This window comes from Vibrio sp. Vb1554, assembly GCF_033344235.1.
The window spans coordinates 1-46,813 of record NZ_JAWPOJ010000034.1 but is presented as its reverse complement, the minus strand read 5'-3'; the positions used below and the strand labels follow the sequence as shown (position 1 = coordinate 46,813).

Here is a 46,813-nt window from a genome sequence, read left to right as displayed (position 1 = left end):
AAGAAAACGATGAACATCTCTGAAATTCAAGAGCTACTACCTCATCGCTACCCATTCTTATTGATCGACCGAGTGATAGACTTCCAAGAAGAGAAGTACCTTCACGCGATTAAAAACGTGTCGGTTAACGAACCTCAGTTCACAGGTCACTTTCCTCAACTACCAGTATTCCCAGGTGTTTTGATTTTAGAAGCAATGGCTCAGGCAACAGGCTTACTTGCATTTAAATCATTTGGTGCACCAACAGAAAATGAATTGTACTACTTTGCAAGCGTAGACGGCGCGAAATTCCGTAAACCAGTGGTTCCGGGCGACCAATTGGTTATTGAGGTAGAATTTCTGAAAGAACGTCGCGGCATTGCTGCATTTAGCGGTGTAGCAAAAGTTGACGGTGAAGTGGTATGTTCTGCAGAACTGAAGTGTGCTCGTCGAGAGTTTTAATATGATTCATGAAACCGCTAAAATCCACCCGGCAGCGGTGGTAGAAGAGGGCGCCAAAATTGGTGCTAACGTAACAGTAGGTCCTTTTACGTACATCACCTCTACGGTTGAAATTGGTGAAGGCACAGAAGTGATGTCTCACGTTGTGATCAAAGGTCACACAACTATTGGCAAAGATAACCGTATTTTCCCACATGCTGTCATTGGTGAAGAAAACCAAGACAAAAAATACGGTGGTGAAGACACAACTGTGGTTATCGGTGACCGTAACGTCATTCGTGAAGCGGTCCAAGTTCACCGCGGCACAGTGCAAGACAAAGCAACCACGATCATTGGTGATGACAACTTATTGTGTGTGAATGCACACGTTGCGCATGATGTTGTTATTGGTAACCACACTCATATCGGTAATAACTCGATTCTTGGTGGTCACGTTACTGTTGATGACTATGCCGGTGTGATGGCACTGTCTGCGATTCATCCGTTTTGTACAGTGGGCGCTTACGCATACATTGGCGGCTGTTCAGCTGTGGTGCAAGATGTCCCAGCTTATGTACTCGCGCAAGGTAACCACGCTACTCCATTCGGCTTGAACCTTGTTGGCTTGAAGCGTAATGGCTTTGAGAAACCAGAGATTCGTGCGCTACAAAAAGCGTATAAAGAAATCTACCGTTCAGGTAAGACGCTAGAAGAAGTGAAGCCTATTCTAGCTGAAATGGCTCAAGAGTGGCCAGCAGTGAAGCGTTTCTCAGATATTCTGGAAACGACGGAACGTGGCATTATTCGTTAATTGGCGAATGAACCAATAAATAAAAAGATCGTGACCGAATTTGAGGTTACGATCTTTTTGTGTTTTATGGATAAGGCAAACCGTTATCCATAGCGCACAGGAAAAATAGCGAAGTAGATATGGAAAGACCATTACGTATTGGCATCATTGCCGGAGAATTGTCTGGCGATACGCTAGGTGAAGGCTTTATCAAAGCAGTAAAGCAGCAATATCCAGACGCAGAGTTCGTAGGCATTGGCGGTCCGAAAATGATAGCCCAAGGTTGCGAGTCTCTGTTTGATATGGAAGAGCTTGCGGTGATGGGATTAGTCGAGGTTTTAGGCCGCTTACCGAGACTTCTTAAAGTGAAAGCTGAGCTCGTTCAGTATTTTACTCAGAATCCGCCTGATGTTTTCATAGGGATCGATGCTCCTGACTTCAACTTACGCTTGGAGCTTGACCTCAAGCAAGCGGGCATTAAAACCGTTCATTACGTGAGTCCGTCTGTTTGGGCTTGGCGTCAGAAGCGCATCTTTAAAATAGAAGCGGCAACGAACTTGGTGCTAGCATTTCTTCCGTTTGAGAAAGCGTTCTACGACAAATTTAATGTACCTTGCGAGTTCATTGGTCATACCTTGGCTGATGCCATCCCACTAGAATCAGAACAAGCGCCTGCACGTGAGTTGCTTGGTTTAGAACAAGATAAAAAGTGGCTTGCTGTCCTGCCAGGCAGTCGTGGTAGCGAGTTAAAAATGCTCTCAGAGCCATTTATTGAAACCTGCAAGTTACTCCATAAAAAATTTCCAGAACTGGGGTTTGTTGTCGCGCTTGTTAATCAAAAACGCCGTGAGCAGTTTGAACAAGCCTGGAAAGCGCTCGCGCCAGAGTTGGACTTCAAGTTAGTTGATGACACCGCACGCAACGTCATCACCGCATCCGATGCTGTGATGTTGGCCTCCGGTACCGTAGCGTTGGAGTGTATGCTTCTCAAGCGTCCAATGGTGGTGGGTTATCGTGTGAATGCATTTACTGCTTTCTTAGCTAAACGTCTATTGAAAACGAAGTATGTGTCATTGCCGAATATCTTGGCGGATGATGAGCTCGTCAAAGAATATCTACAAGATGAGTGCACACCGGACAATTTGTTTACTGAGGTTTCTCGCTTATTGGAAAGCGACAATAAACCGATGTTAGATAAATTTACGGAAATGCATCATTGGATTCGTAAAGATGCGGACCAACAAGCCGCAAACGCAGTTCTAAAACTGATTGAGAAATAGAGATTTATCATGGCTGTTAAACCAAAAGCGACCAAAACCAAAGTTGAACTCCCTCCGTTTGAATATCCGCAAGGTTATCAGCTTGTGGCCGGAGTCGACGAGGTCGGACGTGGCCCTTTGGTGGGAGACGTCGTCACCGCTGCGGTTATCCTTGATCCTAACAATCCTATTGAAGGGTTGAACGATTCGAAAAAATTGACCGAAAAGAAACGCATTGCGTTGCTTCCTGAAATCAAAGAAAAAGCATTGGCGTGGGCGGTCGGGCGTTGTTCTCCTGAAGAAATCGATCAACTGAATATTTTGCAGGCGACTATGGTTGCGATGCAGCGTGCAGTGGCGGGGTTACAGGTTCAACCTGATTTGGTGTTGATTGATGGTAACCGTTGTCCGGAGCTGCCAATGGATGCTCAAGCTGTAGTAAAAGGCGATCTACGTGTTGCCGAAATCAGTGCGGCTTCAATTATTGCCAAAGTCGTGCGTGACCAAGAGATGGAAGAGTTGGATAAACTTCATCCACAATTTGGCTTCGCGAAGCACAAAGGTTACCCAACTAAAGCGCACTTTGAAGCGATTGAGCAACACGGAGTGATCAGTGAACACCGCAAGAGTTTCAAGCCAGTAAAAAAAGCGTTAGGCATAGAATAATCAAACGATCTAATTGGTGTTATAAACCCAACCTCTTTAGGTTAGAATCCCCAACAAAATAGAGTTACACGGTACCTGTTAATGTCAGATCCCAAATTCATCCACCTGCGTGTTCATAGTGACTTCTCGATGGTGGATGGCCTCAACAAAGTTCCGCCAATCGTAAAGAAAGTTGCTGAGCTCGGTATGCCCGCAATGGCGTTGACCGACTTTACCAACCTATGTGGTTTGGTGAAGTTTTACGGTACGGCGCATGGCAGTGGTGTTAAACCGATCATCGGTGCTGACTTTAAAATGCAGTCGGACGAGTTTGGTGAAGAGCTGACTCAAGTGACTTTGCTTGCGGCGGATAATGTGGGTTATAAGAACCTGACGTTATTGATATCAAAAGCGTACTTACGTGGACATGTTCAACACCACCCTGTGATTGATAAAGCCTGGTTGGCTGAAATGTCTGAAGGCTTGATTGTATTATCCGGCGGTAAAAGCGGGGAAATTGGTCGCGGCCTTTTGAAAGGCAACCGTCAAATAGTGCAGGGGTGTGTTGATTTTTATAAACAGCATTTTCCAGATCGCTTTTATCTTGAGCTACTTCGTACCGGTCGTCCAGATGAAGAAACTTATCTTCACTTTGCGGTTGAATTGGCAGAGCAGCAAGACTTGCCAGTAGTGGCGACCAATGAAGTTGTATTCCTGAGTCCAGACCTATTTGATGCTCATGAAATACGCGTAGCGATTCACGATGGTTACACATTAGAAGATCCGCGTAGGCCAAAAAACTACAGTCCGCAGCAATATCTTCGTACAGAAGAAGAAATGTGTGAGCTGTTTGCTGATATTCCTGAAGCGTTAGAAAACAGTGTCGAGATAGCGAAGCGTTGTAACGTGACTGTGCGCTTAGGTGAGTACTTCCTACCAGCTTTCCCAACCGAAGGGATGAAAGAGACTGAGTTCCTAGTCATGAAATCCCGAGAGGGGTTGGAAGAGCGTTTAGAGTTCCTATTTCCAGATGAGGAAGAGAGAAAACGTCGCCGCCCTGAATATGATGAACGTCTTCAGATAGAGCTAGATGTTATCAACCAAATGGGATTTCCTGGTTACTTCTTGATCGTAATGGAGTTCATCCAGTGGTCAAAAGATAATGGAATTCCTGTCGGTCCTGGACGTGGTTCCGGTGCTGGTTCTTTGGTGGCTTACGCACTAAAAATCACCGATCTGGATCCACTAGAATATGACTTGCTGTTCGAACGTTTCTTGAACCCAGAACGTGTTTCGATGCCCGATTTCGACGTCGATTTCTGTATGGATAAACGTGACCAGGTTATTGACCACGTTGCGGAAATGTACGGTCGCGACGCGGTATCTCAGATCATCACGTTTGGTACCATGGCGGCAAAAGCGGTAATCCGTGACGTTGGCCGCGTATTGGGCCACCCATTTGGTTTTGTTGATCGTATTTCAAAGCTGATCCCGCCCGATCCAGGCATGACGCTAGATAAAGCGTTTAAAGCTGAACCTGCACTACCTGAATTGTATGAGGCCGATGAGGAAGTTAAAGAACTCATCGACATGTGTCATATTTTGGAAGGCTGTACGCGAAACGCCGGTAAACACGCTGGTGGTGTTGTAATTTCACCTACAACAATTACCGATTTTGCGCCAATTTATGCAGACGCTGAAGGTCACTTCCCGGTTACTCAATTTGATAAAAACGATGTTGAGACCGCTGGCCTAGTTAAGTTTGACTTCTTGGGTTTACGTACCTTAACCATTATTGACTGGGCGTTAGGGCTGATTAACCCACGTCTAGAGCGAGAAGGTAAAGAACCGGTTCAAATTGAATCCATACCGTTAGAAGACCCTGCCTCTTTCCGTTTGTTGCAAAACTCTGAAACGACAGCAGTATTCCAGCTTGAATCTCGAGGCATGAAAGAGCTGATCAAACGACTTCAGCCAGACTGTTTCGAAGACATCATCGCATTGGTAGCACTCTTCCGTCCGGGTCCTTTGCAATCGGGCATGGTAGATAACTTTATCGACCGTAAACATGGTCGAGAAGCGATCTCTTATCCAGATGAAAAGTGGCAACACGAGTCGCTAAAAGAGACGCTTGATCCAACCTACGGCATCATCCTGTATCAAGAGCAGGTAATGCAGATTGCGCAGATCTTAGCAGGTTACACGCTAGGTGGTGCGGACATGCTTCGTCGTGCAATGGGTAAGAAAAAGCCAGAAGAGATGGCAAAACAACGTGCTATCTTTGAAGAAGGTGCGATAAAGAACGGTATCGATGGCGAGTTGGCGATGAAAATCTTCGACTTGGTAGAGAAGTTCGCCGGTTATGGTTTTAACAAATCGCACTCTGCTGCTTATGCATTGGTTTCTTATCAAACTCTTTGGCTGAAAACACATTATCCTGCCGAATTTATGGCTGCGGTAATGACAGCCGATATGGATAACACGGAAAAAGTCGTTGGCTTGGTCGATGAGTGTTTCCGTATGAAGCTCACCGTGCTGCCACCAGACATCAACTCTGGCCTATATCGCTTTAATGTTGATGAAAATGGCGCAATTGTTTACGGTATTGGTGCGATAAAAGGGGTAGGTGAAGGTCCTATCGATGCGATTCTTGAGGCGAGAAATAAAGGTGGTCACTTTAAAGACCTGTTTGATTTCTGTGCTCGAGTTGATCTAAAACGCGTCAATAAACGAGTGATAGAGAAGCTGATTTACGCGGGTGCGTTGGATCGACTAGGCCCACACCGCGCGGCGATGATGGCGTCACTCAATGATGCGGTAAAAGCAGCAAGTCAACATCACCAAGCTGAAGCGTTTGGTCAAACGGATATGTTTGGTGTGCTAACGGATGCGCCTGAAGAAGTAGAGCATAAGTATACGCAGGTTCCGCCTTGGCCAGAAAAAGTGTGGTTAGAGGGCGAGCGTGATACCCTAGGCCTATATTTGACAGGGCACCCAATTAACGCCTACGTAAAGGAACTAAACAAATACACCAGTTGTCGACTAAAAGACGCAACGCCCACTCGCCGCGACCAATCTGTCACGGTAGCCGGCCTGGTTATTGCCGCTCGTGTAATGACGACCAAGCGTGGTACACGAATTGGTATTATGACACTGGATGACCGAAGTGGTCGCATGGAAGTGATGTTGTTCTCAGATGCGCTGGATCGATACGCTGAACTTCTCGAAAAAGACAGAATTTTGGTCGTTTCTGGACAGGTCAGCTTTGATGACTTCAACGGTGGCCTTAAAATGTCGGCGCGTGAAGTTATGGATCTCGGCAGTGCGCGCGAGAAATACGCTCGTGGTTTGTCGGTATCGATAGATGCAAATCAGATCAACGATCAGTTTTTTGAGCAGTTCAGCCGTATTTTAGAACCGCACAAAGCCGGAACCGTACCCGTCAATGTATACTACCAGCGTGCCGACGCCAGAGCGCGGTTAACATTGGGCACCGAGTGGCGAGTTACGCCAAGTGATACATTACTCGACGATTTAAAACAGTTGCTTGGCAAAAGCCAGGTAGAACTCGAATTTAACTAAAAATTCAGCGCAATATGTTAGACGCTGAGTAAACAAGGATTCATAGATGAGCCTAAACTTTCTTGAATTTGAAAAGCCAATTGCAGAACTAGAAGCGAAAATTGAAGCATTACGTGATGTCTCTCGTCACGGTGGTGATTCTGCGATTGACCTGGATAAAGAAATCGAACAGCTTGAGAAGAAAAGCTTAGAGCTGAAGAAAAAAACCTTCAGTGACCTAGGTGCATGGGAAACAGCTCAACTGGCTCGTCACCCACTACGTCCTTACACGCTGGATTACATCCAACACGCTTTTGAGGAGTTTGATGAATTAGCGGGTGACCGCGCGTTTGCAGACGACAAAGCGATTGTGGGTGGCATGGCTCGCCTTGAAGGCCGCCCTGTGATGATCATTGGTCACCAAAAAGGTCGTGAGACCAAAGAAAAGGTGAAACGTAACTTTGGTATGCCGAAACCAGAAGGCTACCGTAAGGCTCTACGCTTGATGGAAATGGCAGAGCGTTTCAACATGCCGATCATCACATTTATTGACACGGCTGGTGCATACCCAGGTGTGGGCGCAGAAGAACGTGGTCAATCTGAAGCTATCGCGAAAAACCTAAAAGTGATGTCTGGTCTTAAAGTACCAGTAATCTGTAACGTTGTCGGTGAAGGCGGTTCTGGTGGTGCACTAGCAATCGGTGTAGGCGACTACGTGAACATGCTTCAGTACTCTACGTACTCAGTAATTTCTCCTGAGGGTTGTGCTTCAATCTTATGGCGTGATTCAGACAAAGCGCCACAAGCGGCAGAGGCAATGGGCCTAACTGCTCCGCGTCTTAAAGAGCTTGAACTGATCGACGAAATCATTGAAGAGCCACTAGGCGGCGCTCATCGCGATCATGTTCAAATGGCAGCGAATATGAAAGCGACACTACTTCGTCAGCTAGAAGATCTAGAACAACTGGATGAAGAGACGCTACGTGAACGTCGTTACCAGCGCCTAATGAGCTACGGTTACTGTTAATTTCGGTGATTGCTGTTAAGCGTTAGCTGATATCTCAATTGATAACAGTTAAAATAGAAAGGGTTGGATGAGAGTCCAGCCCTTTTTTGCATCTATCGGATCGTTTATGGAATCGCTTTACCTGCATTTTGCTCAAGTTCTCGGCCGCTACTATCAATTAGGCACTAAGGTTGTCTTGGCGTTTAGCGGAGGAGTGGATTCACGTCTTTTACTCGAATTACTCAGTCGCTACCAACAAGCGCATTCGATAGAGTGTCACGCTGTGTATGTGCACCATGGTTTAAGCTCGAATGCCGATAATTGGGCCGATAAATGCTTACTTTGGGCACAACAAGTGGGGATATCTTGCTCGATTGAGCGAGTGAGCTTAGACATCAGCAATGGTGAAAGTATTGAACTTCTTGCTCGTGAAGCTCGCTACCAAGCCTTAACTAAGTACATTCAAGAAGGCGATATACTGTTGACTGGTCAACATGCCGACGATCAAATAGAGACTTTTCTCCTTGCTCTTAAGCGCGGTAGCGGGCCAAAAGGGTTATCTTCGATGGCGGAGAGTATGCCGTTTTCTTGCGGATCTCTAGTTCGACCATTGCTTACTATCAAGCGGAAGACCATCGAAGACGCCGCTACTAAATTAGGCTTGGAGTGGGTGGAAGACGAAAGCAATCAAGATACCCGTTATGATCGTAACTTTCTTCGTCATTGTGTTATTCCTGAATTGTCTGGTCGTTGGCCGAGTATCCATCAAGCGGTTCAGCGCAGTGCAAACTTATGTGCTCAACAAGAAGCGCTATTGGATGAACTATTGAGCGCGGTGTTTGAACGCGCTTTACAAACGGATCTAAGTTTGAGTATTGAAGAACTGGCTAAGCACAGTGGATTAGCGCGTGCGCGCTTGATTCGTATGTGGCTGTCTAAGCTTAATACTAGTATGCCGACTCAGGTACAACTCAATCTTATCTGGAATGAAGTGGCATTAGCTCAGCAAGATGCCAACCCCAAACTACAACTTAAACAAGGTGAAGTGCGCCGTTTTCGAAATCGTCTCTATTGGGTAACGGAAACGGCTGATGTCACTAAGTGGCAAAGTACGATTCAAGTTGATGCGACTTTGTCGCTGCCTGAGGGACTCGGGGAGCTGACCTTAACGACGAGTTCTAGTAACGCAACGATTGCGCTACCGAGTCAGCCAGAATTGCTTCGCGTGACCTTCAATCCGGAAGGCTTATCAGCGCATCCAACCACGCGTAATCACAGTCGAAAACTGAAGAAGTTATTCCAAGAATACAATGTGCCAAGCTGGCTGCGTCGTCAAATTCCGATTTTAATGTACCAAGACCGAGTCGTTGCTGTGGCAGATCTGTTCGTTGATCAGGCGTTTAATGGTCAAGATTGTGAACTTATTTGGCGCAGGTAATGAAAATTCATGCCACAATGTCGATTATAAAATATAAAAATCCTTAAATAATAATTGATTAGGTGAAGCAATGAAGAAAACAATCATGGGTGCAATGGTGGCGTTAACCATGTTCAGTGGGCAGGCTCTAGCTGCGGGAGATGCTGCAGCAGGTCAAGCAAAGTCGGGAGTATGCGCGGCGTGTCATGGCGCTGATGGTATTGCTGTCATTCCGGGTTACCCAAATCTGAAAGGGCAAAATGAGCAATATATTATCAGTTCAATTAAAGCTTATAAAAATAAAGAGCGAACAGGTGGGCTTGCTGCTGTGATGCAAGCTCAAGCTTCATTGTTGTCTGATGAAGATATCGCTAACCTAGCGGCTTACTACGCAAGTTTGAAGTAAACGCGAGTCTGAAAAAGCTTGGACGATTGGGCATTGAGCAGTCCTCATTGGGTTTTATCAACTCACGATATTCGCTATGTTAATTTGCTCAGCCTGGATTTTCGCTGGTGGATCAGAGACAAACATTGAATGTTGCGAAACGCTAAACGATAATAAGCGCAATCGATTGAAGCTTAAGGGATGAACATGAAAAAAATTGAAGCGATTATCAAGCCATTTAAACTGGATGATGTTCGAGAAGCGCTAGCTGAAGTTGGCATTACAGGGATGACCGTCTCTGAAGTGAAAGGCTTTGGTCGCCAAAAAGGTCACACCGAGCTTTACCGTGGTGCAGAGTACATGGTGGACTTTCTACCTAAAGTGAAGCTCGAAATCGTTGTAACGGAAGATGTGGCTGATAAATGCGTAGAGACAATCATTGAAACCGCGCAAACTGGTAAGATTGGTGATGGTAAAATATTCGTCACTGATATTGAGCGTGTGGTTCGTATTCGTACTGGTGAAGAAGACGAAGACGCGATCTAAGGTTTCTTGTCACTTGTTTCGTATTTATTATGCTAAAAGGGAGCCAAGTGGCTCCTTTTTTGTTGTTTGCTTATTAGTGAAATCATTTAACCCGAGATTTGTTGTTCTAGATTTCGGGTGCCTACATTCAGGTTTGTCGTATGTTTAAGCGTTTTTTTCTGGCGTTAGCTTTTCTCGTAATGGCGGTATTGGTTGGCTTCCAGGTTATTTTCACCGTACCAGATCAGCCGCAAATTATTACTCAAACAGGTACCGAGCTGACACAAGATATCAGGTGCATCGAATTTAGCGATTCAAAAGCTCTCGATCATGACGGCAAAATCAATGTGCTTGTCTGGAATATCTACAAACAGAACCGGGCTAATTGGCAACGTGCACTCGATGAGTTTTCTGCTGATAAGCAGTTACTGTTATTGCAAGAAGCCAGCATGACACCATCATTTAAACAGTGGTTGGTGGATGGTCGCTGGGTTAGTAATCAAGTGAGTGCTTTTAAGGCGCTGGGTAGCGGTGCCGGTGTAATTAGTATTGCTCAAGGGCAACCAGAAAAAGCCTGCGCTTACACCTCTAAAGAGCCGTGGCTTCGCTTACCTAAGTCTGCATTATATAGCCAGTATCACTTGAGTAATGGCGAGAAACTCGCAGTGGTGAATGTACATGCAATTAACTTCACCGTGGGTACAAAAGAGTATGTATCTCAGTTAACGGCGCTTGAAATGCTTTTAAAGCATCATGTGGGGCCAATTCTATTTGCTGGAGACTTCAATAGCTGGAGTGAATCTCGCGTTAATGCGATGAGGCAGGCCTTAAAGGCTGCGGACTTACAAGAGGTGACGTTCTTGCCGGATCATCGAGTCCAATTTATAACAGGGTTACCACTGGACCATGTGTTTTACCGAGGTCTGACGCTTAAGTACGCAAAAGCGCCGCAGAGCGACGCTTCCGATCATAACCCATTGTTATTGTCATTTACGTTAAATAACTAGCTTAGGTTACCACAATATAAAGTGCCCAAATAACGTAGAAGAATACCCATGGCAGGCTTGCTATCACCAAAGCTTGGCCACGTTCAAACTCCGTCCACGTCAGTACAACGCCGTAGCCGAGCACAATGTACCAAGGCAGAAGCAAAGGTAACGAGCTAGCGAAATGAGACCATTCGTTAGTAAGAGGCAGCTTTAATAGACCATTGAGGCTATTTAAATCGGCAGCGTAAGTCATTACCTGACCATGCTTGAGTAGCAAGCTCGCGTAGCTTGCTACATCGCCCAATACTGCTGGGAATAAGATAGCACACGATGCGGCAAACCATTTCCAGTAACCGTATTGTTGTTTGCTTGCCTTTGTTGCAAGAAAGAACCAAAGCGCGAGCAATAGTAAGGTGGCAAAGCGGTTGAATACATCATTGATGATCGCGCTTGCCATTAGCGTGTTTGGTTCTAATAGCTCAATCTGCTTCGGGTCGATTTGCTGAAATTGCGCAGCAAGTTGGTCACTGAGCCACGTGAAATCGACATTCGAAAAGTAAGCACCCCAGAATAAAAACGGACTAAGCATCAGGAAGATGAACGGTTGCCATCCCCATCCACCGCGTTGATAAAGCGCAAGAAAACAAGATGTTGGAGAACGAAAAATGTCCAACAGCATCACAAGTGGATTGCTTGATGGGTTCATACACTTACCTTCGTTACGTCAACGTACAACTTAAGCTTTTGACCTGGTTGTAAGTATTTTTTCTTGTGTAGCGAGTTCCATTTCACGATGTCGTTCGTTTTTACTTTGAACTTGCTTGCAATGCCGCTAATGGTGTCGCCAGAGCGAACGTTGTAGAAAACGGTACGGATCACAGAACCTTTGTCTGAGTCCTTCCAAATCACTAGCTTTTGACCCACACGCAATGGATCTTTAGGGCCCATACCATTCCATTTAGCTAACGATTTATACGACACTTTATTGTTACGTGCGATTGACCACAAACTTTCTCCAGACTGAACGACATGGGTGAGCTTGAGTTGACCACGAGCACGAGATTGAGTCTTGTTTAATCGGTTTTGTGCCGTTAATGCATATTTTGCATCGTCTTTTGTTGATGTCGGAATCAATAGGTATTGACCAATACGAATGTTGTTATTCGATAGGCCGTTGGCACGTCGAATGACTTTCGTGGTTGTGCCGTATTTATTAGCTAGCACGCTTAAAGAGTCACCAGATTTCACCTTGTAGCGAGCGACCTTCATCCCTTTACCGCGATTTTTCTCCACCTTGGTGAGAAAAGTCTCTTTTTTCTCTACGGGAATCAAAAGTTGGTGCGGCCCCTCAGGCGCTGTCGACCACTGGTTGTATGCTGGGTTGTAACTCTGCAACTCTTTTACGCTAATGCCGGCATAATCTGCGGCAATAGCCAGATCTAACTGCTCTTCTGGATCAACAAGCGTTAGAACAGGCTTGTTTGGAATTGCAGGAATATTAAGTCCGTACTTGTCTTGGTTTGCGATAACGTCAGCCAAGGCCAATAGCTTAGGAACGTAACTGCTGGTCTCTTTTGGTAAGTCTAATGAGAAGAAATCGATAGGTTTACCGAGCTTTTTATTCTTACGAATTGCGCTAGAAACTCGGCCTCCACCGCTGTTATAAGCGGCGATTGCATGTTCCCAGTTACCATCAAAACGCTCGTTTAGTTGTACTAGGTAGTCCAGCGCTGCATCCGTTGCTGCTGCCACATCTCTGCGACCGTCATACCAGTAGTTTTGCTCTAGTCCCATCATTTTTCCGGTGCCTGGGACAAATTGCCACAACCCAGCCGCGCTACCATGTGAGTAGGCAAAGGCATCGAATGAACTTTCCACTACAGGAAGTAATGCAAGCTCCATTGGGAGTCCGCGCTCTTCGATACGTTTTGTGATCATGTATAGAAAAGGAGTCGCACGCTTAGATACCGTGTAAAGGTGATTTGGGTGCTTTAAATACCACGTACGGTAGTAGTCCACTTTCTTGTGGTTTGGGATATCCATGTCCAGCTGCATGGCGATACGTTGCCACACATCTTCTTGTTCTTGGGGGGAGAGAACTTTAGGCGCGTCGTTAGCGGATTTTTTTGCTAGTGACGATTTATTGCCCGGTTGAGCTTTTACTGCATTTTGCTTTGCAGTCTGCTCAGATTTATTGGTTTCTGGTGTAGAAGACGTTGAATCTGACTGAGTCAATTGACAGCCAGATAATAACAACGCCAACGCCCAAGTATACTTCAAACGCATGGATTCAGCCTATTTAGGGCCTGTTTATCTTCACCTGCCTGTCGCGCAACGTAATGTGCGTGGCAGTCGCAAGATAATAGACATCTTTTAAACACTAACTAATTTATAGAGGCAAAGAGCTTCTAATTATGCAATGGGGAGAAATTCAAATAGATTTATATCAACCCCAAACGTAAGAGAAGCGCCAGTGGCGCTTCTCGAAAAATCAGTCCCTGATAATACTGGGGTCTTGCAAACTTACAAGCAGAAAATGGTTAAAATTCGTTCTTCCACTCGCGTAAAGCAGTAAAAACCGAGCATGGATCGCTATTTTTAATGCGACTAGCAACAGATTGAACCACGTCAGGGTTAGAGGTTCGCAAGAACGGATTAATCCACTTTTCTTTGCGTATTGTTGTTGGAAGTGTCGGAATGTTGAGTGCTCGCAGTCGGTTTACATCGTCGCGATATTGGCGAAGTTGCTCATTGTCAGGTTCAACCGCTAGAGCAAACGCCACGTTACTCGCGGTGTATTCATGCGCGCAGAAGACTTGAGTTTCTTCTGGTAGAGACGTTAGTTTGCTCAGTGATTCAAACATTTGCTCAGGCGTACCTTCAAAAATACGACCGCAGCCAGCAGAAAAGAGCACATCACCGCAAAACAGTTTTCCGTCCCCAACGTAACCGATATGGCCCAAAGTATGGCCGGGTAACCCAAGTACTAAGAAAATCTCACCAAACAACTCCAGCTTGTCGCCTTCTTCCATTGGTGTCGTTAGGGTTGGAATTGGCTCTGATTTTGGGCCCACAACGGCGACGTCAGGAAATGCACGCACTAAGTCTGGAACGCCACCAATGTGATCGTTGTGGTGGTGCGTAATTAAAATCGCTTCTAAAGTTAATTCGTTAGCCTGCAGAAATTCTAATACTGGCTTCGCATCGCCCGGATCAACGACTGCGCAGCGCTTATCGCTATTTTGTATCAGCCAGATGTAATTATCATTAAATGCGGGTATGCTTTTGATCTCTAACACGATTCGTTCTCCGTCACCCATTTTAGTCAGGTGGTTAATGAAACCAGCACTCAGCAACAAAACTATACCACACCCGTCGACTTGGTCAGCAATGAACAACGGTCCGTGGGTGCTTGAGTCAATCCAGACCCGACTTGATGAATGGTGTCCGAAACTCTTCGGCTACCATATGCTCAAACTGGGCGGGTTGAGCTGTGAGCTAACCAGCTGTAATTGTAACATTCAACACCAAGTCAACGTAGATATCCAGAACCCGTTGCATAATGTGATTGCAGATGGTTACGAATTACCCTTTTTGGAAAAAAGCTTTGATGTTGTGATACTCGCTCATCAGCTCGACTATGCAAGCGATCCACATCGTTTGTTGCGTGAAGTCGATAGAGTGATGATGGATGATGGCTATGTAATTATTACTGGATTCAACCCATTAAGCTTGACTGGATTAGCGAGTTTACTTCCATGGCGTAAACATAATTTGCCTTGGAGTGGACGAATGTTTACGTCGAACCGCATCAAAGATTGGTTAGGGTTACTTAATTATCAAGTGATTCATTGTGATAGTTATGCGCTGTTTCCGATGAAACGTTACCGTACGATGTGGACATGGTTGGAAAATAGTCTTGGTGATTGGGCATCACCCGCTGGGAGTTTGTATTACATAGTCGCGCGGAAACGGACATACCCTCTCAAGCCTATCAAACCGCATTGGCGCTTGAAGAAAAAGCTCACACCACTTGGGGTGATGAATCGAGAGGGTAACACTATGAGGAAAGAATCTCGCTAAGAGGGTTGGTAACCTGTATCTTCCTCAGTTGGGTTTTCTGCAGCAGTCCGGGCTAGCTCATCACACATTTCGTTCTCACGATGGCCCGCGTGGCCTTTTACCCAATGCCATTCAACTTGATGGCGTGCGGTTTCTTTGTCTAGAGCTTGCCATAAATCGGCATTCTTCACGGGTTTTTTATCCGCTGTTTTCCAACCACGCTTCTTCCAGTTATGGATCCACTGAGTAATACCTTGGCGCACATATTGGCTGTCAGTCGTTAAAGTGACTTTGCAAGGTTGTTTTAACGTCTGCAGCGCGACGACAGCCGCCAACATTTCCATGCGGTTGTTGGTAGTTAACGTATAGCCTTTGGAAAGTGTCTTTTCTACGTCTTTGTAACGCAATACTATGCCGTAACCACCTGGTCCTGGGTTACCTAAACAAGAACCGTCAGTGAAAATCTCAACGTGTTTGGTCATATTTTTTGGTACTATTAGCCGAAACATTTAATAAAGCATAGTCTGACATACATAACCTTATGAATACCAGCAGCAATTCTGAATATAACCGCATTGTCGTTCTCGATACCGAAACCACAGGTATGAACCGCGAGGGTGGTCCTCACTACATGGGACACCGTATTATTGAAATCGGTGCCGTGGAGATCATCAACCGTAAGCTGACTGGTCGTCACTTCCACGTTTATTTAAAACCCGATCGTGAAATCCAACCAGAAGCGGTTGAAGTTCACGGTATTACGGATGAATTCTTGGTTGATAAACCGGAATACGCGAGCGTGCACCAAGAGTTTCTTGAGTTTATTAAAGGCGCAGAACTTGTTGCCCACAACGCGCCCTTCGATACCGGCTTTATGGATTACGAGTTTGGCATGCTCGATCCTAACATCGGCAAAACGGACGACTACTGCAAGGTGACCGACACCCTTGCTATGGCGAAGAAAATCTTCCCTGGTAAGCGAAACAACCTTGATATCTTATGTGAACGTTACGGTATTGATAACTCGCACCGTACTCTCCACGGAGCTTTGCTCGATGCGGAGATTCTAGCCGACGTTTACCTCTTTATGACGGGTGGTCAAACGAGTCTAGAATTTAACGCGAATAAACAAGAGGGTGGAGTAGAAACCATTCGTCGTATTGAAGGAAGAAAAGCGCTAAAGGTTTTGCGCGCAAGTGCCGATGAACTAGAAGCTCACCAAAAAAGATTAGAGTTGGTGAACGACTGTATTTGGCATCAATAGGAGAAGCTATGTTGAGGGCTTTGTTGGTCGCGTTTTTAGCGATATGGAGTAGTCTCTCGAGTGCTGCGAGTGAATCTACAATGTCTTTATTAGACAATCGCTTTCGAGTTGATCCAACCATCGAGCAGATCACGTTTTTGGTTTATCGTGAGCAAAGTTCTCAGCCAGTTGTTTTAGTCCGTCCTGACGGTAAAAAATACTATGCTTGGGGCTCTTACGACAATGTACGTTGGTATCAAGAAGCCTCACTCGATATTATTTCCGTTGATAACCCTATGCCAGGTCCATGGCAGGCTGTGGGGAAAGTTACGCCTAAAAATAACATCCGCTTAATTTCTCACCTAAAGCTCAGTACGGATCTGTTCCCAAACCGATTATATAATGGGGAAGCGCTTAAGTTTACAGCTCGCCTGACCTCCGACGGCAAACCTCTTGTATTGCGCGACTTCCTTGATCGCGTGAATCTGCGCGTGACATTTACCAAGTTTGTCGAAAATGAAGATGAGCTGATCAAAGAAGCTCGTCCAGTGCCGATGGTTGTGGGTGAGTTTTCTGATGACGGCCGCGGCTTGGATGAAAAAGCAGGGGATGGAGTGTGCACGGTTCAGCTCCCAATAGACGTTGAGCCTGGTAAGTACCGCGCTCGCATCACGTCTGGCAATGGCGTATTCTTACGAGCGCAAGAACAAGTCATCTTGGTTTATCCGAACCCAATCTCTCGTACTTTTATTCAGGCTCGTAATCCCGATAAGCCACACCAATTAGTGGTGAGTGGCGAGCAAGGTATGATTGCACCAGGCTCTATTGCAGTCACAGTGAAAAAGGACGCTCCCGATGGTTTCATTAGTTACAGCCAAGGACAGGTCTCTAAAGATGGAATGAGAGTTACGTTGAACCTCAATAACGATGCTGAGCTTGGTAAGTACGCATGGCGCGGCGAGATCTTTGCCACTGATTTTGCAACTCAGCGCTCGTTGGTGTTTCCTATCCCAGAGCAAACCTTCAGTGTTGTTGATGAAGTTGATCTAGAAGCTGCTCGAATTGCAAAAGAAGCTGAATTAGCCGAACAGCGCCGTATTGAAATGGAAAAGCAAATTATCGCTGAGCGAGAGGCTGAGCGTAAGCGCAGCATGATTATTATCGCGGTGGGTAATTTGATAATGCTGCTGATTGTGATCATTGCATGGATAGTCTGGCGCAAAATTAAAGCGAAGCGCGATGCCATGCCAGAGATGCAATTAGAAGTACCAAAGAAATAGTAGTAACACACACATAAAGCGAGAAACGGAGCCAATCGGCTCCGTTTTTTTCAAGTTACCAAATTGGAAGAAGAAAAATGGATAAATTATGAATATTTAAGTTTACTGTACTCAAATATATGTTTGGGATTTTATATAAATAATATATCATTTTTACTTTCTAAATTGGCTGCATTTTTAATGTGACTAACTTTCAAAATAATCAATTAAAGATAAAGAAATAATGAATAAAATTTTAGCTTTTTTTTGTGCAGTGATAATTGTAGGTTGCTCTTCTATTAATAATCCAGGTGCGGGAAGTAATAATTTAAAATCACTTGATACCTTCACTTTTGATCCCTTAAGTAAAATCCAAAAAGTAGAAATACCAACTTATTATGATGGCTTGTTTGATACAGCAAGACCCTATTTAGATGAAAAGTACCCTTACACTTATGTCAGTAAACCTCAAGCATACATAATTGATGATGAGATTATTTCTTTTGCTCCCTGGTTTCCTGTCGAAGGAAGGTTTACGGTTTTTCCAACCGCTCACTATATAGTTATAACTCAAGAAACCGAGAGTGGCTTAGTCTCCGCACGATTTAATCATGAACAAGTAATTAAGCTGTTAAGTGAAGAGTATAAAATTACTGAGCATACAAGTCCGTTTTTTCATTATGTTCTAGAGGTTTCTCCAAGTGAACAAGCCAATTTTGTAGAAGATATCCATAAAAAATTGAGTAGACTTCCTTCAGAATAAGGATTGCTGGTTGAATTTTGATCAATAAAGTCAGGGGTTCTGGCTTTATTGATTGCATGGAGTTCTATTTATATTGATTTGGGCTTTGTAATAGGTAGTACGCCATAATAACAAGAGCCGATCTTGTAGGGTTTCTGGATAAATATTCAGCTGTGCGTGATAAATAAGAATAAGTAAACGCGAGATCTCTGATGAAATACAAAAAGCGTCAGAAGTATAAATACACTCTCCATTCTGAAGAAAAGATTGAGACTCACATTTCAGTGAGTAACGCGTATGACAGCCCTTTTCTTAGTTTGTCCAAACAAGGCGTGTTAACGATTAAAAAGGGCTATGCATGGGATGGAGCGAGTGGGCCAGCGTTAGACACAAAAAACATTATGAAAGCTTCTTTAGTGCATGATGCTCTTTACCAACTCATGAGGGAAGAGGTGTTGCCACAAAGTGCTCGAAAGCATGCGGATACGTTGTTGAGAGAAACATGTTTAGAAAAAGGAATGTCTAGCTTCAGAGCAACTTATATCTATTATGGCGTCAGAGTTGTCGGTGGCTTCTTTTCTAGACCTGATACTTTGTGTGCTTAATGGGAACATCTTTCCAACGTTTAACTGTTTATTTATACAGTTTAGTTATGTAAGCTCCAAGGTGATACAAAGGAGTAGTACATAATGACAATAAGATATGAAGAGCATGTGCCAAGCCCGAAAGAATACTGTGATATGCGTATCAAAGCCGGGCTATCACCCAAATCGTTGAAAGCTGCTGAAATTGGTCTACCCAATTCGTTATATGGCGTATCTGTTCGGGATGAAGGAAAGCTCATTGCAATGGGTCGGGTTGTTGGTGACGGGGCGTGTAACTTCGAAATTGTCGACGTTGCCGTTGACTCTGATTATCAAGGTAACGGTTTAGGTAGAAAAGTCATGGAATACATCGACGGTTATCTTTCTTCTGTTGCACTTGAAGGCTCTTACGTTTCTATGATTGCTGATGAACCGGTCTTTTACGAAAAGCTTGGTTATAGGCTGGTGGCTCCTAAAAGCCAAGGGATGACAAAAAAGTTTAAGCCAAAGGCATAACACGTATTCAGCTGTGAAGATAAGCACTAGAAAACAGGAGTTTAATTTCCTGTTTTCTATATTAAATTTCTATTTAAGCCACTTCTGGAATTGGTTTGGGTGGCTGCTCTAAATCAGGCTCTTTTTGAACAGTAGGAATTTGTCCCTCACCCACAGCACTGATGTAACAGCCACTAAGTTTAATGGCAAGGTACATATCAGCTCGCAGTAAGATGCCTCCTTCACTGGTGCTGATACCAGTAAGCTCACACCATTGACGAAGACGTCGTTTCCTTCCTGCGAGGATTAAGCGTACGCCTCTCTTTTTCAAAGTATTGTGAATATCTGCCAGTGTTGCCATCACACTGAGATCCAAGTGAGTAAAGCTCGACACGGCGTCGATGACAACGCAACTTGCGTCTTTGTGATGCTCTGCCTGCTCTAACACTCTACGTTTAAAGTAAGGAGCATTGAAGTAAGTTAGCGGTGAGTTAAAGCGGTAAATCACCATTCCAGGAATAGGCGAAGCTTTTCCTGAGTCGTCGATGGTCCGAATGGTGCCTTTTTCATCCAAGCCAAGTAGCTGATCACTCGGCCGCATGACAATCCGTAAAAATTGAAACAGCCCTAGCAATACCGCCAAAGTGATCCCCGGTATTACACCCACGATCAACACAGAAATAAAAGTAATGATGGCCAGATAAAATGCATCTTTGTCACGAGATTTTAATTTCCAAATTGCTTTAAGATCGAGCAGCGATAGGGACGCAATGATCAATACAACACCAAGTGAAGCGATAGGGATGAACTGTAAAGGCTCATAAATAAATACCGCAATAATGGCAATGGTGATTGCAGCGACAATCGAAACTAATTGAGATTTACCACCATTTGCATCATTAACGGCTGTGCGTGAGTCAGCGCCGCTTATCGCGAAACCTTGTGAAAACGCTGAGGCAATGTTGGCAAAACCCAACGCCTGAAACTCTTTATTTGCATCAATATCATAACCGTTTTTAGCCGCGAAACTGCGGGCGGTGAGCATCATGCTAACAAAACTGACAATCGCAAGGTTGAGCGCCGGGACTACTAGTTCACGAACTTCACCTAGCTCAAATTCCGGTGTTTGAAACTGAGGGAAGCCACCTTGAGTGAGTCCGACAACCGATACGCCCATCTCTTGTAAATGGAAAAACCAAACTGACGCAGTAGTTACGAGGATCGCCAGCATGGCAGCAGGCCAAGTTGGTCGGTAGCGTTTGGTGAGCAAATAAACGACAACTGTCACGATACTCAGAGTTACAGTAGGCCAATGAAGATCGGTTAATCGTTGTGGAGCTTCCCATAAACGTTCCAGTAAATAACGTTGCTCGTATTTCAAACCGACTACTTTCGCAAACTGACCAACGATAATTGTGAGAGCAACACCGTTGAGTAGACCCAAAAGAATCGGGCGAGAAAGGAAATCTGCAAATACTCCTAGCTTGAAACGACTTGCCAGTACACACCAAATCCCCGTCATCGCTGTCATGGTCATAACCAACTGCCAATGTTTTGTGGGGTCACCTGCGGCAAGTGGTGTCACAACAGCAGCGATCACTGCACAGGTTGCTGCATCGGGTCCGACAATGAGTTGCCGAGATGTGCCCATCATGGCGTAAACCAACATTGGCAGTACACACGAATACAGACCGACAATTGCGGATACACCAGTTAACTGTGCATAAGCTATGGCAACTGGCAGTGCAACCGCGACAACAGAAAAGGCGGCTCTGAAGTCGTTAACAAACCATTCTTTTTGATAATGCTTAAGCTGAACAAGCCCTGGGAACCACTGTGCGAGTAATATTTTAGCCAACGGATTTACCATATATGTGAGTGAGTTACTTAAAGTATACACCGCTTAGTTGGAACGTCTGTGAGTTAGTTATCACTGGAAATTGGGGGAAAGAGCGGAATGCGAGGATTTTATTGCGCAGGGAGGGCTTTGTAGTGTGAGGTGTTATGAATCCAATTCTGGAAGCAATAAAAAAACGGGAGCTGATACTCCCGTTTGTGGTCTCAGATTCTAGAGTTACGCGACGCTATCCATCTGAGGGTATAGCGGCTTTGCGGCAAGCAGTTCCGGCTCAAAATCGTCAACGTTGATTGTATCTAGACGATGCTGTTCCGCTTCTCTGAGTAGATCGGCTTCTTCTTGCGTGATAAAGCCTTGCTCTAGCCCTTCCTGAGCAATCATATCCAAACGTAAGAATGGGCGACGCTTACCCTGCGCTTTACATACTTTGTCAAACACAGGTTCAGCTTGAAGAATGACTGATAGTGCAAGCTCAATCTTACCTGCTGCGTTGTGCTCGGTTGGTTCAAGGTATTGACCGCGACCAATGCGTGAGCGCGTTGCACTTGGCGTTTGTAGAATGCGCGCCACTTTACTGTCTAGTTTATCGCTTGGTGCTTTGCGTACGCGACCAAATGGCATGATTAATACGCGTAGCGCACGGCCAATCACTTTGTTCGGGAAGTTTGCTAAGAACTCATCTACTGCCACTTCCGCTTGTTTCAAACTGTCTTGTAGACCCCAGTGTACTAATGGTAAATCTTCTACTGGACGGCCATCTTGCTCAAAACGTTTCAACGTCGCAGAGCTCAAATATAGCTGGCTTAGAATGTCACCAAGACGTGCTGATAGACGCTCTTTACGCTTCAAAGAGCCACCTAGCACCGCCATTGAGATATCCGATAGCAGAGCAAGGTTTGCACTGTAACGGTTCAATTGTTGGTAGTAACGCTTGGTTGCATCTTTGGTTGGTGATGAAGAGCCCAGACCGTCGCTCAAACCAAACCAGATACAGCGCACTAGGTTACTCATTGTAAAGCTCACGTGACCAGCAAGCGCTTTATCAAATTTCTCGACAGCATTACTTGCTTCAGAATACGCCGCGTTCATTTCTTCAAGAACGTACGGATGGCAACGGATTGCGCCTTGGCCAAAGATGATCATTGAGCGTGTTAGAATGTTAGCACCCTCAACCGTTACCGCGATTGGCGCACCTTGGTAACCACGAGCTAGGAAGTTAGAAGGTCCCATACAGATACCTTTACCGCCTACGATGTCCATTGCATCGATGATGCTTTGCTGGCCGCGGTGCGTACAGTGATACTTCACGATAGCTGAGATTACTGATGGCTTTTCACCTAAGTCGATACCCGCAACGGTTAAGTTGCTTGCTGCATCCATCACGTAAGCATTACCACCCAAGCGTGCTAATGGTTCTTCAACCCCTTCCATATGGCCGATAGGCTGTTTGAACTGACGACGAATACGTGAGTAAGCACCGGTTGCCATTGCCGCAGTTTTGATGCCACCTGTTGAGTTTGAAGGTAGCGTGATACCACGTCCAACCGACAGACACTCAACCAGCATACGCCAACCTTGGCCCGCCATTTTTTCGCCACCGATAATGAAATCGATAGGAACAAAGATGTCTTTACCGCGCGTTGGACCATTTTGGAATGGTACATTGAGTGGGAAGTGTCGGTTACCAATCTCAACACCTTTGACATCAGTTGGGATAAGCGCACAAGTGATGCCAAGATCTTCTTTGTCGCCTAGCAAACCTTCAGGATCGCGAAGTTTAAATGCTAAGCCTAGTACCGTTGCGACTGGCGCTAGGGTGATGTAGCGCTTGTTCCAAGTCAGGCGCATACCCAGTACTTCTTTTCCTTCCCATTCGCCTTTACAGACCACACCGTAATCTGGAATAGATCCAGCGTCAGAACCCGCTTCTGGACTTGTTAGGGCGAAACAAGGGATTTCCTTACCTTCAGCTAGGCGCGGTAAGTAATGATTTTTTTGATCTTCAGTACCGTAGTGTTGCAGTAGCTCACCTGGGCCCAAAGAGTTAGGAACACCAACGGTAGACGATAGAACGCCAGAAACACCCGTTAATTTTTGTAGTACCAAAGATTGCGCGTATGCTGAGAATTCCAGACCACCGTACTTTTTCTTAATGATCATGGCGAAGAACTTATGATCTTTCAGGTATTGCCAAACTTCTGGCGGTAAGTCCGCGAGTTCATGGGTCACTTGGAAATCACTCACCATGGCGCACACTTCATTCACAGGGCCGTCTAAAAAGGCTTGTTCTTCCGCACTTAACTTAGGTGCTTGAATCGCGTGCAGCTTTTGCCACTCTGGTTTGCCTTTAAACAGTTCGGCTTCCCACCAGACGGTACCTGCGTCTAACGCTTCTTTTTCGGTTTGAGACATAGCTGGCAGCACTTTCTTGAAAAGCACTAACGCTTTGCGGCTAATTAAAGACTGACGTACGCCAGGAACCGCGAGCACAGCTGCGGCGAGAACGTAAATAGCCCAGCCAATAACGCCGACAGTACCAGCTACTGTAAGAGCCAGCATGGCTGCGGTGAGTAAGCTAATAGATTTCACGAGAGACATGCGGTGGTAGAGCGTAATGCCTAGCACGATCGCCATCGTGATGATTGAGAGCAAGATGTCCATATATATTTTCCTTTTCAGACTTTATAAGTTTTGTACGTCTGCATGTTAGGTAAGAGGTCTAACCAGTTGGTTTAAGTGTAATCAAAATATTAAGGAAATGTAAAACATAAGATTGGATAAAAAGTGATCTAAGTAGAGTTAAAATTCTAAAGTTGAGATTTGAGTGATGGTTTCATGAGCAAGTTGACAAGTTTATTACCATCACTAATCTAAATCTGTTGGTTCACTATCGACACTAATTCTCGTTTGTGGGTAAACTCAGAGTAATCAAACCCGAGTTCAGGTTTATGAAATGTCCGATACCAAATTGGTATCAGAACAATTTGCTCAGTGAGTCTAGAGCTGACTGAAGCCGAAATAATAAAGAGAACGTCTTATGTACCATGATCTGATTAGAAGTGAATTAAACGAAGCTGCTGAAGTGCTCAACAAATTTTTAAGCGATGACCATAACATTGCGCAAATCGAAGCAGCGGCGAAAATGATTGCTGACTCATTCAAGCAAGATGGTAAAGTATTGTCGTGTGGTAACGGTGGTTCTCACTGTGATTCAATGCACTTTGCCGAAGAGCTAACAGGCCGTTATCGAGAAAATCGTCCTGGCTATGCTGGTATTGCTATTTCAGATCCAAGCCACCTTTCTTGTGTGAGTAATGACTTTGGTTATGACTTCGTGTTTTCACGTTATGTAGAAGCGGTTGGTCGAAAAGGTGACGTACTGTTTGGTCTGTCGACGTCAGGTAACTCAGGTAACATCCTGAAAGCGATTGAAGCAGCACAAGCGAAAGGCATGAAGACGATTGCGCTAACAGGCAAAGATGGCGGCAAAATGGCAGGCCTTGCAGATATTGAAATTCGCGTGCCACACTTTGGTTATGCAGACCGCATTCAGGAAATTCATATTAAGATTATTCATATCATCATCCAGTTGATTGAAAAAGAGATGGAATAATCGTTTTACGGCCACCGTTTCGAGCTGTGTTGTTAGGGAGTTTTTTAAACCATGTGTGAATTGCTCGGTATGAGCGCCAATGTTCCAACAGATATTTGTTTCAGTTTTACTGGGCTCATGCAGCGTGGAGGTCGAACTGGCCCACACCGTGACGGATGGGGGATCACCTTCTACGAAGGGAAGGGCTTTCGAACCTTCAAAGATCCCAAGCCAAGTTGTGAGTCTAAAATAGCAGAGTTGGTACAAAATTATCCCATCAAAAGTCGTGCGGTCGTTAGTCATATCCGACAGGCGAATCGTGGTGGTGTTAATTTAGAAAATACTCATCCCTTTACACGTGAGCTGTGGGGTAGGTATTGGACGTTTGCGCATAACGGTCAGCTCTCTGGCTACCAAGACTTGCATACAGGTCGACATCGACCTGTCGGTGAGACAGATAGTGAACTGGCATTTTGCTGGTTGTTGAAGCAAATGGAAGATCGATATCCTGAGCCACCAAAGGATATGGAGTCGGTGTTCTTATATGTTGCTAAATGTTGTGATGAGCTAAGAGAGAAGGGTGTATTTAACATGCTTCTGAGTGATGGTGAGTATGTAATGACGTATTGCACCAATCATTTGTATTGGATCACAAGACGCGCACCGTTTGGAAAAGCTGCTTTGCTTGATGAAGATGTGGAAATTAACTTCCAAGAAGAAACCACGCCACATGACATCGTTTCTGTGATCGCAACTCAACCTTTGACGGGCAACGAAGCTTGGCAGCGTATGAAACCTGGCGAATACGGCTTGTTTCACCTAGGTGAACTAGTCAAAAATAATGCCTCTGAACTGGTAAATGTGCCGTTTGCGGCGGCTAAGCCGGGCAATCAAGCGCCAACCGAACCGTTAGAGTGATGGTCTCTTACTCTGAATATAAAAATAAAGCTCGCTTAATCGCGAGCTTTATTTTTATGCGTTTTAAACCGAGGGTGGATACGGATGAGCATTCTTACTTTCTAGAGTGCTGGTAGTAGAGTCCTAGTCTCGCTAAGGCTTGCTGTAAAGACGTAATTGATAGAGATTTCTCATAAAAGACGACGTTATTCTGAACGGTGAAGAACGAACCAGATTCAGAATCTACTTTCCGAGTGTTATGCTACTCGAGTGGTTATGGGATTTTTAGAATGTTGGGTTTTAGGTTTCTAGTCTCACCATGGTTTTCTTGAATCAAGTTTATAAGTATTGAAAACACAAAAGAGCAGCCCTCAGGCTGCTCTTTTGTGCTTGGAGTTTATTATTCAGGGCTACTCATCTGAGGCGTACCCATGTACGCCAAGCTCTGCGCCATCTAAATAGGCTTTACCATCCTTCATGATCAACCGCTCGTCTACCAGCCACTTAGCCACCATAGGGTAGATTCGGTGCTCCTGCGCCTGAACACGTGCCGCAAGTACACTAGCATCATCGTCTTCGAACACAGGAACTTTTGCTTGCAGTATGACAGGGCCACCATCAAGCTCTTCCGTTACAAAGTGCACACTCGTACCATGTTCTTTATCGCCAGCATCAATTGCTCTCTGGTGTGTGTGTAGCCCAGGATATTTTGGTAGAAGAGAAGGGTGGATATTGATCATCTTACCCATGTAATGAGAAACAAATGCGCTGCTCAGAATGCGCATGTAACCAGCAAGAATAATCACGTCTGGTTGGTATTCATCTATTTGACTCATTAGCTCTGCATCAAAGCTTTCACGCGAGCTGAATGCTTTAGGGTCGACAAAGTGACCGTCCACATCAAACTTTTTTGCACGTTCTAAACCAAAAGCATCTGCTTTGTTAGAGAACACGGCTGCCACTCGTGCGTTTGGCATGCTGTCTTCGCAAGATTCCAAGATAGCTTGCAGGTTACTTCCGTTACCCGAGATGAGGACCACAATGTTTTTTAGGGTATGGTTTTTCATGATGTCGAGAGCGCCTTGGTATTGTAGGTTGGAGTTATGTAGCTTCTAAACTACCTACTAATAGAATGGTTTTTAGTGTTCTAGATAGCAAAATGAGGACCTAGTCATCTAGTGTCCTCATTCTTCTTATCTTTTGAGCTCGATTTGCAAATTATTGGATTTCAACTTGCTCTTCGTTCGCGTCTGCTTGTGCGATTTGACCAATCACCCACGCGTTTTCGCCTTCTTCTTTAAGAAGAGCAACTGCTGCATCTGCCTGGTCTTTCGGTAGTGCGACGATTAGACCTACACCACAGTTGAATGTGCGGTACATTTCGTGTGTGTCGACGTTGCCTTTCTCTTGTAGCCACTTGAAGATAACTGGCCATTCCCAACTGTTACCATCGATAACTGCTTTCGTGCCTTCAGGCAGTACGCGTGGGATGTTTTCCCAGAAACCACCACCAGTGATATGAGAAATCGCATGGATGTCGTGTTTCTCAATCATCTTGAGTGCTGACTTGATGTAAATTTTTGTTGGTTCTAGTAGGTGCTCACCAATAGTGCGGCCTGCTAGCTCTTCGCTCTTATCTGCACCAGATACTTCTAGGATCTTACGGATAAGGGAGTAACCGTTTGAGTGTGGGCCGCTTGAGCCAACAGCGATAAGTGCATCACCAGCAGCGACTTTCGTGCCGTCAATCACGTCTTCTTTTTCTACTACGCCAACACAGAAACCAGCTACGTCGTAGTCTTCGCCTTCATACATGCCAGGCATCTCCGCAGTTTCGCCACCAATTAGGGCACAACCTGCTTGAACACACCCTTCTGCGATACCTGAAACAACATCCGCTGCGGTATCAACGTCTAGTTTGCCTGTTGCATAGTAATCTAGGAAAAACAGTGGCTCTGCGCCTTGCACGATAAGATCATTTACACACATTGCCACTAGGTCGATGCCAATCGTGTCGTGCTTATTCATATCCAGTGCTAGGCGAAGTTTTGTGCCAACGCCATCAGTACCAGAAACCAGTACAGGTTGTTTGTATTTAGTTGGCAATTCGCATAGCGCGCCAAAACCACCGATACCACCCATAACTTCAGGGCGACGAGTACGTTTTACCGCACCCTTAATACGATCCACAAGCGCGTTGCCTGCATCAATATCTACACCAGCGTCTTTATAGCTAAGAGAAGAGTTGTTACCACTCACAGGGAAGTCCTCGGTATTAAGTTGGATATGAAAACGGCGCTATTCTAACAGTGCTTAAACATAGATAGCAAACGTTTGCGTCTGTTTTTTTCTTTAGTGATTTATCCTGATATCCCTGTGAAAATCATGTATAATCTGAAGGTTTGTTTAAATATTGCCAACTATAGCCGGAGATGGACATGAAAGTTGTTGAAGTAAAGCACCCTCTAGTAAAACATAAAATTGGTCTAATGAGAGAAGGTGACATCAGCACAAAACGTTTTCGTGAGTTAGCGACTGAGGTCGGTAGCCTACTTACTTACGAAGCAACGTCAGACTTTGAAACAGAAAAAGTGACCATTGATGGTTGGAACGGTCCGGTAGAAGTAGACCAGATTAAAGGTAAAAAAGTAACCGTAGTGCCAATCTTACGTGCAGGTCTAGGCATGATGGATGGAGTTCTTGAGCACATGCCAAGCGCACGTATCAGTGTTGTGGGTATTTACCGTGATGAAGAAACGCTTGAGCCAGTTCCTTACTTCAACAAGCTTGCTTCAAACATCGAGGAGCGTATTGCGCTTGTTGTTGACCCAATGCTTGCAACAGGTGGTTCTATGATTGCTACGATCGATCTCCTAAAAGAGAAAGGTTGTAACCAAATCAAAGTGCTAGTACTTGTTGCTGCACCAGAAGGTATTGAAGCGCTAGAAAAAGCGCACCCAGATGTTGAGCTATACACTGCGGCAATCGATGAGAAGCTTAATGACAAAGGCTACATCGTTCCGGGTCTAGGCGATGCAGGTGATAAGATCTTCGGTACTAAGTAATTCTTTGATGTATTACTATGACTGAACAGAAAAAGGCTTGGTGAAAACCAAGCCTTTTTTGTATCTACAAGAGGAGAAGAGTAAGACACGCCAACTAATAAAGCGGCGCAAACGAACTATTTCGCGCTTTCTTCTTCCATTTGTGCGTTATCCACAACGTGGTTTTCACCTAAATCGTTTGGTAGCACAAGGTTAAGAATAATTGCCACGATACCGCATAGGCTCACACCTTGTAGACTGAACTCACCAATACCGAAAGCCATACCACCAATGCCAAACACAAGTGTTACGGCAACAATCACTAGGTTACGAGACTTATGTAAATCAACGTTATTCTTGATCAGTGTGTTGAGGCCTACCGTTGCGATGGAGCCGAACAGCAGAATCATGATGCCGCCCATAACAGGAACTGGAATCGTTTGAAGAACCGCACCTAGCTTACCTACCAATGCAAGTACGATTGCGGTGATTGCTGCCCAAGTCATGATCACAGGGTTAAATGCTTTGGTTAGCATTACCGCTCCTGTTACTTCACTGTAAGTGGTGTTTGGTGGAGCACCCACCATCGAAGCTGCGATAGTTGCCACCCCGTCACCTGCGATTGTGCGGTGAAGGCCTGGTTTTTTCAGGTAGTTTTTACCTGTAACGTTTGAGATAGCAAGCATGTCACCTACGTGCTCAACCGCAGGTGCGATAGCGACAGGAATCATGAACAAAATTGCGTTGATATTGAACTCTGGCGCGGTGAAGTTTGGCATGGCTAGCCAAGCCGCTTGTTCTACGGGAGTGAAATCAACCACCCCGTAGAATAGAGAAACAGAGTAACCAGCAAGAATACCACCAACAATAGGAACGAGCTTCAAAAAGCCTTTTGCAAAAACGCTGAGTACAATGGTTGTGAGCAGTGAGACCGCCGAGATAATGATCGCAGCATCACCATTAACTAGCTGTGCAGCTCCATCACCAGTTTTACCTACCGCCATGTTCACTGCTGTTGGGGCAAGGCCAAGGCCGATAACCATGATCACAGGGCCAACGACAACGGGCGGGAGAATTTTATGGATAAATCCAACACCACGCACTTTGATCATCGCCCCTAGAGCCACATAAACTAAGCCAGCTGCCATCAAGCCGCCCATCGTTGCACCGATACCCCAAGTTTGGATACCGAACATAATAGGAGCAATAAACGCAAAAGAAGAGGCAAGGAAGATGGGAACAGAACGTTTAGTCATTAATTGGAAGAGGAGGGTACCGACACCGGCACCAAAGAGGGCTACGTTTGGATCAAGGCCAGTTAGGAGCGGCACAAGCACCAAAGCACCAAAAGCGACAAAGAGCATTTGAGCGCCTTGTAACGCGTTTTTCATAATAATTCCCTATTTTCAAGATACGCAGACAAATCCGGCGAATACTATCATCCTGCAATCGTTTGCAATGTTGCATAGATCAAACTTTCGATTGAATTTTTCCCATAAATAGCACTTTTGAGAGTTGCTTGCTTGCAAATTGTCCTCTTTTACGTGTCTTGCGTGAAGATGAAAAATGGACAGCCTAACTTGTTGAGATAGCTTAATAAGCAATGAGTTTATTATAAAAAATAGCACTGAAGTGCTGGTTGAGGCCCGAGTTAACAAAGCTGGTCATAATACAGACAATTTACTCAGTACTTGCCTTGCTCAAGATTTGATAGTTGCTTATTATTCGGGTTCTTGTTCAGAGGATTATAAAAACTATGCGCTATTTAGCTCTCTTACTGATAGGTTGGTTGTCCCTACCAGTATATGCATTAACTCAGGTGGATATCTATCGTGCCGAAGTGGTTATCGACAGTGAGCAGAACGACGGTGAGTCTTTGGCTCGTCAACAAGGTATGCAGGATGTGATTGTTCGAGCGACCGGTTCTCAATCCTCTTTAAGCAATCCAGTGATTAAAAAGGCACTTAGCTCAAGTGCGCGTTACATTTCTCAACTAAGCTATGGGCAGGTTGATGGAAAAGCGAGCTTAAAAATGTTGTTTAACAACGACCAAATCAGCTCTCTTTTAACACAAGCACAATTGCCATCTTGGTCGCCAAATCGTGCCAATATTTTAGTTTGGATGGTTGAAGAACAGGGTTACGATCGTAACATTGCGTGGGAACATTCTGAATCTTCAAATGTTGCAGCACTTCGTAGCGCAGCGAAATTAAGAGGCCTACCAATCACTATCCCGGTTGGGGATTTTGATGATGTAACCGGTGTTAATGTCTCTGATCTTTGGGGCGGCTTTATTGAGCCAATTGGTCAAGCTAGCCAGCGCTACCCAGCTGACGCCGTTTTGGTTGTACGGGCTCAAGGTGAACAAATTCGTTGGACACTCTACGACCAGTCGCCAACGAGAATTGTAGAAGCGCAACGTTCTCCGCGTAGCGGGTCTGTATCAGGTGCTAATGCTATTGCAGAAATGGTGGATGGCATCGCAGACTACTATGCAAGTAAGAGTGCAGTTGTGGTTTCAGGAAAGTCTTCAAAAGCGCTAGCAGTGAAAGTCCTTAATGTAACCTCTGCCACGGACTTCTTCCGTTTAGAGAATGCGTTAAAACAACTTAATTCGGTTGCGGGTACAGAGATTAAGCGTGTTCAAGGGGACGAGTTAACGCTCAACATCCACCTTTTGGCATCACAACAAGCTTTTGAGAAAGAAGCTTCTTCTATTTCTCAATTAATGGTTTTTGAAGATCCTTTAGGTGAAGTTGATGCCCCAGCTTCAACTCAAGAAGAAGAGCCATTGGTTCAGAGTAATGAAGCAAAAGACGCCGCGACGCCAAAAGAAGCGCAGCCTGAAGTACCAGTAGATATTGTGGCAGAAGCAAGTGACGAAACACAGCCAACTCAGCCGATGATTGTGGAGCCTGCCCGAGAACAGTATGACTTGATCTACGAGTGGCGCTCGGCATCGTAATCTCCTTGGTAGCGTTCCAGGCGTGAAACGCAAGGATCAAAGACCAATGTGGTAAGCATAAAAAAGAGTCGCAATAGCGACTCTTTTTGTTTTCTAAATTCGTATTCGAACCAATGATCAGTGATTGACTGCAATTGGCGTTATTTATTGAATTTCGCTTTTTCTTCTTTTTCTACTTGAGAGAGGCGTTTCAACTTAAGACCTAGCTCTTTGCCTCTCGCTCTAGCAAACAAAATATTGCCAGCGAAACCGAGTGAAGTCAGTATCAGTTCCACTGCCGCAAGCCAGCGTTCACCCCCATCCACATAAAGGATGGTCAGCGCATGCAAGAAATACAGCATAAGAACAAAGTTAGCCCAAGCATGAGTGTAAGGCTTACCAGCTAAAATACCAGGCAACGGAAGTAGTAGCGGAATACACCAAGCAATAGCAAGTGTTGTGCTGCTGAGGTGGGGATGAGGGGATAACGCAAGCTGCCAAATAGCGACCCAGGCTAATAAGGCTAAGTTGCCAAATAAAGCCAGGTAACGATAGGTTTTAGCCTGTGTACCGAGTGGTGTTTGGTCTAAAGAGTCAGACATCGATTAACTATCCTTGATTTTACTAACAGACTTTTAGTTTTAACGCTGCAGTTGCCAGCCTTTTGCCTAATTGTTGTGCCAGGCGAATCTCTTCACTGCTTAGGGTTGCCTCATGGCCTACACTGCTGGCGCCATACGGAGTGCCTCCGGACTGCGTAGTGTGTAACTCTGGCTCGGAATAAGGAATGCCCAAAACCATCATCCCGTGATGCAATAAAGGGGTCATCATGCTTTGTAACGTTGTTTCTTGACCACCATGCATCGAGGACGAAGAGGTAAAGACACAAGCAGGCTTATCGATTAAGTCACCACTGACCCATAAAGATGTAGTCTGATCCCAGAAGTGCTTTAAAGGCGCAGCCATGTTGCCAAACCAGACGGGACTGCCAAACGCTAGACCGTCGCACGTTTTTAGTTCCTCTAGAGTAACAATTGGATCAGAAGGGGAGTGTGAGTGAGGTGACAATTCTTCAACTGTACGCAAAATTGCTTGGCATTGAGGAGTCGATTCGACTCCTCTTGCTATTTGTCTTGCCAGTTGTTTTGTCGAGCCATGACGGCTGAAATACAAAATAAGGATCTGGCAATCCATTTATAAAATATCCAACACTTGCTCTGGTGGGCGACCAATTTTTGCTTTGCCGTTAGCAACGACAACCGGACGCTCAAACAACTTTGGATTTTTCGCCATTGCTTCGAATAATTGCTCATCGCTGACGGAGTCTTCGCCTAAGCCAAGCTCTTTATATTCACTTTCTTTAGTGCGCATCATTTCACGTACAGATGAAAAGCCAAGCTGGGCGTACAGCGCTTTTAGTTCATCCACGTTAAGTGGTGTGTCTAGGTATTTGACGACTTCCGGTGTAACACCATTTTGCTCAAGCAGTTCAAGTGTTTGACGGCTCTTTGAGCAACGAGGGTTGTGATAAATCACGACTGACATGGTTTTCTCCATTTCGTTATTGTAATGCCATGAATCGATCTCTTTGGATCATGAGTTGGTCGATACGGGCATCGTATCGCGCTTGCTCTAAGCTGCCCAACTTGGCCATTTTACTTGCTTCACTATAATATTGAATCGCTTTATTCCAATTTGCTCGCAATGCCAAAATTTCTGCTCGAGCAGCCAACTCTTCATCGCTACGCCCCAGCGCGTGGTAGCTCTTCGATATTAGGTGCCAGCCATTTGTATCTTCAGGATAGTCATGAGTGTATCTTTGAAGAACTCGCGTGGCTTGATCGTTTTTATTGTCCTCAAGTAGCGCATTGGCGTAGTTAATGGTCAATACTTTATTTTGAGGGTTACGAGATAACGCTTTGCGGAGCATCTCGGTTGCTTTTTCTGGCTGCTTCTTCTCGATGTATAAATCCGTCATAGCGTCCAAGTAAAACGGGTTACTTGGGTCTTGTTCCAGTAACTTTTTCAAAATTGGTTCCGCTTGAGATAAGCGTTTATTGTCTAAATGCACGAGTGCTCGACCATAATCAAAAGCAGGTGTAATGTCCGCAGAGGCTTTCTTTTGGGTTCTCTCAAACCAGCTCAGGGCGGCTTGTCCATCAATGCCAGCGTAACGAGCCACAATGCGCGCGCGAGCTAGATGATAGTCTATTGAAGGCACAACACGCATTGGAGGATAGGTTCTTGCTCGCGCACGGCTATCGGTAATTCGATCTTCAGGCAAAGGGTGAGTCAGGAGCATTGGTGGCGGTTTACTCGCATAACGATACTCATCAGCAAGACGGCCAAAAAACCTTGGCATTGCTTGAACATCAAAGCCGGCTTTTGCTAGTGTCGAAATACCAAAGCGATCCGCTTCTTTTTCGTTTGCACGAGTGTAGTTGATTTGACTTTGCATGTTGCCCGCGGTTGCTGCTGTAATTGCAGCCATCCCCGCTTCGGGTGAGGCAATTGAAAGTAGTAGTGCCCCCGCAAGTGCGGCTAATGTGGCCGGAGAGCGACGCGCTTGTTCTTCCATACTCCGAGCAAGGTGACGTTGTGTGACGTGCGCTATCTCGTGAGCGACAACAGAGGCCAGCTCACTTTCTGAACGAGCATGAAGAAACAACCCAGAATGCAGCGCTACATAGCCACCAAAAAACGCGAATGCGTTGATATTACGGTCGCGAATCATAAAGAAGTGGAACGGCGTTTTTACATCATTCGCATTGGCCACTAATTTGTGCCCAAGAGAGTCAATATATTCATTGATGACAGGGTCATTAACGATAGGTTTACTGGCTCTGAGCATACGCATATAGGCGTCGCCATAAATCAACTCTTGGTCTATTGAAAGCGTGCCACCAGCAGCTGTGCCAATGTCTGGCAAGTCAATGCTATTGGCATAAGTTGTCGGCGAACTGATGGCAGCAGCAAGACATAAGCAAACTAGCGAGCGAGTGCGTTTTAACATACGTTTACAAGGTTCTCCAAAATACATAAGCATGTGGTTACAGGTCGAGAGCCTATTAACAGCGCCACATACGTTTTGGTTATCCGTGAGGATATAAGCTAACAGTAAGACCGGAAATAAATGAATTGGTTTCGTAAATTATTTTATATCCGAGCTATTTCAGCATGTGGTTAAATCATGTCAGAAGTGCTAGCACCAGCTCAAAAAGCCGTTACAATACAACCCTATCATAAGTGCAGAGCAATACAATGGAATCCATGTTACTTGATTTGCGTGAGCAACGTTGTCCTATGGCACTGTTACTTGCAAAGCGTCATGCTGCTGAGGTCTTTCAAGGAGAAGCAAAGCAGTATCATCAACTTGTCATTCAAGTGGTGGACAACAGCTCTAAACGAGACATTGTGAACTATCTTAGTGCCCAAGGGTACTCGGTTGATTGCCAATCTACATCAGAGCACTACACATTGACTGTCTTCAATAAGGAATCCGCATAAGATGTTTGAAATGGTTAGTCGTTGGTATAAACGACGTTTCTCTGACCCTCACGCAGTAAGTCTCGTCGCGATCTTGCTGTTTGGCTTTATCACCATTTACTTCTTTGGACACTTGATTGCGCCATTACTTGTCGCGATCGTTTTGGCTTATCTACTTGAATGGCCAGTTGTCAAAATGTGTCGTATGGGCGTGCCGCGCACTTTGTCGGTTATTATCGTGATCTTGGTCTTTGTCGGGTTAATGTTAATTGCGTTGTTTGGCTTGGTTCCGACGATTTGGACTCAGGTCGGTAATCTAATTAACGATATTCCGAACATGTACAACGGGCTACAAAAGTTTATTGTCACATTGCCAGAGCGCCATCCTGAACTAGCCAATTTAGAAATAGTAGAAACCGTGGTGACGAACGCCAAAAACCAAGCACTGGGGCTGGGTGAAAGTGTCGTCAAAGGGTCGCTTGCTTCATTAGTTAGCATTGCAACGCTAGCGGTATATTTGATCTTAGTGCCACTCCTTATCTTCTTTTTGCTTAAAGACAAAGAAGAAATGCTGCGAATCGCAAGCGGTATTCTGCCGAAAAACCGTAAATTGGCGAATAAAGTTTGGCATGAAATGAACGAGCAGATATCAAATTACATTCGCGGTAAAGTGTTAGAGATTTTAATCGTGGGCGGTGTGAGCTACGTAACTTTTGCCCTTTTAGATCTTCGTTACTCGGCGTTGCTTGCCGTAGCCGTTGGTCTATCGGTTTTGATTCCTTATATCGGTGCGGCGGCTGTTACTGTACCTGTTGCTATCGTTGGTTTGTTCCAATGGGGTTTAACGCCTCCGTTTTATTGGTTGTTGCTTGCTTACGGTATTATCCAGGCGCTTGATGGTAACGTCTTGGTTCCTGTTCTGTTTTCCGAGGCAGTAAACTTACACCCAGTTGCTATCATTGTGGCTGTATTAGTCTTTGGTGGGCTCTGGGGTTTTTGGGGGGTGTTCTTTGCCATTCCTTTAGCGACATTAGTCAAAGCCGTATGGCATGCATTACCAAGCACGGAAGAAAACGAACCTATCGAACAAGAGTAGTTGTTACCAAAGGTACGATAGTTAAAAGAAAGCCCAGCAGTTTGCTGGGCTTTTTGTTTGTAGAAAAACAATAGCGTTTAAGCGTTTTCGTTTAAGTAGTTTAATACGACTTCGTGGTGATCTTTGGTTTTGAACTTGTTAAACACGTGTTCGATCACGCCTTCTTCATTGATCAGAAAGCTAATGCGGTGAAGACCGTCGTATACTTTGCCCATGAATTTCTTTTCGCCCCAAACGCCGAACTGGTCTGCAACGGCATGGTCTTCATCAGAAAGCAGAGTGAAGTTTAAATCATCGCGCTCGATGAACTTGCCTAGGCGCTTTACAGGGTCGATGCTTACGCCGAGTACTACCACGTTATGTGCATCGAGTTCAGCTTTGATGTCACGAAGGCCTTTTGCTTGTGTAGTACAACCCGGCGTCATCGCCTTAGGGTAAAAGTAGAAAAGTACTTTCTTGCCTTTAAAGTCTTCAAGAGAAACGGTATTTCCGTCTTGGTCGAGCAAAGAGAAGGCTGGCGCTGGCGAGCCTGCTGTCAGCGTATTCATTTTGATTTCCTTTACTTTATAGTGTGTTTTTAATGAAATTCAGAGAACCTTGTACGTTGAGCGACTTACAAAGTTCATCGAAGTCTTCTTGTAACTGCATCAAATTAAAATCCGCGCTTACAGATGCAGTAATCGCAATGTGAAACTGGTCAGAATCGAGTTGAATTTTCGACTTGCTGATGGTTTGCGCACTAAGAGAGTCTAAACCAATCTGCTGATCAGCGAAGAACTTAGTAAATTTTTCAGTTAACCCAGGGCGGTCTTCAGACTCAATAAACACTTCCATGGTGTAGCTGTTATCGAGCAGTTCGTGCGCCGCTGTGCGTTTCATGATCGTAATAAGGTCATGTTCTTGGCCAAGCAGGGGCAATTGCGTTTCAACTCGAGTCACGCTGCTGGCGTTCCCAGTCAGGAGCATGATCAGCGTAAATTCGCTGCCAAAGATAGCGATACGGCTATCGACTATGTTACAACCAGCTTGAGTAACGAGCTGTACGACTTGGTTACAAATGCCTGGACGGTCCGTTCCAACTGCTGTAAGTACCAGATGTTGCTTCATAAATGAGCTTCTTGTCCTTTCTTCAATAGAGAGATGTTAGCACAGATATTGCGAAGAAATATCGAGCCAGTTCTTTTTTAGTCTATAAAAAGCAGGAGGATGTTGAGGGGAGCGGTGGGAAATAAACAGTAAATGCAGGCTACAGGATAAACAAAACGTTTGCATGATGTGCTTGCCTATTGTCTGGCCGTTTTATTCACTTAGATCTGACTTGGCTAACAAGACCAAAGAGTATATTTTCCTTGCTTGTGCTCTTCAGTATTTTCCAAATCACTGATAGATTCTAAAGTCACTCGAAAGCCCAACACGATTATCAATATTGCCGTTAATCAAACCAAATAGAGCAATTAAGTTGCTAGACCTCTAACAACTGGTAATTATTCATTCATTTGTACTTTGTAAGCGAGTTTACGCTCTTGTGTTTTTCAATCGCATTACAGTACCATGCAGAAAGAGTTAAATGAGGGAGATAAACATGTTTTCAGGAAGTATCGTAGCGCTGATTACGCCATTCAAAGCAGATGGCGAAGTAGACTTTGATGGTCTGCAAAAGCTAGTAGAGTACCACGTTGAAGCGGGTACAGACGGTATTGTGGCAGTAGGCACAACAGGTGAGTCAGCGACACTGACCATTGAAGAGCATGTAAAGGTCGTTAATAAAACTGTTGAGTTTGCCGACGGTCGCATCCCTGTGATTGCTGGCACGGGTGCAAATGCTACCCATGAGGCAGTAACATTTAGCAAATTACTGGCTGATTCTGGTATTGCTGGCTTCCTGAGTGTGACACCGTATTACAACAAACCAACTCAAGAGGGTTTGTTTCTACATTACAAGGCAATTGCCGAAGCGAGTGATGTGCCTCTAATTTTGTACAACGTACCAGGCCGTACTGCTGTTGATATGCAGCCAGAAACAGTGGCACGCTTGTCAAAGCTTGATAATATCGTGGCTCTAAAAGATGCAACGGGCGATTTGGAACGAATTGCAATTCATCGTGAACTTTGTGGCGAAGATTTTATCTTACTAAGTGGCGATGATGCGACAGGGCTGGATTTTGTGAAACTTGGCGGCAATGGTGTTATCTCGGTAACGAACAATATTGCAGCTAAAGACATGGCAGACATGTTCCATTTGGCAAGTGAAGGTAAGTACGAAGAAGCAGAAGCGATTAACCAACGCTTGATGACTCTACACAAAAACCTTTTCATCGAAGCAAGCCCTATCCCAGTAAAATGGGCAGCGCAAAAGCTTGGTTTGATTGAAGAAGGTGGTTTGCGTCTTCCTTTAACTACGCTTTCTGAAAAATCGCAGCCGATCGTCGAGCAGGCGCTAACAGACGCCCATATTTATTAAGATTGAGCTATTAAGATTGAGTTACTAGGATTGAAGTTCATACTGGGGGCCAAAGCGCCCTCGGTGTTTTAGGAGTATAGATGAAGCTTTCAAGCCAGTTAGTGTTAAGTTCATTAGCTGTATTCGTATTGACTGCCTGTTCAGGTGGTGCCAATCAACGTCGTCAAGCAAAAGATGACTTCGAGTATTTGAACTCCCCCAATTTGGGTGAGTGGAATGTCCCACAGGGTGCACAGCCTCAGTTTTACCCTAACTACGAGATCCCTCAGGGTAACTACGCTGGTGGTGTCGGTAAAGATGTCGACATTCGTCCACCTCAACAAGTCCTAGAGCTTATTCCCGGTGCACGTTTGGACCGCAGTAGTGATGGTGAAGTGACACTTTGGCTACTTCGTAAAGATGAACTAGATAAAGTTTGGCAAACGGTGCAAAACATGGTCGCGGCCAACGAGATTCCAGTTGAAAGCCAAACAGACTCTCGCATCGAGACAGGATGGGTGACTTGGGATTCGCCAGATGAAGAGCTAGAAATTGGCAGCCGATATGAAATCGTACGCGCTGAAGCAAATGGTCGACACGGCTTTAAGGTGAGCATTATTGACTGGCGTGAAGGCAATCAAGTGAAAGAAGTAACGGCGACCAACCGTGAGCGCTACAATGTGTTCATGACGAACTTGGTCACCGCTCGCTACGATCAAGAAGTGCGTGAAGAAGCACAGCGTAAAGCGCAAGAGTTGGTTAAACAGATCCCAATCACAATGGGTAAAGACCGCAGCGGACTTCCTGTGATTATCGCGCGTGCGCAATACAACATGCTTTGGCAACGTCTGCCTAATATTCTACCTAAGATGGGCTTTAAGATTGAAGAGCGTAGCCAGTCTCAGGGCACAATCACTGCGAAATATGCATCTCCGGATGATGAATTCTGGAACGATATCGGCGTTAAACCAGTGGAGTTAGCCGCTGGTAAGTACACATTCTTACTTGGTGATTTAGGCAACCGTACGTCTATCAATATCACCGACTCCTCTGGCAAGCCAGTAGAAGAAGAGTTTTTGAAATCACTAGCGCCTGTATTGGCTGCAACAGTGAAGCAGTAAACAAAGCGAGCTTAACGCGGCGTGTTTACTTAATGATAGAAAAGGGACCTAGTGGTCCCTTTTTTGATGTTTAGATTAAATGTGTCGAGATGAAGCTGGTGAGTAACTAACGAGGCTCGTTTTTGTTTTTATCTTCTTCAGCGTAGCGCTGTTTATCCAATGTGTTCAGCTTATCTAAATCGTTCTTACGGCTTTTATCCATCTGACCAAACTTCATTTTTGCGGTATATTTGAGTGCGGCAATATTACCAATGACCACGCTCAACACTACAATAATAATGACCCAAGGATTGGTTAGTATTTCTATCATAGAGCCTCCGGCGGCGTGATATTGTGAATAAATTTGGCAACGACGTTATCCAAATTATTCAGTATGACGTCAATCCCTGCAATGTTGTCGGTCTGATTTTGTTTAATCAACTGGCTTCTGAGTACATCAAGCGTCAACTGCTCGAGGCATTGCTGCCCGACAGCGAGGTGACTAATGTGCCAAGGCTCAATCGAAACGCCACCTAAATCGTGCTGATAAGGAAAGAAGAAACCGAACCGACCAAGGTTGGCTTTTAACCATTGGTAGAACGCCTGCTGGTGGCCTTCGAGATACTCCCAAGGTTCCAACTTGAGTTTTGTGTCAGCAGGCAATAAATTGCGCGCATAGACATCAAAATCACAACCCCAATGATGACGACTTCCTCCGGGCAATGCCGACCAGCGCAAAATGGCCATCAATTTCTCTTTGTCATTTAACTCTGCTTTATTCAAAGGGCGGGAGTTGATGTCGAGAATTGGCAACTCACCAGAAAACTTCCCGTTCCAGATGGCTTTTTGGCGATTAAAGTCACGAAAACCACTGGCGATTTCCATTTTGAAACCTGCTTCTGTTGCCGCTTCAATCATCTTTAGCAGATCGTCAGCCACTTCAGGGTGGAGTAGAAACGCTTTTTGCCCCACTAGTGTGGATTGAAGATGAGAATCAGTGATTCCGGTGAGTTGCTCTGGTGTCATTGTGTTCTCGCTGATTACTTCGCCAATAGGTGTTTCAACGTGTTTTCGTACATGTCCGTCAACTTTTCAAGATCGTCGACTTTCACACACTCGTTCACTTTATGAATCGTAGCGTTAACAGGACCTAACTCTACGACTTGACCTCCCATTCGAGCAATAAAACGACCATCAGAAGTACCGCCAGTTGTAAGTAGCGCTGGCTTCGTATCATTGACTTCGGCCACAGCAGCTACAACCGCGTCTAGCAGTGCGCCCGTATCGGTCAGGAATGGGTCACCGTTGAATGTCCATTTTAGGTCGTAGTCCAGCTCATGCTTGTCCAATGTTTCGGTAACACGCTGAACAATTGCGTCATTGTTAAGCTCAGTACTAAAACGTAGGTTGAACTGAACATGGAACTCGCCAGGAATAACGTTAGACGCACCAGTGCCAGCCGATACATTCGGGATCTGGAAACTGGTCGGTGGGAAGTAATCATTCCCTTTGTCCCATTCTGTCGTCGCGAGTTCATGAATCGCGAGTAGAGACTCGTGCACTGGATTGCTGGCTAGGTGAGGGTAGGCCACGTGGCCTTGTGTTCCTTTTACCGTTAAATCACCAGTGATGGATCCACGGCGTCCATTTTTCACTACATCGCCAACCACTTCGGTGCTGGATGGTTCACCAACAATACACATATCGATGTTCTCACCACGTTCCATCAACGTTTCTACAACGCGAACGGTACCGTTGATAAATGGCCCTTCTTCATCCGACGTAATTAAGAAGCCAATTGAGCCTTTGTGATCTGGGTTTTCGGCGATAAAGCGTTCAACTGCAACAACCATAGCGGCGAGCGACCCTTTCATGTCAGCTGCGCCGCGGCCATGCAAGTAACCATCAATAATGGTCGGTTCAAACGGATGTGTATTCCAGTGTTCCAATTTGCCAGCTGGTACCACATCGGTGTGGCCAGCAAACGCAAATAGCGGCGCTTCTGAACCACGTCGAGCCCAGAAGTTCGTGGTGTCTTCAAATACCATCACTTCAATTTCAAACCCGAGTGCTTTTAAGCGCTCGATCATCAAATCCTGACAACCTGCGTCTTCCGGCGTTACGGACTGTCTACTGATCAGATCTTTAGCAAGTGCCAATACTGGACTGTTTGTCATCCTTGAGTATTCCTTTATTTAAGAGTTGAAAATGCTAGCGTATTGATCAGCTTTAAAACCGATATGAAGTTGATCATTCACTTTTAAAATTGGGCGTTTAATCATCGCAGGGTTTTCTACCAAAAGAGCGATGGCGTTTTCCTCGTTAAGTGTGTCTTTCTGCTCTTGCGCTAATTGGCGGTAGGTTGTGCCACGTTTATTGAGCACCTGTTCCCAACCTAAAGCGCGACAAAATTCACTTACCATTTCTGCATCAATGCCTTGCTTACGGTAGTCATGGAAGTCGTAAGCAATATCCTCGGCTTCTAACCATTTCTTGGCTTTTTTGATCGTATCGCAGTTGGGAATACCAAACATGGTAATCGACATAGTCTTTCCTTTTTCTTTGTTCTATTTTTCACTGGCGCGGTTAAGACGCACTTAAGTGATTTGGGCTGTTAAAGCATCCTATCAAGAAGCAATCAAACTGACAAAATGCGGTGGAAAATATTTTCAGATAGATTGAGATAACTAATGTCACATAACTTATTTACGATGAATGCGCTATAAATCGAATAAAAATTCGTCTAAATCAAATGGAAAAGTCGAGTTATTGATCAAACGCAACACCTCGCTGAGCAAAAACGAAATAATGAATCAGCACAATTTTAGGAGGTGTCAATGGAATTGAGTCCTGTTTTTGCAAGGCGGCTATATTTGGCCTTGTTGGTGGAAAACCTAGAAAGGCCGAATGTGCCAAAGTTGATCGAAAAAACGGGGTGGCCTCGTCGTACTATTCAAGATGTACTCAAGGCGTTACCTGGGATCGGCATTGAACTCATATTCGTTCAAGATGGCCGACGTCATAATGACGGCTATTATCAACTTTCAGATTGGGGGCCTTTTGATAGCCAATGGGTTCTAGAGCGGGAGAGAGATATCGCTAGCAGTCTTGGATTTCGTGCATAAGCCAGCAATTGCTGGCTTTTTTCATATTCAGGCCTCATCCATTGCAGCGGTAGGCGGAACCCAGTACGCTAAATGAAGTGATAAAATCTTGTGGGGAAACCATAAAAACGGTGTCCGCATCGATAGCCGCTGCATTGTTTTTTAAATCGTTCATCGCGCCTTGCATCATCGCGTCATTAGTCATGAAAATGTAGTTATACCAATGGCCTTCACTTCCGGTGACTTCGCCTTTGTATTCGCATCGCTCAGGGTCGAATTGCGCGTCAATGCGAATATGAACATCTTGACTTTGAGCATGAGTAAGGTGAGATGGCATCGTGCAACCCGTTAGAAGCACGACAAAAAGTCCAAGTAACAGGCGTTTCATTAGCTATTTCCCCAATACTATGTAAGCAGCAAAGCCAATCCAGCTCAGGACAAGTAGTGTCCAAGGCAGTTTGCTTGATGAATGGTTTGGCGCATCGTCGGTGATATTGTCTTGTTCGATAATCTCTTCATGCTGACGTTGTTTTTCACGTTGCTGTTTTTTCTTCGCTTTATCGGCTTGGCGGTTGCGCTCTTTTTGTTGTTTCTTATATTGCGCGATGCCTTTTTCGATACCTTGAGCGATGAGCTTGGTTTGCTCTTTGGTTTGACCGGGCTTTTGCGTGGATTTGGCAATTCTCATCGCTTCGGCTTGAGTTTCTTGAGAAGGCACAGGGGTGGCAGGAGTTCTTTTTTTCATGTTTCTCATCAACGTCGCTGTAAATCTTTGTTTAGTTTACCTGTGTAAGGTGCTGAAATGAACTTCAGTTCTCATCTTTGTTGGCTTGCAACTCTGAAACGATAGGTTAAAGTGACGTTTTTATCACATAAAGAAGAAGATGTTGTGCGCTATTCGTTTGACCAATATGACGCCCATGGATTTTTAAAGGCGCCGATCATTTTATGGGTGGGATGGATGTTTCTTGTGCGTTCATGGGTGGTGTTTGCCATGGCTGGTGTAAGTCGTGATAGTGGCAGTAAGCTACTCGCTATTGTTTACCCAGATTCAAGTACGTTGTATTTAGGTTTGGCGATGGGCATTCCAAGTTTGCTTCTTATGTGGTTAATGGGGCTTCGTCATCCCGACAGAGGATGGGTAAACAGAATTACTCGCTATGGTCGCGAGATCACTTTGATCTTGTGCGGTATTCAACTTGCTCAGACCATGTATCATGTGTACCTAGAACATGGAGTGTTTAATTGGGCAAACGCTCTTACCATTACCTTATTAGCTTGGTTTATGATCTATCTTCTAAATGGAAGATGGGTAAAAGACTGTTTTCAAGTGCCACAATTGGCGCACGATGAACAGCAGCATTCAAAGAATTAAAAACAATAACTTCCCACTCTGGGGCAAAGTAATAGAGGAAACCTCAATGTCACAAGCTCAAACGGCGATCGTGCCAGAAGCCGGGCCATTTGCACTGTACACTCAACTCAAAGTGAACCAAAACCGTGAAAACGTATTAGAAAAACTGAAAGCACTACCAAAGTTGGTGGAAGAGTTAAACATTACCCAGCCGGGTGCAGCGCTGACGCTTTCTATCGCATTCACAAAATCGTTTTGGGAACACCTTAATGTAGACGCGCCAGAAGAGCTTATTGATTTTACTCAACTTGGCGAAGGTGACATCGTTGCTCCAGCAACAGACATAGATGTGCTGATTCACTGTCACTCGACTCGTCACGACTTGCATTTTTACGTGTTGCGTAAGTTCCTAGAAGAGACGGCACAAGATGTCACCATTGTGGACGAAACATATGGGTACCGTTACCTTGATGCTCGTGATATGACAGACTTCATTGATGGCACAGAAAACCCGAAAGGGGAGGCTCGCGCTGATGTGGCTCTAGTAAAAGAGGGCCCATTTGCTGGAGGCAGTTATGTTATGGCTCAGCGCTTTGAACATAACCTTGCCGCTTGGAATCGATTGAATGTCAAAGCGCAAGAAAAAGTGATTGGTCGTACCAAGCCAGACTCTATCGAGCTAGAAGACGTTCCTGCTGCATCACACGTTGGTCGAGTTGATATCAAAGAAGAAGGTAAAGGTTTGAAGATTGTTCGCCACAGCTTACCATACGGGACGGTAACAGGGCCTCATGGCCTGCTGTTTATTTCTTACTGCAATACACTTCATAACATTAAAGTGATGCTAGAAAGTATGTACGGCGTGACAGATGGTAAAACAGACCAAATGCTTCGTTTCACAAAAGCGGTAACTGGTGCGTACTTCTTCGCTCCTTCACAAGAAATGCTCGCAGAGCTAGCCATCAAGTAAGTTCTCAGACTTTATTTCTTAAGCCCTCCAATTGGAGGGCTTTTGTTTTCTATTTCTATTCCAATCTCTTTTCAAAAAACACTAAACTTTTCTGTTACTTGGTCGATAAGTACTCAAAGCCTTAATTTTAGGACTCTTTATTCGTGGCGATCACCGTTAATACCAATGTTGCAGCACTTGTCGCACAGCGTCACTTGACCAGTGCAACGGATATGCTGAATCAATCCATGGAGCGTTTGTCTTCAGGGAAGCGTATTAATAGCGCAAAGGATGACGCTGCGGGTCTGCAAATTTCCAACCGCTTGCAATCACAAATGCGTGGTTTAGATGTTGCGGTTCGCAACGCGAATGACGGCATTTCCATCATGCAAACTGCGGAAGGCGCGATGAATGAGGTGACCAATATCATGCAACGTATGCGTGATTTGTCGCTACAGTCAGCCAATGGTTCAAACAGCAAAGCGGAGCGCACTGCACTGCAAGAAGAAGTCTCTGCTTTAAATGATGAGTTAAGTCGTATTGCAGAAACCACATCTTTTGGTGGACGTAAATTGCTGAACGGCACATTCGGTACATCGTCTTTTCAAATCGGTGCAACGGCTGGTGAAGCGGTACAAATTGGCCTGCGGACCATGCAGCCGGAATCTTTAGGTAGCTTTTCAATGAGCTCATATCAAAGAGTCAGTTCAGATTGGACGGTTCAAAACGGAAATAATGAAATTGTTATCAGCTACCGTGATAACAATTTTGAAGAGCAGGAGATCCGTATTGAAGCTAAAGCTGGCGATGATATAGAAGAACTCGCGACTTACATTAACGGGCAGACCGATAAAGTGAAAGCGTCTGTTAATGAAGAGGGGCAACTGCAGTTACTCATGTCCCACAAGGACGCCATAAAATACCCTGGACCAACCTTCAGTGGTGGCCTGGCTGATGAGTTAGAACTTGGCAAGTATGTCACCGTAAATAGAACGGTAGATAGTATTGATATTAGCACGGTCGGTGGCGCTCAGATGGCGGTCGGCATTTTAGATGATGCTTTGAAAACGGTAGATGGCAGTCGTGCGGAGTTAGGCGCGTATCAAAACCGCTTTAATCACGCGATCAATAATCTCGATAACATCCACGAAAACTTAGCCGCTTCCAACAGTCGTATCCAAGACACTGACTATGCCAAAGAAACTACGCAAATGGTGAAGCAACAGATTTTACAACAGGTCAGTACTTCTATTCTGGCGCAAGCAAAACAAGCGCCAAACCTAGCATTGACCTTGCTTGGCTGATGAACGGCCTTGCCCGAATTTAACGCAAAACCTGCCTGTATCGACAATTCGAAAAGAAGCTTTAGCGAAAAATGAAAGTTTTTTGCTTTTTTATCCGCTTTGTCACGATTACCCCTCCAAACGAATTATTTTCAAAAAAATCTAAAATTTTCTCTAAAGAAAACAGGGTATGCGCCGTTAATAAAAGTAACTTTGAGAGAACTACTTGGTTTTCCGAGACGTCGGAAACCGCTACACCGGAAAATCAATTGGAGAAATCACCA

49 protein-coding genes are annotated in these 46,813 nt (G+C 45.0%); 28 read left to right on the top strand and 21 right to left on the bottom strand.

The features are described from left to right. Positions 1-9: 9 nt before the first annotated feature. The 10 genes from fabZ (at position 10) to R8N28_RS20640 (ending at position 11,015) form a co-directional block, all read left to right on the top strand. A complete protein-coding gene (gene fabZ / locus R8N28_RS20685; RefSeq protein WP_005385360.1) occupies positions 10-441 on the top strand; it encodes a 3-hydroxyacyl-ACP dehydratase FabZ in 432 nt (143 codons plus the stop codon). A 1-nt stretch (position 442) separates the two neighbouring features. After that, complete coding sequence (gene lpxA / locus R8N28_RS20680) at positions 443-1,231, top strand: acyl-ACP--UDP-N-acetylglucosamine O-acyltransferase (protein ID WP_005380357.1); 789 nt, start codon at positions 443-445, stop codon at positions 1,229-1,231. Positions 1,232-1,350: 119 nt separating this feature from the next. Beyond that, entirely contained in the window at positions 1,351-2,490 is a 1,140-nt protein-coding gene (gene lpxB / locus R8N28_RS20675; protein ID WP_065274758.1) for a lipid-A-disaccharide synthase, read from the top strand. A 9-nt stretch (positions 2,491-2,499) separates the two neighbouring features. After that, complete coding sequence (gene rnhB, locus R8N28_RS20670; RefSeq protein ID WP_065274757.1) at positions 2,500-3,135, top strand: ribonuclease HII; 636 nt, start codon at positions 2,500-2,502, stop codon at positions 3,133-3,135. A gap of 81 nt (positions 3,136-3,216) precedes the next feature. Beyond that, the gene (dnaE, locus tag R8N28_RS20665; protein WP_005385364.1) at positions 3,217-6,696 is read left to right on the top strand and encodes a DNA polymerase III subunit alpha; all 3,480 of its coding nucleotides are present in this window, start codon (positions 3,217-3,219) and stop codon (positions 6,694-6,696) included. A 46-nt stretch (positions 6,697-6,742) separates the two neighbouring features. Continuing rightward, positions 6,743-7,702: an acetyl-CoA carboxylase carboxyl transferase subunit alpha gene (gene accA / locus R8N28_RS20660; protein ID WP_005380365.1), complete on the top strand. Its 960-nt coding sequence runs from the start codon at positions 6,743-6,745 to the stop codon at positions 7,700-7,702. Between the two features lie 106 nt (positions 7,703-7,808). Continuing rightward, a complete protein-coding gene (tilS, locus tag R8N28_RS20655; protein WP_017636042.1) occupies positions 7,809-9,119 on the top strand; it encodes a tRNA lysidine(34) synthetase TilS in 1,311 nt (436 codons plus the stop codon). A gap of 70 nt (positions 9,120-9,189) precedes the next feature. Next, positions 9,190-9,504 (top strand): c-type cytochrome, encoded by a 315-nt coding sequence (locus R8N28_RS20650; RefSeq protein ID WP_017636043.1) that lies wholly within the window; start codon positions 9,190-9,192, stop codon positions 9,502-9,504. A gap of 186 nt (positions 9,505-9,690) precedes the next feature. Beyond that, positions 9,691-10,029 carry a nitrogen regulatory protein P-II gene (gene glnB / locus R8N28_RS20645; protein WP_005380372.1) on the top strand — a complete coding sequence of 113 codons (339 nt, stop codon included), beginning with the start codon at positions 9,691-9,693 and terminating at the stop codon, positions 10,027-10,029. Between the two features lie 140 nt (positions 10,030-10,169). Continuing rightward, complete coding sequence (locus R8N28_RS20640; RefSeq protein WP_025768251.1) at positions 10,170-11,015, top strand: endonuclease/exonuclease/phosphatase family protein; 846 nt, start codon at positions 10,170-10,172, stop codon at positions 11,013-11,015. A gap of 1 nt (position 11,016) precedes the next feature. Here R8N28_RS20640 and R8N28_RS20635 read toward each other — a convergent pair whose 3' ends face one another. The 3 genes from R8N28_RS20635 to gloB all read right to left on the bottom strand — a co-directional run bounded on the left by R8N28_RS20635 (position 11,017) and on the right by gloB (position 14,296). Next, positions 11,017-11,703, bottom strand: a complete 687-nt coding sequence (locus R8N28_RS20635; protein WP_005380375.1) for a YIP1 family protein — start codon at positions 11,701-11,703, stop codon at positions 11,017-11,019. Then, positions 11,700-13,283 (bottom strand): LysM peptidoglycan-binding domain-containing protein, encoded by a 1,584-nt coding sequence (locus R8N28_RS20630; RefSeq protein WP_017820746.1) that lies wholly within the window; start codon positions 13,281-13,283, stop codon positions 11,700-11,702. Before R8N28_RS20630 ends, R8N28_RS20635 begins: the two co-directional genes overlap by 4 nt. 254 nt (positions 13,284-13,537) lie before the next feature. Further along, positions 13,538-14,296, bottom strand: a complete 759-nt coding sequence (gene gloB, locus R8N28_RS20625; RefSeq protein ID WP_017636045.1) for a hydroxyacylglutathione hydrolase — start codon at positions 14,294-14,296, stop codon at positions 13,538-13,540. A gap of 37 nt (positions 14,297-14,333) precedes the next feature. Here gloB and R8N28_RS20620 point away from each other — a divergent pair, with 37 nt between their 5' ends. Beyond that, positions 14,334-15,080, top strand: coding sequence for a class I SAM-dependent methyltransferase (locus tag R8N28_RS20620; RefSeq protein WP_065274756.1), 747 nt, complete (start codon positions 14,334-14,336; stop codon positions 15,078-15,080). Here R8N28_RS20620 and rnhA read toward each other — a convergent pair. Beyond that, on the bottom strand, positions 15,077-15,541 hold the full coding sequence (gene rnhA, locus R8N28_RS20615) for a ribonuclease HI (RefSeq protein WP_005380384.1): 465 nt from the start codon (positions 15,539-15,541) through the stop codon (positions 15,077-15,079). The two genes, R8N28_RS20620 and rnhA, sit on opposite strands and share 4 nt — an antisense overlap. Positions 15,542-15,600: 59 nt before the next feature. On the opposite strand from rnhA, the gene dnaQ reads away from it, so the two are divergent. The 5 genes from dnaQ to R8N28_RS20590 all read left to right on the top strand — a co-directional run bounded on the left by dnaQ (position 15,601) and on the right by R8N28_RS20590 (position 19,403). Beyond that, entirely contained in the window at positions 15,601-16,323 is a 723-nt protein-coding gene (dnaQ, locus tag R8N28_RS20610; protein WP_005380385.1) for a DNA polymerase III subunit epsilon, read from the top strand. A gap of 8 nt (positions 16,324-16,331) precedes the next feature. Next, positions 16,332-17,582, top strand: coding sequence for a TIGR03503 family protein (locus R8N28_RS20605; RefSeq protein WP_262635259.1), 1,251 nt, complete (start codon positions 16,332-16,334; stop codon positions 17,580-17,582). A 223-nt stretch (positions 17,583-17,805) separates the two neighbouring features. Next, positions 17,806-18,324 (top strand): hypothetical protein, encoded by a 519-nt coding sequence (locus R8N28_RS20600; RefSeq protein WP_065274755.1) that lies wholly within the window; start codon positions 17,806-17,808, stop codon positions 18,322-18,324. Positions 18,325-18,515: 191 nt separating this feature from the next. Continuing rightward, entirely contained in the window at positions 18,516-18,908 is a 393-nt protein-coding gene (locus tag R8N28_RS20595) for a DUF1353 domain-containing protein (RefSeq protein ID WP_017633769.1), read from the top strand. Positions 18,909-18,992: 84 nt separating this feature from the next. Next, the gene (locus tag R8N28_RS20590; RefSeq protein ID WP_005391824.1) at positions 18,993-19,403 is read left to right on the top strand and encodes a GNAT family N-acetyltransferase; all 411 of its coding nucleotides are present in this window, start codon (positions 18,993-18,995) and stop codon (positions 19,401-19,403) included. A 73-nt stretch (positions 19,404-19,476) separates the two neighbouring features. Here R8N28_RS20590 and R8N28_RS20585 read toward each other — a convergent pair whose 3' ends face one another. Beyond that, complete coding sequence (locus R8N28_RS20585) at positions 19,477-21,252, bottom strand: SulP family inorganic anion transporter (protein ID WP_005380390.1); 1,776 nt, start codon at positions 21,250-21,252, stop codon at positions 19,477-19,479. Positions 21,253-21,456: 204 nt separating this feature from the next. Continuing rightward, the gene (fadE, locus tag R8N28_RS20580) at positions 21,457-23,901 is read right to left on the bottom strand and encodes an acyl-CoA dehydrogenase FadE (protein ID WP_065274754.1); all 2,445 of its coding nucleotides are present in this window, start codon (positions 23,899-23,901) and stop codon (positions 21,457-21,459) included. Positions 23,902-24,277: 376 nt separating this feature from the next. Between fadE and lpcA the strand changes: the two genes are divergently transcribed. Together lpcA and R8N28_RS20570 are read left to right on the top strand one after the other, a co-directional pair. Further along, a complete protein-coding gene (gene lpcA / locus R8N28_RS20575) occupies positions 24,278-24,853 on the top strand; it encodes a D-sedoheptulose 7-phosphate isomerase (protein WP_005380392.1) in 576 nt (191 codons plus the stop codon). Between the two features lie 51 nt (positions 24,854-24,904). After that, entirely contained in the window at positions 24,905-25,750 is an 846-nt protein-coding gene (locus R8N28_RS20570; RefSeq protein WP_005380394.1) for a class II glutamine amidotransferase, read from the top strand. A gap of 389 nt (positions 25,751-26,139) precedes the next feature. On the opposite strand, the gene purN is transcribed toward R8N28_RS20570, so the two are convergent. Further along, entirely contained in the window at positions 26,140-26,796 is a 657-nt protein-coding gene (purN, locus tag R8N28_RS20565; RefSeq protein WP_064377459.1) for a phosphoribosylglycinamide formyltransferase, read from the bottom strand. Between the two features lie 151 nt (positions 26,797-26,947). Then, positions 26,948-27,988, bottom strand: a complete 1,041-nt coding sequence (gene purM, locus R8N28_RS20560; RefSeq protein ID WP_005389861.1) for a phosphoribosylformylglycinamidine cyclo-ligase — start codon at positions 27,986-27,988, stop codon at positions 26,948-26,950. Positions 27,989-28,167: 179 nt separating this feature from the next. On the opposite strand from purM, the gene upp reads away from it, so the two are divergent. Next, positions 28,168-28,794 (top strand): uracil phosphoribosyltransferase, encoded by a 627-nt coding sequence (gene upp / locus R8N28_RS20555; protein ID WP_005380401.1) that lies wholly within the window; start codon positions 28,168-28,170, stop codon positions 28,792-28,794. A gap of 116 nt (positions 28,795-28,910) precedes the next feature. Here upp and R8N28_RS20550 read toward each other — a convergent pair whose 3' ends face one another. Beyond that, positions 28,911-30,164: a uracil-xanthine permease family protein gene (locus R8N28_RS20550; RefSeq protein ID WP_005389855.1), complete on the bottom strand. Its 1,254-nt coding sequence runs from the start codon at positions 30,162-30,164 to the stop codon at positions 28,911-28,913. A 365-nt stretch (positions 30,165-30,529) separates the two neighbouring features. Between R8N28_RS20550 and R8N28_RS20545 the strand changes: the two genes are divergently transcribed. Continuing rightward, positions 30,530-31,738 (top strand): DUF2066 domain-containing protein, encoded by a 1,209-nt coding sequence (locus R8N28_RS20545; protein ID WP_005380405.1) that lies wholly within the window; start codon positions 30,530-30,532, stop codon positions 31,736-31,738. A 140-nt stretch (positions 31,739-31,878) separates the two neighbouring features. On the opposite strand, the gene R8N28_RS20540 is transcribed toward R8N28_RS20545, so the two are convergent. The 4 genes from R8N28_RS20540 to R8N28_RS20525 are packed head-to-tail and all read right to left on the bottom strand — an operon-like array spanning position 31,879 to position 34,730. Next, positions 31,879-32,319, bottom strand: a complete 441-nt coding sequence (locus R8N28_RS20540; protein ID WP_005380407.1) for a DUF2069 domain-containing protein — start codon at positions 32,317-32,319, stop codon at positions 31,879-31,881. A 22-nt stretch (positions 32,320-32,341) separates the two neighbouring features. After that, positions 32,342-32,911, bottom strand: a complete 570-nt coding sequence (gene wrbA / locus R8N28_RS20535) for an NAD(P)H:quinone oxidoreductase (protein WP_005380409.1) — start codon at positions 32,909-32,911, stop codon at positions 32,342-32,344. Continuing rightward, positions 32,912-33,262 carry an arsenate reductase (glutaredoxin) gene (gene arsC / locus R8N28_RS20530; RefSeq protein ID WP_005380410.1) on the bottom strand — a complete coding sequence of 117 codons (351 nt, stop codon included), beginning with the start codon at positions 33,260-33,262 and terminating at the stop codon, positions 32,912-32,914. It lies immediately after the preceding gene. Positions 33,263-33,278: 16 nt separating this feature from the next. After that, on the bottom strand, positions 33,279-34,730 hold the full coding sequence (locus R8N28_RS20525) for a tetratricopeptide repeat protein (protein WP_005394337.1): 1,452 nt from the start codon (positions 34,728-34,730) through the stop codon (positions 33,279-33,281). 257 nt (positions 34,731-34,987) lie between these two features. Between R8N28_RS20525 and R8N28_RS20520 the strand changes: the two genes are divergently transcribed. Further along, the gene (locus tag R8N28_RS20520) at positions 34,988-35,224 is read left to right on the top strand and encodes a sulfurtransferase TusA family protein (RefSeq protein ID WP_005380414.1); all 237 of its coding nucleotides are present in this window, start codon (positions 34,988-34,990) and stop codon (positions 35,222-35,224) included. A gap of 1 nt (position 35,225) precedes the next feature. After that, on the top strand, positions 35,226-36,299 hold the full coding sequence (locus R8N28_RS20515) for an AI-2E family transporter (RefSeq protein ID WP_053306710.1): 1,074 nt from the start codon (positions 35,226-35,228) through the stop codon (positions 36,297-36,299). Between the two features lie 77 nt (positions 36,300-36,376). Here the strand turns inward: R8N28_RS20515 and bcp are convergent, their stop codons facing one another. Together bcp and R8N28_RS20505 are read right to left on the bottom strand one after the other, a co-directional pair. Beyond that, the gene (bcp, locus tag R8N28_RS20510; RefSeq protein WP_005380418.1) at positions 36,377-36,847 is read right to left on the bottom strand and encodes a thioredoxin-dependent thiol peroxidase; all 471 of its coding nucleotides are present in this window, start codon (positions 36,845-36,847) and stop codon (positions 36,377-36,379) included. A 16-nt stretch (positions 36,848-36,863) separates the two neighbouring features. Further along, entirely contained in the window at positions 36,864-37,406 is a 543-nt protein-coding gene (locus R8N28_RS20505; protein ID WP_005380420.1) for a glycine cleavage system protein R, read from the bottom strand. A 475-nt stretch (positions 37,407-37,881) separates the two neighbouring features. Here R8N28_RS20505 and dapA point away from each other — a divergent pair, with 475 nt between their 5' ends. Both dapA and bamC read left to right on the top strand, forming a co-directional pair. Further along, positions 37,882-38,760, top strand: a complete 879-nt coding sequence (gene dapA, locus R8N28_RS20500; protein ID WP_005380422.1) for a 4-hydroxy-tetrahydrodipicolinate synthase — start codon at positions 37,882-37,884, stop codon at positions 38,758-38,760. An 80-nt stretch (positions 38,761-38,840) separates the two neighbouring features. Beyond that, complete coding sequence (bamC, locus tag R8N28_RS20495) at positions 38,841-39,860, top strand: outer membrane protein assembly factor BamC (protein ID WP_065274753.1); 1,020 nt, start codon at positions 38,841-38,843, stop codon at positions 39,858-39,860. Between the two features lie 106 nt (positions 39,861-39,966). Here the strand turns inward: bamC and R8N28_RS20490 are convergent, their stop codons facing one another. The 4 genes from R8N28_RS20490 to R8N28_RS20475 are packed head-to-tail and all read right to left on the bottom strand — an operon-like array spanning position 39,967 to position 42,385. Continuing rightward, entirely contained in the window at positions 39,967-40,170 is a 204-nt protein-coding gene (locus R8N28_RS20490; RefSeq protein ID WP_005380425.1) for a DUF2897 family protein, read from the bottom strand. Then, positions 40,167-40,865, bottom strand: a complete 699-nt coding sequence (locus tag R8N28_RS20485; protein ID WP_065274752.1) for a M15 family metallopeptidase — start codon at positions 40,863-40,865, stop codon at positions 40,167-40,169. Before R8N28_RS20485 ends, R8N28_RS20490 begins: the two co-directional genes overlap by 4 nt. A 14-nt stretch (positions 40,866-40,879) precedes the next feature. Further along, the gene (dapE, locus tag R8N28_RS20480; protein ID WP_065274751.1) at positions 40,880-42,016 is read right to left on the bottom strand and encodes a succinyl-diaminopimelate desuccinylase; all 1,137 of its coding nucleotides are present in this window, start codon (positions 42,014-42,016) and stop codon (positions 40,880-40,882) included. Positions 42,017-42,034: 18 nt separating this feature from the next. Beyond that, the gene (locus R8N28_RS20475; protein WP_005380431.1) at positions 42,035-42,385 is read right to left on the bottom strand and encodes an ArsC family reductase; all 351 of its coding nucleotides are present in this window, start codon (positions 42,383-42,385) and stop codon (positions 42,035-42,037) included. Positions 42,386-42,676: 291 nt separating this feature from the next. On the opposite strand from R8N28_RS20475, the gene R8N28_RS20470 reads away from it, so the two are divergent. Then, positions 42,677-42,964, top strand: a complete 288-nt coding sequence (locus R8N28_RS20470) for a winged helix-turn-helix domain-containing protein (protein ID WP_005380433.1) — start codon at positions 42,677-42,679, stop codon at positions 42,962-42,964. A 34-nt stretch (positions 42,965-42,998) separates the two neighbouring features. On the opposite strand, the gene R8N28_RS20465 is transcribed toward R8N28_RS20470, so the two are convergent. Continuing rightward, positions 42,999-43,331 carry a DUF4156 domain-containing protein gene (locus R8N28_RS20465; RefSeq protein ID WP_005380435.1) on the bottom strand — a complete coding sequence of 111 codons (333 nt, stop codon included), beginning with the start codon at positions 43,329-43,331 and terminating at the stop codon, positions 42,999-43,001. A gap of 3 nt (positions 43,332-43,334) precedes the next feature. Further along, a complete protein-coding gene (locus R8N28_RS20460; RefSeq protein WP_005380437.1) occupies positions 43,335-43,688 on the bottom strand; it encodes a DUF2956 domain-containing protein in 354 nt (117 codons plus the stop codon). Positions 43,689-43,832: 144 nt separating this feature from the next. Between R8N28_RS20460 and R8N28_RS20455 the strand changes: the two genes are divergently transcribed. The 3 genes from R8N28_RS20455 (at position 43,833) to R8N28_RS20445 (ending at position 46,550) form a co-directional block, all read left to right on the top strand. Next, a complete protein-coding gene (locus R8N28_RS20455; RefSeq protein ID WP_031779045.1) occupies positions 43,833-44,318 on the top strand; it encodes a DUF2919 domain-containing protein in 486 nt (161 codons plus the stop codon). Between the two features lie 46 nt (positions 44,319-44,364). Continuing rightward, complete coding sequence (locus R8N28_RS20450) at positions 44,365-45,267, top strand: Dyp-type peroxidase (protein WP_025768264.1); 903 nt, start codon at positions 44,365-44,367, stop codon at positions 45,265-45,267. 143 nt (positions 45,268-45,410) lie between these two features. Beyond that, positions 45,411-46,550, top strand: a complete 1,140-nt coding sequence (locus tag R8N28_RS20445; RefSeq protein ID WP_005380443.1) for a flagellin — start codon at positions 45,411-45,413, stop codon at positions 46,548-46,550. Positions 46,551-46,813 lie beyond the last annotated feature (263 nt).

Coding starts and splice junctions, on each gene's coding strand:
- purN (WP_064377459.1), bottom strand. CDS start 26,796: ATGAAAAACCATACCCTAAAAAACATTGTGGTCCTCATCTCGGGTAAC.
- R8N28_RS20595 (WP_017633769.1), top strand. CDS start 18,516: ATGAAATACAAAAAGCGTCAGAAGTATAAATACACTCTCCATTCTGAA.
- lpxA (WP_005380357.1), top strand. CDS start 443: ATGATTCATGAAACCGCTAAAATCCACCCGGCAGCGGTGGTAGAAGAG.
- dnaE (WP_005385364.1), top strand. CDS start 3,217: ATGTCAGATCCCAAATTCATCCACCTGCGTGTTCATAGTGACTTCTCG.
- R8N28_RS20570 (WP_005380394.1), top strand. CDS start 24,905: ATGTGTGAATTGCTCGGTATGAGCGCCAATGTTCCAACAGATATTTGT.
- R8N28_RS20640 (WP_025768251.1), top strand. CDS start 10,170: ATGTTTAAGCGTTTTTTTCTGGCGTTAGCTTTTCTCGTAATGGCGGTA.
- R8N28_RS20505 (WP_005380420.1), bottom strand. CDS start 37,406: ATGAAGCAACATCTGGTACTTACAGCAGTTGGAACGGACCGTCCAGGC.
- rnhA (WP_005380384.1), bottom strand. CDS start 15,541: ATGACCAAACACGTTGAGATTTTCACTGACGGTTCTTGTTTAGGTAAC.
- R8N28_RS20620 (WP_065274756.1), top strand. CDS start 14,334: ATGAAACCAGCACTCAGCAACAAAACTATACCACACCCGTCGACTTGG.
- R8N28_RS20540 (WP_005380407.1), bottom strand. CDS start 32,319: ATGTCTGACTCTTTAGACCAAACACCACTCGGTACACAGGCTAAAACC.
- R8N28_RS20585 (WP_005380390.1), bottom strand. CDS start 21,252: ATGGTAAATCCGTTGGCTAAAATATTACTCGCACAGTGGTTCCCAGGG.
- R8N28_RS20460 (WP_005380437.1), bottom strand. CDS start 43,688: ATGAAAAAAAGAACTCCTGCCACCCCTGTGCCTTCTCAAGAAACTCAA.
- R8N28_RS20515 (WP_053306710.1), top strand. CDS start 35,226: ATGTTTGAAATGGTTAGTCGTTGGTATAAACGACGTTTCTCTGACCCT.
- R8N28_RS20650 (WP_017636043.1), top strand. CDS start 9,190: ATGAAGAAAACAATCATGGGTGCAATGGTGGCGTTAACCATGTTCAGT.
- R8N28_RS20600 (WP_065274755.1), top strand. CDS start 17,806: ATGAATAAAATTTTAGCTTTTTTTTGTGCAGTGATAATTGTAGGTTGC.
- R8N28_RS20630 (WP_017820746.1), bottom strand. CDS start 13,283: ATGCGTTTGAAGTATACTTGGGCGTTGGCGTTGTTATTATCTGGCTGT.
- bamC (WP_065274753.1), top strand. CDS start 38,841: ATGAAGCTTTCAAGCCAGTTAGTGTTAAGTTCATTAGCTGTATTCGTA.
- upp (WP_005380401.1), top strand. CDS start 28,168: ATGAAAGTTGTTGAAGTAAAGCACCCTCTAGTAAAACATAAAATTGGT.
- R8N28_RS20550 (WP_005389855.1), bottom strand. CDS start 30,164: ATGAAAAACGCGTTACAAGGCGCTCAAATGCTCTTTGTCGCTTTTGGT.
- R8N28_RS20465 (WP_005380435.1), bottom strand. CDS start 43,331: ATGAAACGCCTGTTACTTGGACTTTTTGTCGTGCTTCTAACGGGTTGC.
- dnaQ (WP_005380385.1), top strand. CDS start 15,601: ATGAATACCAGCAGCAATTCTGAATATAACCGCATTGTCGTTCTCGAT.
- R8N28_RS20545 (WP_005380405.1), top strand. CDS start 30,530: ATGCGCTATTTAGCTCTCTTACTGATAGGTTGGTTGTCCCTACCAGTA.
- R8N28_RS20475 (WP_005380431.1), bottom strand. CDS start 42,385: ATGTCGATTACCATGTTTGGTATTCCCAACTGCGATACGATCAAAAAA.
- bcp (WP_005380418.1), bottom strand. CDS start 36,847: ATGAATACGCTGACAGCAGGCTCGCCAGCGCCAGCCTTCTCTTTGCTC.
- accA (WP_005380365.1), top strand. CDS start 6,743: ATGAGCCTAAACTTTCTTGAATTTGAAAAGCCAATTGCAGAACTAGAA.
- R8N28_RS20635 (WP_005380375.1), bottom strand. CDS start 11,703: ATGAACCCATCAAGCAATCCACTTGTGATGCTGTTGGACATTTTTCGT.
- R8N28_RS20490 (WP_005380425.1), bottom strand. CDS start 40,170: ATGATAGAAATACTAACCAATCCTTGGGTCATTATTATTGTAGTGTTG.
- fabZ (WP_005385360.1), top strand. CDS start 10: ATGAACATCTCTGAAATTCAAGAGCTACTACCTCATCGCTACCCATTC.
- R8N28_RS20525 (WP_005394337.1), bottom strand. CDS start 34,730: ATGTTAAAACGCACTCGCTCGCTAGTTTGCTTATGTCTTGCTGCTGCC.
- dapA (WP_005380422.1), top strand. CDS start 37,882: ATGTTTTCAGGAAGTATCGTAGCGCTGATTACGCCATTCAAAGCAGAT.
- fadE (WP_065274754.1), bottom strand. CDS start 23,901: ATGGACATCTTGCTCTCAATCATCACGATGGCGATCGTGCTAGGCATT.
- R8N28_RS20470 (WP_005380433.1), top strand. CDS start 42,677: ATGGAATTGAGTCCTGTTTTTGCAAGGCGGCTATATTTGGCCTTGTTG.
- tilS (WP_017636042.1), top strand. CDS start 7,809: ATGGAATCGCTTTACCTGCATTTTGCTCAAGTTCTCGGCCGCTACTAT.
- glnB (WP_005380372.1), top strand. CDS start 9,691: ATGAAAAAAATTGAAGCGATTATCAAGCCATTTAAACTGGATGATGTT.
- lpxB (WP_065274758.1), top strand. CDS start 1,351: ATGGAAAGACCATTACGTATTGGCATCATTGCCGGAGAATTGTCTGGC.
- R8N28_RS20590 (WP_005391824.1), top strand. CDS start 18,993: ATGACAATAAGATATGAAGAGCATGTGCCAAGCCCGAAAGAATACTGT.
- R8N28_RS20485 (WP_065274752.1), bottom strand. CDS start 40,865: ATGACACCAGAGCAACTCACCGGAATCACTGATTCTCATCTTCAATCC.
- lpcA (WP_005380392.1), top strand. CDS start 24,278: ATGTACCATGATCTGATTAGAAGTGAATTAAACGAAGCTGCTGAAGTG.
- R8N28_RS20605 (WP_262635259.1), top strand. CDS start 16,332: ATGTTGAGGGCTTTGTTGGTCGCGTTTTTAGCGATATGGAGTAGTCTC.
- wrbA (WP_005380409.1), bottom strand. CDS start 32,911: ATGGATTGCCAGATCCTTATTTTGTATTTCAGCCGTCATGGCTCGACA.
- rnhB (WP_065274757.1), top strand. CDS start 2,500: ATGGCTGTTAAACCAAAAGCGACCAAAACCAAAGTTGAACTCCCTCCG.
- arsC (WP_005380410.1), bottom strand. CDS start 33,262: ATGTCAGTCGTGATTTATCACAACCCTCGTTGCTCAAAGAGCCGTCAA.
- R8N28_RS20520 (WP_005380414.1), top strand. CDS start 34,988: ATGTTACTTGATTTGCGTGAGCAACGTTGTCCTATGGCACTGTTACTT.
- R8N28_RS20450 (WP_025768264.1), top strand. CDS start 44,365: ATGTCACAAGCTCAAACGGCGATCGTGCCAGAAGCCGGGCCATTTGCA.
- dapE (WP_065274751.1), bottom strand. CDS start 42,016: ATGACAAACAGTCCAGTATTGGCACTTGCTAAAGATCTGATCAGTAGA.